Annotated in this window: 54 protein-coding genes (2 of these 54 cut by a window edge); 12 read left to right on the top strand and 42 right to left on the bottom strand. The window is 63.0% G+C overall.

The annotated features are described in order from the left end of the window. The 9 genes from GGR30_RS12910 to GGR30_RS12870 all read right to left on the bottom strand — a co-directional run. Positions 1–189, bottom strand: the 5' end (the start) of a protein-coding gene (locus GGR30_RS12910; protein WP_183486909.1) for an enoyl-CoA hydratase-related protein. It extends 591 nt beyond the left edge of the window; only the first 189 of its 780 coding nucleotides appear in the window; it begins with the start codon at positions 187–189; the stop codon falls past the left edge of the window. 9 nt (positions 190–198) lie between these two features. Next, positions 199–1059: a hydroxymethylglutaryl-CoA lyase gene (locus tag GGR30_RS12905; RefSeq protein ID WP_183486907.1), complete on the bottom strand. Its 861-nt coding sequence runs from the start codon at positions 1057–1059 to the stop codon at positions 199–201. Next, positions 1056–3044 (bottom strand): acetyl/propionyl/methylcrotonyl-CoA carboxylase subunit alpha, encoded by a 1989-nt coding sequence (locus GGR30_RS12900; RefSeq protein ID WP_183486905.1) that lies wholly within the window; start codon positions 3042–3044, stop codon positions 1056–1058. The genes GGR30_RS12905 and GGR30_RS12900 overlap by 4 nt, the downstream gene beginning before the upstream one ends. Positions 3045–3046: 2 nt before the next feature. Next, positions 3047–4654, bottom strand: a complete 1608-nt coding sequence (locus tag GGR30_RS12895) for a carboxyl transferase domain-containing protein (protein WP_183486903.1) — start codon at positions 4652–4654, stop codon at positions 3047–3049. Positions 4655–4711: 57 nt separating this feature from the next. Then, entirely contained in the window at positions 4712–6001 is a 1290-nt protein-coding gene (locus GGR30_RS12890) for a TRAP transporter large permease (protein WP_183486901.1), read from the bottom strand. Positions 6002–6083: 82 nt separating this feature from the next. After that, positions 6084–7085 (bottom strand): TRAP transporter substrate-binding protein, encoded by a 1002-nt coding sequence (locus GGR30_RS12885; RefSeq protein ID WP_183486899.1) that lies wholly within the window; start codon positions 7083–7085, stop codon positions 6084–6086. Between the two features lie 24 nt (positions 7086–7109). Further along, entirely contained in the window at positions 7110–7607 is a 498-nt protein-coding gene (locus GGR30_RS12880; protein WP_246413830.1) for a TRAP transporter small permease, read from the bottom strand. A 48-nt stretch (positions 7608–7655) separates the two neighbouring features. Beyond that, positions 7656–8792 (bottom strand): FAS1-like dehydratase domain-containing protein, encoded by a 1137-nt coding sequence (locus GGR30_RS12875; protein WP_183486897.1) that lies wholly within the window; start codon positions 8790–8792, stop codon positions 7656–7658. A 36-nt stretch (positions 8793–8828) separates the two neighbouring features. After that, positions 8829–10388, bottom strand: coding sequence for an acetate--CoA ligase (locus tag GGR30_RS12870; protein WP_183486895.1), 1560 nt, complete (start codon positions 10386–10388; stop codon positions 8829–8831). A gap of 141 nt (positions 10389–10529) precedes the next feature. On the opposite strand from GGR30_RS12870, the gene GGR30_RS12865 reads away from it, so the two are divergent. The 3 genes from GGR30_RS12865 to GGR30_RS12855 are packed head-to-tail and all read left to right on the top strand — an operon-like array spanning position 10530 to position 12975. Continuing rightward, the gene (locus GGR30_RS12865; protein WP_183486894.1) at positions 10530–11315 is read left to right on the top strand and encodes an IclR family transcriptional regulator; all 786 of its coding nucleotides are present in this window, start codon (positions 10530–10532) and stop codon (positions 11313–11315) included. A 3-nt stretch (positions 11316–11318) separates the two neighbouring features. Then, the gene (locus GGR30_RS12860) at positions 11319–11750 is read left to right on the top strand and encodes a hotdog domain-containing protein (RefSeq protein WP_210288039.1); all 432 of its coding nucleotides are present in this window, start codon (positions 11319–11321) and stop codon (positions 11748–11750) included. Then, positions 11737–12975 (top strand): CaiB/BaiF CoA transferase family protein, encoded by a 1239-nt coding sequence (locus tag GGR30_RS12855; protein WP_183486892.1) that lies wholly within the window; start codon positions 11737–11739, stop codon positions 12973–12975. Before GGR30_RS12860 ends, GGR30_RS12855 begins: the two co-directional genes overlap by 14 nt. A gap of 63 nt (positions 12976–13038) precedes the next feature. Here GGR30_RS12855 and GGR30_RS12850 read toward each other — a convergent pair whose 3' ends face one another. The 15 genes from GGR30_RS12850 to GGR30_RS12780 all read right to left on the bottom strand — a co-directional run bounded on the left by GGR30_RS12850 (position 13039) and on the right by GGR30_RS12780 (position 27096). After that, positions 13039–13836 carry an HpcH/HpaI aldolase/citrate lyase family protein gene (locus tag GGR30_RS12850; protein WP_246413827.1) on the bottom strand — a complete coding sequence of 266 codons (798 nt, stop codon included), beginning with the start codon at positions 13834–13836 and terminating at the stop codon, positions 13039–13041. Between the two features lie 5 nt (positions 13837–13841). After that, positions 13842–14708: an HTD2 family dehydratase gene (locus GGR30_RS12845; protein ID WP_246413824.1), complete on the bottom strand. Its 867-nt coding sequence runs from the start codon at positions 14706–14708 to the stop codon at positions 13842–13844. A gap of 29 nt (positions 14709–14737) precedes the next feature. Beyond that, the gene (locus tag GGR30_RS12840) at positions 14738–15931 is read right to left on the bottom strand and encodes a CaiB/BaiF CoA transferase family protein (RefSeq protein WP_183486888.1); all 1194 of its coding nucleotides are present in this window, start codon (positions 15929–15931) and stop codon (positions 14738–14740) included. Next, positions 15928–17088 carry a CaiB/BaiF CoA transferase family protein gene (locus GGR30_RS12835; protein ID WP_183486886.1) on the bottom strand — a complete coding sequence of 387 codons (1161 nt, stop codon included), beginning with the start codon at positions 17086–17088 and terminating at the stop codon, positions 15928–15930. The genes GGR30_RS12840 and GGR30_RS12835 overlap by 4 nt, the downstream gene beginning before the upstream one ends. A 110-nt stretch (positions 17089–17198) precedes the next feature. Further along, the gene (locus GGR30_RS12830; protein ID WP_183486884.1) at positions 17199–18413 is read right to left on the bottom strand and encodes an FAS1-like dehydratase domain-containing protein; all 1215 of its coding nucleotides are present in this window, start codon (positions 18411–18413) and stop codon (positions 17199–17201) included. A 213-nt stretch (positions 18414–18626) separates the two neighbouring features. Further along, complete coding sequence (locus GGR30_RS12825; RefSeq protein WP_183486882.1) at positions 18627–19208, bottom strand: cysteine hydrolase family protein; 582 nt, start codon at positions 19206–19208, stop codon at positions 18627–18629. A gap of 57 nt (positions 19209–19265) precedes the next feature. Then, a complete protein-coding gene (locus GGR30_RS12820) occupies positions 19266–19901 on the bottom strand; it encodes a GntR family transcriptional regulator (protein WP_210288038.1) in 636 nt (211 codons plus the stop codon). A gap of 66 nt (positions 19902–19967) precedes the next feature. Continuing rightward, complete coding sequence (locus GGR30_RS12815; protein WP_183486876.1) at positions 19968–20774, bottom strand: N-acyl homoserine lactonase family protein; 807 nt, start codon at positions 20772–20774, stop codon at positions 19968–19970. An 11-nt stretch (positions 20775–20785) separates the two neighbouring features. After that, positions 20786–21520, bottom strand: a complete 735-nt coding sequence (locus tag GGR30_RS12810) for an ABC transporter ATP-binding protein (protein ID WP_183486874.1) — start codon at positions 21518–21520, stop codon at positions 20786–20788. Beyond that, positions 21513–22289: an ABC transporter ATP-binding protein gene (locus GGR30_RS12805; protein ID WP_183486872.1), complete on the bottom strand. Its 777-nt coding sequence runs from the start codon at positions 22287–22289 to the stop codon at positions 21513–21515. Before GGR30_RS12805 ends, GGR30_RS12810 begins: the two co-directional genes overlap by 8 nt. Further along, positions 22289–23269 carry an ABC transporter permease subunit gene (locus GGR30_RS12800; RefSeq protein ID WP_183486870.1) on the bottom strand — a complete coding sequence of 327 codons (981 nt, stop codon included), beginning with the start codon at positions 23267–23269 and terminating at the stop codon, positions 22289–22291. Before GGR30_RS12800 ends, GGR30_RS12805 begins: the two co-directional genes overlap by 1 nt. Next, complete coding sequence (locus tag GGR30_RS12795) at positions 23262–24152, bottom strand: branched-chain amino acid ABC transporter permease (protein WP_183486868.1); 891 nt, start codon at positions 24150–24152, stop codon at positions 23262–23264. The genes GGR30_RS12800 and GGR30_RS12795 overlap by 8 nt, the downstream gene beginning before the upstream one ends. After that, entirely contained in the window at positions 24149–25054 is a 906-nt protein-coding gene (locus tag GGR30_RS12790; protein ID WP_183486866.1) for an NAD(P)-dependent oxidoreductase, read from the bottom strand. The genes GGR30_RS12795 and GGR30_RS12790 overlap by 4 nt, the downstream gene beginning before the upstream one ends. A 4-nt stretch (positions 25055–25058) precedes the next feature. Beyond that, positions 25059–25808 (bottom strand): SDR family NAD(P)-dependent oxidoreductase, encoded by a 750-nt coding sequence (locus tag GGR30_RS12785; RefSeq protein ID WP_183486864.1) that lies wholly within the window; start codon positions 25806–25808, stop codon positions 25059–25061. 79 nt (positions 25809–25887) lie between these two features. Further along, positions 25888–27096: an ABC transporter substrate-binding protein gene (locus GGR30_RS12780; protein ID WP_210288037.1), complete on the bottom strand. Its 1209-nt coding sequence runs from the start codon at positions 27094–27096 to the stop codon at positions 25888–25890. Between the two features lie 290 nt (positions 27097–27386). Between GGR30_RS12780 and GGR30_RS12775 the strand changes: the two genes are divergently transcribed. Then, positions 27387–28613: a CaiB/BaiF CoA transferase family protein gene (locus tag GGR30_RS12775; RefSeq protein ID WP_183486862.1), complete on the top strand. Its 1227-nt coding sequence runs from the start codon at positions 27387–27389 to the stop codon at positions 28611–28613. A 168-nt stretch (positions 28614–28781) separates the two neighbouring features. Here the strand turns inward: GGR30_RS12775 and GGR30_RS12770 are convergent, their stop codons facing one another. From GGR30_RS12770 to GGR30_RS12760, 3 genes are all read right to left on the bottom strand, one after another. Next, entirely contained in the window at positions 28782–29273 is a 492-nt protein-coding gene (locus GGR30_RS12770; RefSeq protein ID WP_183486860.1) for a bacterioferritin, read from the bottom strand. A 38-nt stretch (positions 29274–29311) separates the two neighbouring features. Beyond that, the gene (locus tag GGR30_RS12765) at positions 29312–29521 is read right to left on the bottom strand and encodes a DUF5368 family protein (RefSeq protein ID WP_183486858.1); all 210 of its coding nucleotides are present in this window, start codon (positions 29519–29521) and stop codon (positions 29312–29314) included. Positions 29522–29644: 123 nt separating this feature from the next. Continuing rightward, a complete protein-coding gene (locus tag GGR30_RS12760) occupies positions 29645–30790 on the bottom strand; it encodes an NAD(P)/FAD-dependent oxidoreductase (RefSeq protein ID WP_183486856.1) in 1146 nt (381 codons plus the stop codon). Positions 30791–31080: 290 nt separating this feature from the next. Between GGR30_RS12760 and GGR30_RS12755 the strand changes: the two genes are divergently transcribed. The 7 genes from GGR30_RS12755 (at position 31081) to GGR30_RS12725 (ending at position 37718) form a co-directional block, all read left to right on the top strand. Continuing rightward, positions 31081–32004: a metal ABC transporter substrate-binding protein gene (locus GGR30_RS12755; protein ID WP_183486854.1), complete on the top strand. Its 924-nt coding sequence runs from the start codon at positions 31081–31083 to the stop codon at positions 32002–32004. Between the two features lie 127 nt (positions 32005–32131). After that, a complete protein-coding gene (locus GGR30_RS12750) occupies positions 32132–33040 on the top strand; it encodes a manganese/iron ABC transporter ATP-binding protein (protein ID WP_183486852.1) in 909 nt (302 codons plus the stop codon). After that, positions 33040–33897, top strand: coding sequence for a metal ABC transporter permease (locus GGR30_RS12745; RefSeq protein WP_183486850.1), 858 nt, complete (start codon positions 33040–33042; stop codon positions 33895–33897). The genes GGR30_RS12750 and GGR30_RS12745 overlap by 1 nt, the downstream gene beginning before the upstream one ends. Continuing rightward, positions 33894–34742: a metal ABC transporter permease gene (locus GGR30_RS12740; RefSeq protein ID WP_183486848.1), complete on the top strand. Its 849-nt coding sequence runs from the start codon at positions 33894–33896 to the stop codon at positions 34740–34742. The genes GGR30_RS12745 and GGR30_RS12740 overlap by 4 nt, the downstream gene beginning before the upstream one ends. Positions 34743–34852: 110 nt before the next feature. Continuing rightward, positions 34853–35254 carry a Fur family transcriptional regulator gene (locus tag GGR30_RS12735; protein ID WP_246413822.1) on the top strand — a complete coding sequence of 134 codons (402 nt, stop codon included), beginning with the start codon at positions 34853–34855 and terminating at the stop codon, positions 35252–35254. 173 nt (positions 35255–35427) lie between these two features. After that, on the top strand, positions 35428–36522 hold the full coding sequence (locus tag GGR30_RS12730) for a 5-methyltetrahydropteroyltriglutamate--homocysteine S-methyltransferase (protein WP_183486844.1): 1095 nt from the start codon (positions 35428–35430) through the stop codon (positions 36520–36522). A gap of 188 nt (positions 36523–36710) precedes the next feature. After that, positions 36711–37718, top strand: coding sequence for a LacI family DNA-binding transcriptional regulator (locus tag GGR30_RS12725; protein ID WP_183486842.1), 1008 nt, complete (start codon positions 36711–36713; stop codon positions 37716–37718). A gap of 241 nt (positions 37719–37959) precedes the next feature. Here GGR30_RS12725 and GGR30_RS12720 read toward each other — a convergent pair whose 3' ends face one another. From GGR30_RS12720 to GGR30_RS12650, 15 genes are all read right to left on the bottom strand, one after another. Next, complete coding sequence (locus GGR30_RS12720; protein WP_183486840.1) at positions 37960–39474, bottom strand: aldehyde dehydrogenase (NADP(+)); 1515 nt, start codon at positions 39472–39474, stop codon at positions 37960–37962. 10 nt (positions 39475–39484) lie between these two features. Then, entirely contained in the window at positions 39485–40630 is a 1146-nt protein-coding gene (locus GGR30_RS12715) for a fumarylacetoacetate hydrolase family protein (protein ID WP_183486838.1), read from the bottom strand. Continuing rightward, the gene (locus GGR30_RS12710) at positions 40627–42174 is read right to left on the bottom strand and encodes a sugar ABC transporter ATP-binding protein (RefSeq protein ID WP_183486836.1); all 1548 of its coding nucleotides are present in this window, start codon (positions 42172–42174) and stop codon (positions 40627–40629) included. Before GGR30_RS12710 ends, GGR30_RS12715 begins: the two co-directional genes overlap by 4 nt. Beyond that, positions 42171–43136 (bottom strand): sugar ABC transporter substrate-binding protein, encoded by a 966-nt coding sequence (locus GGR30_RS12705; protein ID WP_183486834.1) that lies wholly within the window; start codon positions 43134–43136, stop codon positions 42171–42173. Before GGR30_RS12705 ends, GGR30_RS12710 begins: the two co-directional genes overlap by 4 nt. A gap of 41 nt (positions 43137–43177) precedes the next feature. Next, positions 43178–44125 (bottom strand): ABC transporter permease, encoded by a 948-nt coding sequence (locus GGR30_RS12700; protein ID WP_183486832.1) that lies wholly within the window; start codon positions 44123–44125, stop codon positions 43178–43180. A gap of 7 nt (positions 44126–44132) precedes the next feature. Next, positions 44133–44912 carry an enoyl-CoA hydratase/isomerase family protein gene (locus GGR30_RS12695; RefSeq protein ID WP_183486830.1) on the bottom strand — a complete coding sequence of 260 codons (780 nt, stop codon included), beginning with the start codon at positions 44910–44912 and terminating at the stop codon, positions 44133–44135. Further along, complete coding sequence (locus GGR30_RS12690; protein WP_183486828.1) at positions 44909–46042, bottom strand: extracellular solute-binding protein; 1134 nt, start codon at positions 46040–46042, stop codon at positions 44909–44911. Before GGR30_RS12690 ends, GGR30_RS12695 begins: the two co-directional genes overlap by 4 nt. Then, on the bottom strand, positions 46039–47232 hold the full coding sequence (locus GGR30_RS12685; protein ID WP_183486826.1) for a CaiB/BaiF CoA transferase family protein: 1194 nt from the start codon (positions 47230–47232) through the stop codon (positions 46039–46041). Before GGR30_RS12685 ends, GGR30_RS12690 begins: the two co-directional genes overlap by 4 nt. A gap of 5 nt (positions 47233–47237) precedes the next feature. After that, positions 47238–47999 carry an SDR family NAD(P)-dependent oxidoreductase gene (locus GGR30_RS12680; RefSeq protein ID WP_183486824.1) on the bottom strand — a complete coding sequence of 254 codons (762 nt, stop codon included), beginning with the start codon at positions 47997–47999 and terminating at the stop codon, positions 47238–47240. Then, a complete protein-coding gene (locus tag GGR30_RS12675) occupies positions 47996–49177 on the bottom strand; it encodes an aldose 1-epimerase family protein (protein ID WP_183486822.1) in 1182 nt (393 codons plus the stop codon). The genes GGR30_RS12680 and GGR30_RS12675 overlap by 4 nt, the downstream gene beginning before the upstream one ends. Before the next feature lie 573 nt (positions 49178–49750). Beyond that, positions 49751–50824, bottom strand: coding sequence for an ABC transporter ATP-binding protein (locus tag GGR30_RS12670; protein ID WP_183486820.1), 1074 nt, complete (start codon positions 50822–50824; stop codon positions 49751–49753). Positions 50825–50828: 4 nt separating this feature from the next. Beyond that, positions 50829–51662, bottom strand: a complete 834-nt coding sequence (locus tag GGR30_RS12665) for a carbohydrate ABC transporter permease (RefSeq protein WP_183486818.1) — start codon at positions 51660–51662, stop codon at positions 50829–50831. A 16-nt stretch (positions 51663–51678) separates the two neighbouring features. Further along, positions 51679–52605, bottom strand: coding sequence for a carbohydrate ABC transporter permease (locus GGR30_RS12660; protein WP_246413821.1), 927 nt, complete (start codon positions 52603–52605; stop codon positions 51679–51681). A gap of 54 nt (positions 52606–52659) precedes the next feature. Further along, positions 52660–53904, bottom strand: coding sequence for an ABC transporter substrate-binding protein (locus GGR30_RS12655; RefSeq protein ID WP_183486816.1), 1245 nt, complete (start codon positions 53902–53904; stop codon positions 52660–52662). A 65-nt stretch (positions 53905–53969) separates the two neighbouring features. Then, positions 53970–55130: a mandelate racemase/muconate lactonizing enzyme family protein gene (locus GGR30_RS12650; RefSeq protein WP_210288036.1), complete on the bottom strand. Its 1161-nt coding sequence runs from the start codon at positions 55128–55130 to the stop codon at positions 53970–53972. 71 nt (positions 55131–55201) lie between these two features. On the opposite strand from GGR30_RS12650, the gene GGR30_RS12645 reads away from it, so the two are divergent. After that, positions 55202–55628 carry the 5' portion of an FCD domain-containing protein gene (locus GGR30_RS12645; protein ID WP_183486813.1) on the top strand. Its footprint extends 266 nt past the window's final position, so 427 of the gene's 693 nt are visible here — the first part of the coding sequence; the start codon lies at positions 55202–55204; the stop codon falls past the right edge of the window.

Here is a 55628-nt window from a genome sequence, read left to right as displayed (position 1 = left end):
GGTCCGTCCCTCGGCGCGCAGGACGACGACCCTGACGCCGTCATTCTCCGCAAGAGCGGCTGCGACGGCGGCGAGTTCGGCGATCATCGTCGCGTTCATGGCATTGTGTTTTTCTGGTCGCGCCAGGCTGACGGTCGCCACCTGCCGGTCATCGATGTTCAGTGAGATCGTTTCGTAGGTCGCGGACATGGCTTTTCCTCAGGCAGATGCACGGGTGATGGTTTGCAGATAGGCCTCGGCCTTCTTGAGCGCGTCGCAATCGATGCCCGTGGAAAAACCGGACCGTTCGAGCAGTTCGACCAGCGGCCCCGTCGCCAGATTGCCCTTCGCGCCCGGTGCATAGGGACAGCCGCCGAGGCCGCCGACGGCGCTGTCGAAGACCCGCAGACCCAGATCGAGCGCGGCCGTGACATTCTCAAGCGCATTGTCGCGCGTATCGTGGAAATGGCCGGCCAGCCGCTTGGCCGGCAGGCTCGGGAGAACCGCTTCAAGCATCGCCGAGACGGTCTCGGGCGTACCTGCGCCAATCGTATCGCCGAGCGAAATCTCGTAGCAGCCCATATCGAGAAGCGCCATGGCAACATCGCGCACGGCTTCGGGCGCAACCGGTCCGTCATAAGGACAGGCGATGACGCAGGAGACATAGCCGCGCACGCGCATGCCATCCTTTTTTGCCGCCTCCAGCAAAAGCTCGAAGCGCTGGAGGCTTTCGGCAATCGAGCAGTTGATGTTGTTCCTGCTGAAGCCTTCCGAGGCCGAGGCGAACACAGCAACCTCGTCCGCGCCCGCGGCCAGCGCCCGTTCGTAACCCTTCATGTTGGGGGTCAGGGCGGCATAGTCGGTGCCCGGCCTGCGCCTGATGCCGGAAAGCACCGCTTCGGCGTCCGCCAGTTGCGGCACCCATTTGGGCGAAACGAAGCTGGTGGCCTCGATCTTCGTAAACCCCGCGTCAGACAAAAGGTCGATCAGGGCGATCTTGGCGACGGCCGGGATCAGCATGGCCTCGTTCTGCAATCCGTCGCGCGGTCCGACTTCGTAGATGCGAACGTGGTCGCTCATGGCGTCTCCTCCTCGAAGGTCACCAGCACCGCCCCGTCCGACACCGTCGCGCCCTCCTTGCATTCGACGGCGGCCACGCGGCCCGCACGCGGCGCGACAAGCGTCGTCTCCATCTTCATCGCCTCCATGACGCCGAGTTTCTGGCCCGCCTCGACCACGTCGCCGGCCGAAACGGAAAGCTGCACGATCGTTCCCGTCATCGGCGCGATCACGGCATCGGTCGCGTCAACCAGCGCCGCCGCGCCGGCGCGTTCGTCAACCAGCAGAAAATCTTCCGTGCGGCCATTCAGATGCACCGAAACCAGCAAGCCGCCCGGCTGGCGAACCCTGGCGAACCCCGCCGTGAGGCGCCTTCGCGCCGCGCCGCACCGGGCGGAGATCAATGCGTCGTCAATGGCGATTTCTGCCAGCGTGACAGGCTCGGCGCCGCCGGAAAGGGTCATGACGCCATCTTTTCCAAGCGAAAGGCACCGCTCATAGGCGCGATCACGGGCCGTGAGGCGGACGTCGTGAAAAGCCTCGCCGAAAGCCCGCCAGCCGAGATGCGGCATGTCGGGATCAATCCCGAGCGCCAGAATGGCAGCCAGAGCCACATGCTCTTCCGCCGGAGCCACCGCTACCGTCAGTGACGCCAGCTCACGCTCGATCAGCCCCGTATCGAAGGTGCCGGCGACGAAATCCGCCTGCCGGGAGAGCGCGGCCAGGAAGGCCGCATTGGTTGCCGTCCCGGCGACATGGGTGTCATCGAGCGCCGCGCTCAGCCTTGAGAGCGCGGTCTCGCGATCTTCTCCCTGGGTGATCACCTTGGCGATCATCGGATCGTAGAAGGGGGTGATGACATCGCCCGTGCGCACGCCCGTATCGAAGCGGCCCTCGGGCGGAAATTCCAGATGCTCCAGACGGCCGGTCACAGGGAGGAAGTCCCTTGCCGGATCCTCCGCATAGAGCCGCGCCTCGAAGGCGTGGCCGTTCATGGCTATCTCTGATTGCGTAAGCGGCAGAGGCGCGCCGGCGGCAACCCGCAACTGCCATTCGACGAGATCGATGCTGGTGATCATTTCCGTCACCGGATGCTCGACCTGCAGGCGGGTGTTCATTTCCATGAACCAGAACCCGTCGGGCCTAAGCGACCCCGAGCCATCGGCGATGAACTCGATCGTGCCTGCCCCGCGATAGCCGATCGCCTCAGCGGCCTTGACGGCGGCTTGCGTCATCGCCGCGCGCACCGCAGCGCTCATGCCCGGCGCGGGCGCCTCCTCGATCACCTTCTGGTGGCGGCGCTGCAGCGAGCAGTCGCGCTCGAACAGATGAACGACATTGCCGTGGCTGTCGCCGAAGACCTGCACCTCGATATGGCGCGGCGCGGTGATGAACTTTTCGATCAGGACATGCGGATCGCCGAAGGCGGCTGCCGCCTCGCGGGAGGCCGATTTCAGCGCATCGGCAAAATCCTCTGCCCGCTCGACCTTGCGCATACCCTTGCCGCCGCCGCCGGCGCGCGCCTTGATCAGCACCGGATAGCCGATCCCTTCGGCCTCCTCGGCCAGAAACGCCAGCTCCTGGCGGCTTCCCTGATAGCCCGGCACCACCGGAACGCCGGCCTTTTCCATCAGGTCCTTGGCGGCATCCTTCAGTCCCATGGCCCGGATCGCATCGGGGGACGGGCCGATGAAGGTGAGACCGGCAGCTTCGACTGCCTCGACGAAGCCGGGATTTTCAGAGAGAAAGCCATAGCCGGGATGGATCGCCTGCGCGCCCGTCTCAAGCGCTGCGGCGATGATCCGTTCGCCGACAAGATAGCTTTCCCCGACGGGCGAAGGTCCGATATGAACGGCCTCGCCCGCCATCTCGACGTGAAGGCTTTCGCGATCGGCGTCGGAATAGACGGCGACCGTATTCATGCCCATGCGGTGGGCCGTGCGGATGACTCGGCAGGCGATCTCGCCGCGATTGGCAATCAGTATCTTCTTGAAACAAGCGTGCATCGTCACATCCTGAACAGGCCGAATTTGGTATTCTCAACGGGCGTGTTGAGCGTCGCGCGCAGCGACAGCGCTACAACATCGCGGGTCGAACGCGGGTCGATGATGCCGTCGTCCCAGAGACGGGAAGAGGCATAGAGCGGCCTGGACTGGCGCTCGAACATCTCAAGCGTCGGTCGCTTGAAGTCCGCCTCTTCGGCCTCGGACCATTCGCCGCCGCGCGCCTCGATCCCGGCGCGCTTCACATTGGCAAGCACGCCTGCGGCCTGCGCGCCGCCCATCACGGCGATGCGCGCATTCGGCCACATCCACACGAAGCGCGGCCCGAAGGCGCGCCCGCACATGCCGTAGTTACCCGCGCCATAGGAGCCGCCGATGATGACGGTGACCTTGGGCACGGCGGCAGTGGAAACGGCCGTGACCAGCTTGGCGCCGTCTCTGGCGATGCCGCCCGCCTCGTATTTCGAGCCGACCATGAAGCCGGTGATGTTCTGCAGGAACAAAAGCGGAATGCGGCGCTGGCAGCAGAGCTCGATGAAATGCGCGCCCTTCAGCGAGCTTTCGGAAAACAGGACGCCGTTATTGGCGATGATGCCGACCGGCACGCCGTCGACATGGGCAAAGCCGGTGACAAGCGTCGTGCCGTAGCGCGGCTTGAACTCGGCGAACTCGGACCCGTCGACGATGCGGGCGATGATCTCGCGGACGTCGAAGGGCGTCTTCTCATTGGCCGGCACCACGCCCATGATCTCGTCTTGCGGATAAAGCGGCGCGACGGGCGTGCGCACGGCAACGCCCGATGAGGGCACGGGCGCCAGATGCGAGACGATCTCGCGGGCAAGCGCCAGCGCGTGGCGGTCGTCATCGGCGAGATAATCGGCGACGCCGGAAAGGCGGGTATGCGTGTCGCCGCCGCCGAGCGTCTCGGCATCGATCTCCTCGCCGGTCGCCACTTTCACCAGCGGCGGGCCGGCGAGAAAGATCGTGCCCTGATTGCGCACGATGATGGTCTGGTCGCTCATCGCCGGCACATAGGCCCCGCCGGCCGTGCACGAGCCCATCACCACGGCGATCTGGGCAATCCCCTTCGCGCTCATCCGCGCCTGGTTGTAGAAGATGCGGCCGAAGTGATCGCGGTCGGGAAACACCTCGTCCTGGTTGTTGAGATTGGCGCCGCCGCTGTCGACCAGATAGAGGCAGGGCAGCGCGTTTTCTTCGGCGATTTCCTGCGCCCGAAGGTGTTTCTTCACCGTCAGCGGAAAATAGGTGCCGCCCTTCACCGTCGCGTCATTGCAAAGCACCATGCAGTCGCGCCCGGAAACCTTGCCGATCCCGGCGATCGCGCCGGCGGCGGGCACTTCGTCATTATAGTGACCGCTGGCGGCAAACAGGCCGATCTCGAGGAAGGGTGAGCCGGGGTCCAGCAGCGCGGCAATGCGTTCGCGCGGCAGGAGCTTGCCGCGGGCATGATGGCGCGCGCGCGAGGCCTCGCTGCCGCCCTGCATGATCCGCCCGGCTTCAACGCGGATCGCCTCTGCCTGCGCCTCCATGGCGGCGCGGTTTTCGGCAAATTCGGGACTTGCCGCGTCAACGGCGCTTTTCAGTATCGTCATTCACTCAACTCCTGTCGGCAAGACAGACATTTTCGGTGGGTGCGGCAGACCGCCTTTTCATCGCGCCATCAGCCCCGGCAGCCAAAGGGTGATCTGCGGGAAAAACAGCAAGAGCAGCAGGACCAGCATTTCCATGACCAGAAACGGCATGACCCCGAGGAAGACCTTGCGCAGCGGCACGCCCGTTTGCGCGGCGGCGACATAGGCATTGAGCCCGAGCGGCGGCGTCAGGAGGCCGATCTCGACCGTCTTGGTCACGACGATGCCGAACCAGACCGGGTCGAAATCCAGCGCCAGCGCGATCGGGAAGGCAAGCGGCATGGCGAGCGACAGGATCGCGAGCTGGTCCATGAACATGCCCATGACCAGAAGCGTGACGATGATGATCGCCATGATCAGCCAGCGCGGCATGTCGGTGGTGGCAACGAAATCGAGGAGCGTATGGGTGATGCGGGTAAAGGCCAGATAATTCGAGAAGATCGCCGAACAGGCGACGATGGCGACGATCATCACCGTCGCCCGGACGGAACGCGAGACGGAGCTGGTAAAGCCCGCGACGCTGATCGTGCGCTGGGCGATGACGATGATCAGCGAGCCCATGACGCCGAGCGCGGCGGCCTCCGACGGCGAGGCAAGCCCGCCATAGATCGCGCCGATCACCAGAATGAGAAGCGCGCCCATGGGCAGCACGTAGCGGCTGTCCTTCGCCGCCTTCTTGAGATTGAACTTGTCGCCGCGCGGGGCCTGATCCGTCAGATGGGCGATCAGCTTGATGACGATGACAAAGCCCGTCGCCGTCAGAAGGCCGGGAATGATGCCGGCAATGAACAGTTTGCCGATCGAGGTTTCGGTCAGCACGCCATAGACGACGAGCACGATCGAGGGCGGGACGACGACGGCGAGCGTTCCGCCGACGGAGACGACGGCCGCGGCGAGGCGCTGCGAGTAATTGTGATTGCGCATCTCCGGAAAGGCGGAAGCGGCCATGGCCGCCGTCGAGGCGGTGGAACTGCCGACGAGTGCGGCCAGGATGACCGAGGCGGCAATCGTCGCCATGGCAAGCCCGCCCTTCACATGGCCGATCCAGCTCTGGCAGGCAATGATCGCGCGCCGCGTCACCTGCCCCGCCGTCAGAAGCTCCGCCATCAGGATGAACAGCGGGATCGCAACCAGAATGAACGAGGAGGTGCTGTCGAAAAAGGTTCGCTCCAGAACCGAGAGCGCGGGCTTCGGGCCGAGTTGCACGGCAAGCCCCAGGAAACCTGCAAGCCCCATGGCAAAGGCGACGGGCATGCGGAAGACCATGAACAGGGCCAGAAGAACGGAGATGACGAGGAATGTCAGCATCGTGCGGGCGGAAGCTCCCTGTGGCCTGCAGCCGCGACAGGAGGCGGTTGCAGGCCGGGTTTGATGGATGTTTGGCGGATGCTTACTGGCTTGTCAGTTCGCTATAGGTCTCAAGCACTTCCTGCGTCTTGTCGCCGCCGATCCGCTCGACCCAGTCCTGGGTGACAAGCGCCATGTCGTCGCGCAGCGCCGCAAGTTCTTCGTCCGTAAAGCTGTAGGTATCGATGCCGTCGGCCTTCCACTGTTCGATCAGCACATCCACGCTGTCGTCCTGGGCCTTTGCTACATGCAGGGCGATTTCGTTGCCGGTCGAGATCATCGCCTCCTGGACGTCCGGGTCCAGACTGTCGAAGAGATCGCTGCGCACCACCATGATGAAGCTGTAGCCGCCGAAGGAGCCGTTGGTGGAAATGTGGCTCACCACCTCGTTCAGCTTGTAGCCGGGCACCGAGGCGAGCGGGAACAGGACGGCGTCGAGACGGCCGCGCTCGACGGCGGTGTAGACTTCCGGACCCGGAATCGAGATGCCGACGCCGCCGAGGCTGCGCGCCGTCATGGCCTGCGTCGCGCCGGAGGTTCTGACATCGAGCGCCTCCCAGTCGGCCGGACCGCCGAGGCGCTCCTTGGCGAGAACCTGATAGGGCGGCAGGACGAAGCCGAAAATCGGCGTGACGCCTGCGGCGAGGACCTCATCCCGCAGCGGGCCTTCGGCGAGCATAGCCTGCAGCGCCTTGGTGCCCTGAACGGCCGAACCGTAATAGCCGGGCAGCCCGACGACGGAGTTCAGCGGCAGGGTTTCGGCATGATAGGACGCGCCGATGAGGGCAGCATCGAGGATGCCGTTATTCACCGCATCGAGCTGCGCCTTGGCCTTGGCGGCCTGTTCCGAGGGAAAATGGTCGAAATCGATCTTGCCGCCGGTCGCCTCCTCGACCGCCTGCATCCACTTGGTCGTACCCTCGACGGAAACGATATGGTTGGTGGACTGGAAGTCCCCGAGGCTCAGGGTCTCCGCCTGGGCGGTCGCCGCGCCCAGAACCAGCATGCTCGCCATCCCGGCGAAAATCTTGGCTGCTATGGTCATTTCATTCTCCTCCCTTGAATGAATTTACGTTTGCATCGGCTCCGGCGCCTGCCTTGAGCAAGCGTCAAAAAGCAGCCGCAGGACCAGCACGCCGCATCCCAGAGGGACAACGGCATAGGCCCAGCCGAGCGGCCAGTCGTACACGCCATATTCGACGTCTTTCCCCGCGAAGGCATGAAAGGCGAAGATCCCGGACATGACGGTGACGGCGGCGAAGAATGCCGCCGGAAGCAGCAATCGCAACTTCGCGATCACCGCACCGGTAAGGCCGGGAAGGCGCTCGGGCATGAAATCGAGCGCCAGATGCCCGCCCTCGCGAAAGACGCGCGAGAGCGACAAGGTGGCCAGAGCGGGCATCAGGTAGAGTTCGGTGAACTCGAACTGGAACTGCACCGGCGTCTTGAAAATGAGCCGGAGCAGAATGTCCGCGTTGATCAGAACGACCACGGTGACAAGGCCGAGACACCCCAGAAAATGCAGGATATCCTCGAGCTTCTTCAGGATGTGTCCCAGAACGTTCAACCTTACCTCCCAGATGGTTGATGGCGGCCTTGCACAAGCGATGAGGCGTCAGCGCTTCGGCAGTTCGACGATGGCCGAGCCGATGGCGGAGAGTTCCCCGTCCTGCTGCTCCGCCCGCTGCTTGATCTCGACCAGGTGGCGGCCGTTCTCCTCATATTTGCGCTCCACCTTGGCGTGAATGAGGATGATGTCGCCTTCCGGGTTGTGACGCCGCACCTGGCTCTTCGCCTGGCGCAGGAAGCCGTCATCGCCCATCCAGTTGGTCACCTGATGGGTCAGCCAGGACGCGCGCTCGGGCCCGTAGTCATAGGCGCCGGGGGCGCCGACCTCGAGCGCGAACTCCTCTTCCCAGTGGACGCGTTCGGGGCAATCGGGAATGCCGAAACGGTTCTTGATGCCGGCGGAGGGATGCTTCTGCTGAAGCTTCCATGCAAGCTTGTTGGCGCGGATATAAAGCCCGCCCCAGCCTTGCGCATAGGCGATGAAGCCGGTTGCCGTCATCGGCCCCTTGACCATCACCGGCAGTTCGTCGCCCTCGTTGACATCGTCGAAGTAACGCGTATTGCTGCCGCGGATTTCTTCCGCCTCGTAATATTTGTAATAGGAGTCGAGCTCTTCCTGCGTGTAGACCCGCCTGCCCCGTTCGCGGGCCTCGGTGTATTTGGTGCCGTTCTCGCGCGCCTGGTCGCGGTCGGTGCGGAAGCACCAGCTATCGGCATCGGCGAGCAGGTCGCCGGTCTTCGCGTCGTAGAAATCGACGTGATAGATCTGCTGGATGGCCTTTCCGGCAAAGCGGGTATCGTGCTCGATCAGGTCCTTCAGATAGGCCTCGGTTCTGAGTTCGGTGTTGCGCGGAATGACCTTGTGCCAGTTCCAGTCGGCGCCCGACCACATGGCGTGAACGCCGGGCAGGCCGCCGACATAGCCGGAAATGATCCGGCTGGTGGAAAATAGGAAGCTCGGCAGGGCGATGACATCGCCGTAACGCGTGGTCTTCGCATAGTCCGGATCACACCACAGCGGATTGTCGTCACCGATGCCATGGGCATAGTGACGGATATTGTCGCGCGTCGCCTCGTAGCACCAGGGCTCGACGGTCTTGCCGATCTTGACGCCGATGCGGCTGCGCAGATCGTCCAGCCCCTCCTCGGTGATCTTCGGAAACTTCCTTACCATTTCGTTCATCTTGTTCCTCCTTGGAAGATGATTGCGCGCTGCCGCCTAGCGGGCGGCGGCCAAATTCTCCTGGTCCTGCGCCCGCAGGATCTTGCGGTTCACCTTGCCGGCCTGCGTCTTTGGCAGTTCGGAAACGAAGGCGATCTGGCGCGGATATTCGTGGCGGGCGAGGCGGGCGCGGACATGATCCTGAATGCTCTGCTTCAGCCCGTCCTCCTCCTCGCCCTTCAAAATGATATAGGCCTTGACGACCTGGCCGCGCACGCTGTCGGGCGTGCCGATCACGCCGCATTCGGCAACGGCGGGATGGCTGAGGATCGCGTCCTCGACCTCGACCGCGCCAATGGTCCAGCCTGCGGAAATGATGACATCGTCGGCGCGGCCGCCGTGATAGAAATAGCCGTCCTCATCGACCCTGCCGAGATCCTTTGTCGGGAACCACTCGCCGCCCTTCAGCACCATCAGCTCGCCGGTCTCGCCGGGGTCGCAGTCCGTGCCGTCGGGCCGGTGCACGGCGACCTCGACACCGGGGACCGGCTTGCCCATGGCGCCGTCGCGAACTTCGAGATCGTCGGCGCCCGGATAATTGGCGATGATCACGCCGATCTCGGTGGTGCCGTACATGGAGCGCACCTTGGTGCCGAACACCCGCTCGACATAGGCCGCGGTCTCGCTGTCGATCGGCTCGCCGGTAAAGGACAGCTTGTCGAAACAGTAGTCGTAGTTCTCCGCCTCGCCGCAATTGCGCATCATCCGGTAATGGGTGGCGGCGGCCGTCAGATTGGTGATCTCGAAATCATGCAGCGCCTTCAGGAGGCGGACCGGATCGAACTTGCCGGAGAACGTGCCGGTCGACACACCGAGCGCCAGCGGTGCCAGCGTGCCATGCCACAGGCCATGCCCCCAGGCGGGCGATGACGGGCAGAAGAAACGGTCGCCGGGACGGATGCCCGTGGCATAGAGCGCTGCCACCATCAGCGTCACGATGGAACGGTGAGAGTGCTCCACGGCCGCCGGCAGAAGCCTTGTCGTGCCGGATGTGTATTGCAGGACCGCAAGATCATTGCCCGCCGTTTCGCATTCGAACCGGACGGGAAGATCATCGAGGCTTGCAAGAAGGTCGCTGTCGGCAACCGTCACGTTCCCGGCCCCCGCCTCGCGCGCATCATCGGCCTTTTCGGCATTGGTGAAGAACAGCTTCGGCTTGCAGTCATTGACCCTGAGGCGGATGCCTTCGGGCCCGAAGAGCGTGAACAGCGGCACGGCCACGGCGCCAAGCTTCATTGCCCCGAAGATCGCCGCATAAAATGGCAGGGACGGCTCGATCATCACCGCGATGCGGTCGCCCTTGCCGATGCCCTTCCCTTTGAGAAAATGCGCGATCTGCGAAGACCGGCGGGCGATTTCCTCGAAGGTGATGATCTCGTCGTGACCATCGGCATGGGCGATCCTGAGGGCAACCCGGTCGCCGTCGGCATGCCGGTCGATACATTCATGCGCGATGTTGAAATGTGCCCGGTCGCCGTCGAACAGCTCCCAGAGCGCTTCCTTGCTGTAGTGCTTCTGCGCATCCGCATAGGACGTGAAATCCGTCAACCGGACCATGCAGCTCTCCTCCCAATTCCTCCACAGCGGCTTGTTCCGCCGCCGTGCTCATTGACAAAGGTAGAGAAACATCTAGCTTATTGTCAATATGTTATTCTTATTGTATATATACAATGAAAATGGACATTCGGGAGGGATGAAATGGCTGAGGACGAGAGCGGTCAGACGAACAAGCGGCAGGTGCCCGCCGTCACCCGAGCGGTGGCGATATTGCGGTTTCTGGCGCGCAGCAGCGAGCCGGCCGGCGTGAACCCGATCGCCCGCGAACTGGGCCTTATTCCCAGCACCTGCCTGCACATCCTGCGCGTCCTGCAGGATGAGGGGCTGGTCGAGTTCGACACGCAGACCAAGCGTTATTCGATCGGCATCGGCATCCTGCCGCTTGCCCGCGCGGCGCTGCAGAAGAACACCTTCTCCACGCTTGTGCAGCCGCATCTTTCTGCCCTGTCGACGCGCTTCGGCGTCACCGCGATTGCGACCCAGCTCGCCGAGCCGGGGCAGATGGTGGTGGTCGCGCTCTCGCAGTCGACCCTGCCCTTTCGCCTGCAGGTCGACCTCGGTTCGCGCTTTCCGGTCCTGATCTCGGCCACAGGCCGGCTGTTCGCGGCCTTCAGCGCGCTCGACGAGGATGCGCTGCGGAAAAGGTTCGAGAAGCTGATCTGGGATCACCCGCCGACATTCGAGGACTGGCTTGCCGAGATCGGCGAGGCCCGGACGCGCGGCTATGCCGTCGATCGCGGCATCTACATTTCCGGGGTCACCGTGGTCGCCGTGCCGATCTTCAATGCCAAGGGCCAGATGATCCGCTCGCTGGTCGCGATCGGCATCACCGAACGCCTCGAGAAGGAGGATGTGCCGAAACTCGCCGAGGCGCTGAAGGCCGTGCGCGGCGAGATAGAGCAGATGGAAATTTCGACAGGGAGTTGAGACGTGACGGAAATTCGGGAGGAGGAAGGCTGGAAGCCCCTGAAGGCAGGCGGGTTCATGGCCGGCATCGGGCCGCTTCATGCAAGGCGGCGGCAGGACGGCGGCTTCACCTATGCGCTTGAAACCGGCGAGGCGCACGCCAACGCGCTCGGCCTGGTGCATGGCGGCGTGATCACGGGGCTCGTCGATCAGGCCATCGCGCTCGTCGCCTGGCACGCCGCAGGCAGGGCGCCGGTGGTGACGGTTCAGATCGACACGCGTTTTGCCGCCAGCGCGAAACCCGGTGCGCGCCTTGAGGCAAAAGCGAATGTGCGGCATGTCGCCGGTTCGCTGGTCTTCCTCGACGCGGAAGTGTGCGAGGGGGAACGCACCGTCGCGCTGGCAACCGCCGTGATGAAGATTGCACGAAAGGGAGGGCCGGATGACAGACAATAGCGAAAGCAAGGGCCCTCTTTCGGGCATCAGGGTTCTCGATTTCTCGCGCATCCTCTCCGGCCCCTACGCATCCATGGTGCTGGCCGATCTCGGCGCCGAGGTCATCAAGGTCGAGCCGATCGAAAAGGGCGATGAAACGCGCGGCTTTCCGCCCTTCAGGGACGGCATGAGCCACTATTACATCGCGCTCAACCGCTCCAAGAAGAGCGTCGCTCTCGACCTGAAAAAGCCCGAGGGCGTCAAGGTCGCCCGCGAACTTGCCGCCAGAAGCGATATCGTTCTGGAAAACTTCCGGCCGGGCGTCATGGATCGCCTCGGGCTCGGCCATGAGGCGTTGAAGGCGGAAAATCCGGGCCTGATCTACTGCTCGATCTCGGGCTTCGGCGCCAACAGTCCGCACCGCGACCGCCCGGCCTTCGACATCGTTGCCCAGGCGCTTTCGGGCGTGATGAGCGTCAACCGCGAGCCCGGCCAGCCGCCCAACAAGCTCGGCCTGCCGCTTGGCGACATGGCGGGCAGCATCTTCTCCGTGTTCGGCATTCTCGCCGCCTTGCATGAGCGCGACGTGACGGGACACGGGCGGCATGTGGAAGTGGCCATGCTCGACAGCCTGATCGCCATGCAGGGCTATCTTTCGCAGATCTATTTCCTGACCGGCGAGAGCCCGAAACCGGTCGGCACGAAACACCAGAGCATCGTGCCCTACGGCTCGTTCCCGACATCGGACGGCTATGTCATCGTCGCCTGCCTGACCGAGCGCTTCTGGCACAATTTCGCCAGGTGTCTCGGACGCGAGGATCTGATCGACGACCCCCGGTTTTCCCTCTATCAGGCACGGCTTGAAAACCGTGATCTGCTGGAGCCGATCATCAATGAACGCATGATCCGGGACGACACGGCCTACTGGCTGGAGAGACTGTCGACCTTCGACGTGCCCAATGCGCCGATCCTCTCGATCGGCGAAGCGCTGGAACAGGACCATGTGAAGGCGCATGGTCTGGTCGAGACGGTCCGACATCCCGAGATCGGCGAGTTGAAAATGGTGCGCGGGCCGATCCTGTTTGACGGCAAGCCGGCCAGCAATGCCTTCGCGCCCTCACGGCTTGGCGAAGACACGCAAGCCGTGCTGATGGAAGAACTCGGCTATTCCAGAGAGGAGTGCGAGGAGTTGCTTGCGCGCTCCGCCATAGGCGCACGCATGGGAAGCTGTACACAGGATGGTTGAGGAAAACCGCACTGAGTTGCGGGTCCTGCCGCAACCGATGAATTCGCAAGCGGCCGTCCGCTCCTATGCCGGATCGATGCCCTGAAGGATGTGCCGTGCGTGATCGATCAGCGGGCGGTCGATCATCTTGCCGTCGAGTTGCACGGCCGCGCCCTTCGCGCCCTCAAGCGCCGCGATCACCCGGCGCGCCCAGACGACTTCCTCGTTGCTCGGCGCGAAGCCCTCATTGACAGGCGCGACCTGAGCCGGATGGATGCACAGTTTGGCGCCGAAGCCCATCGACCGGGCATGGCGCACGTCGCGCGCGATCGCCTCCGGATCGGCAAGCGCCGTGGTGACGCCGTCGATCGGCGGCAGGAGGCCACCGAGCCGCGAGGCAAGCACAAGCTCGAAACGGGCGTGATCCAGCCCGTGGCCGCCCTCGGGAATGCGCGCATCGGCACTGAAATCGAGATTGCCGAAGGCAAGTCGCATCAGGCCTGGCGTATTGACCGTGTCGCGCAGCGCGGCAAAACCAGCAACGGTTTCCACCAGCGCCAGCAGCTGGCGCCCGGGAAGCCGTGCCGCAACATCCGCCATCGCCGCCGGCGCGGCCTTGGGAACCATGATCTCTGCCGCAATATCGCGCAGCGCCGCGATATCGTCGTCATGCCAGGGCGTATCGATCCCGTTGATGCGCACAAGGCCATCGCCGCCCTCGGCGAACCATTGCGCGACATGGGCACGGGCGGCATCCTTGTCCTCGTGACCGACGGCATCCTCGAGATCGAAGATCACCGCACCTGCCCCGGCGGCCGCGGCCTTTGCGAAACGGTCGGGGCGGCTTCCCGGCACGAACAGATAGCTTCGTGGGATGGTCATCGACATCACCCCCCGAACACCGCTTCGGCCTTCATCGCCAGTTCGCCGTTAGGGCCCCTGGCCCAGAGCGAAAGGCGGTCCGGCGTCTCGCCTTCCGCTGCTTCCAGCGCAAAGCTGTCATCGACGAAGAGCGGCGCCATGCCGCGAAATTCGAACCGCGTCAGCCTTTCCTCCGGCCGGCAGCGATGGGCGAAATCCTGCAGCAGCGTGGCGACCAGCGGCCCGTGGACGACGAGGCCCAGATAGCCCTCCTCTTGCGTGGCATAGGGTCGGTCGTAATGGATGCGATGGCCGTTATAGGTCAGCGCCGAATAACGGAACAGCAGGACGGGATCAGGCTTGACCTCCCTGGTCCAGGCCGCCCCGTCGGGGGCTGCGGCCGGAACCGGCTTCGGCGCATCGGCCGCCGGCGGCTCGCGATAGACGATGTCCTGTTCCTCCTCGATGCAAAGCGTCCCGCCACTTGAAATCCGGTGGCGGACGGTGACGAAGACAAGGCGTCCGGCGCGACCGTTCTTTTCGACGACATCGAGGATTTCGCTCTCCTTCTCGGCGACCGCGCCGACGGCAAGCGGCGCGTGATAGGAGATGCGGCCGCCGGCCCACATGCGACGCGGCAGGCCGGTATCGGGCAGGAAGCCGCCGGTCTTCGGATGACCATCGACGCCGAGACTGGAACGACGGACGAAGGGGTTGAAGAACAGCCAGTGAAACCCCGCCGGCAAGGCCTGGCCTGCAACCGGCATGTCCGGCAGTTCCAGCGTCTCAACGAGCGCTGCAACCCGTTCTGCCAGGATCGTCTCGGTTTTGCTCTCACGGCGCCCGATGGCGCTTTCGGGACCTGCCTCGCGCATTGCGGCTTCAACTGTCAAACTCTCTCTCCCTCAAATCAGCGTCGCGATCAGTAGATGACCTGCTCTTCCACGAGCCGGGCGCGTTCCTTGCGGCCAAGCCCCAGAAGCGCGCCGTAAACATATTCCTCATGTTCGCCGAGACCCGGCGTGCCGCGCGTCATGCCCGGCGCATCGCTTGCCGAGAACCGTGCGGGAAAGCCGGCCGCCATGCGCTTGCTCCCGTCGGTCTCGGTCACCTCCACCACGCTGCCGCGGCCGCGCATATGAGGATCGGCGGCGATATCGGCGGCGCGCCAGGAAACATGCGCGGCAATGCCCTTTGTCTGAAGGTCGCGTGCCGCCGCTTCGGCCTCCACGCCCGCCGCCCATGCGGCGATGATCGCGTCCAGCGCCGCGCGCGCTTCGATGCGCGCCGCAGCGGTTGCGAAACGGGAATCCCCCGCAAGCTCCGGATGACCGATGATGCCGGCAAGCGCTGCCCATTCGGCATCCGAGGTGACGGCGATGGAGAGCCAGCGGTCTTCCTCGCGCGTGGCATAAAGCCCGTGCGGAGCGAATTGCGGGTCGGCATTGCCCCTGCGATGCTGGGGCACGCCGGCCGACGCCGCCGTGATCGCGTCGCCGGCGAGCGACGAAGCAACCTCGCGCGCGGCGATATCCACATGGCAGCCTTCGCCCGTTCGCCTGCGCCGCGTCAGGGCGGCAACGGCGGCAAGCGCTGCGTTCATGCCAACCGAATGATCCATGACATGGCGCATTTCCACCGGGGGACCGTCCTCGTAGCCGGTCAAATGCCCAAGCCCGCCCCAGGCGCCGAACAGCGGCGCATAGCCGGCAAAATGGCTGTCGGGACCGGACTGGCCTGATGACGAGACGGAGACCATGACGATATCGGGTCTGACCGCCTTCAGCGCCTCATAGCCGAGCCCCAGCCGCTCCATCACCCCGGCGCGGAAGCTTTCGGCGGCCAGGTCGGAGCTTGCAACCAGCCGCTTGGCCAGCGCCACGCCCTCGGGATGCTTGAGGTTCAGCCGCACCGACAATTTGTTGGAGGCCACCTGGTCGAAGGTCGCCGGTCCCGCGCGGCCGTAGACCGCATGGGATTTGCGAAAGATATCGGGCCGAAGCGCGGTCTCGATCTTGATGCATTCGGCGCCGAGCTGCGACAGCATATGCGTGCAGAAGGGACCTGCTGCATGAACGGTGAAATCGGCGATCCTGATGCCGGCAAGCGGTTTCATGCCGAAGCCCTCCGTTTTTCCGTTGCCGAGGAGACAAGCGCCTGATCGGCGCCCGGCTGAGGCGCTGGCGCTACGAGCCGCGGCGCCTCTGCGCCGAAACGGAACGGCGCTGTCTGCACCGAGAATGCACCGACGCCCGGCCATTCCTGGTTCTGGAAGATGCCGCGCGCGGTCTCATGCGCGCCGGCAAGCACCTGTTCGGGCGCATTGTAGCGCGCCATCGGCACGCCGAGCTTCTGCGCCCGCGCCACGATGTCCCCGACATCATGGGCGCGCGCGAAGGCGTGGATTTCGCGGTTGATCATCTCGCCCCGCGCACTGCGTTCGACGGCGTCGTTGAAGGCGTCATCGGCGGCCCATTCAGGGTGGCCCATGAGTTCGACAAGCCCGCGCCACTGCCGCTCTTCCAGCGTCAGCAGCTCGACATAGCCGTCGCGACATTCGATCACGCCGCCATAGCGGAAGGAACGCGTCAGCCGATGCTCGATCGAACCGTCGCCGTAACGCTGAAGCGCAAAGGCGCCGACGGCGAGATTGGCGTCCTGAACCGAGACGTCGACGAATTGCCCCTCGCCCGACCAGAGCGCGGCAAGGCCGGCAAGCGCTGCGGCGACGCCGCCCTGCATCTCGGCGAAGTGGCCGGCGATCTTGAGCGGCGGTCGGTCCGGGAACAGCGTTGCCGAAAGCCCATTGGGCAGAAGATAGCCCTCGCCGCCGGCATGAATGAGATTGATTTCCTCGCCCTTCCAGTCCGCCTTCGGGCCCGTCGCGCCGAAAGGCAGCACGGAAAGATGCACAAGATCCGGGTGACGGGCGGCGATGGCGGCCTCATCGAGGCCGAGCGCCTCGCGCTCGCCAAGCGGCGTGTCGTCGATCAGGATGGCAGCGCCCGCAAGCAGGGCATCCAGCTCGCCCCGGCCTTCCGTTGTTGCAAGATCCAGAACCACGCTGCGCTTGTCGGCCGCGACATAGGCGAAAAGCGCGCTGCTGCCGTTTTCGAAAAGCGACGCGCGCTTGCGCAAGGGGCAGAGCCCGGGGGGCTCGACCATGATCACCTCCGCCCCCATGGCGGCAAGCAGGCGTCCGGCCCAGGCTCCGGCGACGCCGCTGGCGTGCTCGACAATCCTGATGCCGCTGAGCGGCGTGTCCTGTTGCATGGCGGGACCTCCTCCTCAAGTCCCGGAGCGCTCCCGTTGCGGGACGCGCCGGCATTGCGATCGTGCTCCGCCGGGCCTCATTCTTCGGGCCCGGCGGGAGCGCTTCATCGTCAGCGTACGACGGGGAGCTCGAGATCGAGCGCCGAACCGTCGAAGAACACCCTGAGCTCGGGATCGCGGCTCGGCAGGATCACGGTCGCCACGCCCGGCGTGGTGACTTCGCCGCGCTGGTTCTCGCCCCAGATCTCCAGGTCGACGAGCGCGTGACCGTCCTTGACGTATTTGCGCGAGACCTTGCCCTTGCACCAGGTGCTGTCGCCCATGGTGTTGAAACGGCGCATTTCGGTGCGGACCCGCTTGAGGAAGGCGGCGTCGCCCATCCAGTTGGTCACCAGCGAGGCCATCCACGAAGACCGCTGCGGACCGTAATCATAGACGCCGGGCACGCCGACCTCCTTGGCCGTGCTTTCGCGGTGGTGGCCGATGCCGGTATATTCAATGCCGCCACCGGCTTCCGGATTGCGGAAGAAGTGGCCCGGATGCTTCATCGCCGCCTGGAACACGACGCCATGGGTGTGGCCGCGGCCGCAGCCGACGAGGAAGCCCATCGTATCCATCAGCGACAGCGGGCCGCGCACGATCGGGTCGAGGCTCTCGCCTTCCGTCACATCCTCGAAGTAGCGTACATTGGCGCCGCGAATGCGTTCCGGCTCGCGCATGATCGCGTCGTCGAGCGCCTCATATTCGTCAGCCGTATATTCGTGGGTCTTGATGTCCTTGTACTTGCCGGCATCGCGGGCGGCCTTGCGCTCGTGGCGGGTGCAGGTGCCAAGCGCGCGGGCGACAAGCTCGCCGCGCTGATTGGAATAGCTCGCCTCGACATATTGCAGCACCAGGCGGCCGGAGAACTTGCTCTGCTTCTCCTCGACGCCGACAACGCGCTCGATCGCGCTGATGCGATCGCCGGGACGGATATGGCGGAACAGTTCCCAGTCATTACCGGCGTAGAAGCCGTGCACGCCCGGCAGGCCCCAGCGGGTGCGTCCGACCCAGCCAAAGGCCATGGGGAACATCGGATGGCCCACCTGGCCGCCGTAACGCGAATTGCGGCCATATTCCTGTTCGCGATAGAGCGCGTTCAGATCGCCGATGCCGTTGCACCAGTTGCGCAGCGTATCCGTGGTGGCGTCCTGCAGATAGGGCCCTTCCGGGCGAAGCTGCAGGCCGATCATGTTGCGGGCGGCCGCAACTGCCTCGTCCGTGATCAGTCCTTCGGCCGGCGCGCCGCCGACGGCTTTCTTGGTCTGCTCTTTGGTGTCGCCCATGGTCACGTGTCAGTCTCCTCTCAAGACGCTCAGCCGACGCTCCCCGCGCCAACTTCAAACTTCGTTTCTGATGGCCAGTTAATGCATTTTATTTTCTCTGGTCAATCATTTTTCAGAAAATAATGCATTTTTATCGGCAAATTCATTTGAAAAACGAAGCATTGGAGTGAAATCCGGCACGATTTTCCGGATTCTCTCTCCATAAAATGCATTCTATGAGAACGAGACGTCCGAGGCCGTCGTGATCTCGGCATAGCGGCGCAGGCCGGCGAGCGCGAAATCATGCTCCTCCGCGTTCGCGCCGGCGCAGCAGTCCTCCAGCACCACGCAGGCATAATCGCGGTCGTGCCCCTCGCGCACGGCGGCGGAGACCACGCCATTGGTGGAAACGCCGCAGAGGATCAGCCGTTTGATGCTCTGGGCACGCAGCAGCGGCTCCAGCTTGGTCGCGTAGAACGGACTGACCCTGTGCTTGATGATATCCGGATCGCCCTCCTGCGGCGCGAAGTCCGAATAGACTTCCGTGCCCCAGCTTCCAAGTTGGAAGACCCCGGCATCGCGCGCCTTGGCGAAAACCGGAGATGTGGGCGGGCATTCCGCATAGCTGGGCGAAAAGCCGACGCGGACATAGCCAACCATAACCCCGGCTGCGCGCGCCCGGCGGATGGCAAGCTCCGTATTGGTATAGACGCCCCGTTCCTGGCACTGCGGAACATAGGTCTTTGCGCCCATCCCGTGGGGATGAACGAGGTCGTTGAGCATGTCCATGACAAGCAGGATGCTATCTGCAGGCATTCGGGTCTCCTCTCTGCAATGTTTCGGCGAACCGGCCGGAACAGGCAGAAGGATGCCCTAGCCGGTGTAGCTGGCCTTGAACTCGTCCCAGCCGGCGCGAATGTGGCTGCGCAATGCCGACAGCATCGCCCCCTCGTCGCGCGACAGGATTGCGCCCAGCATCTCGCGATGCTCCTTGGAAGCGCGGTCGATCCGGTTTTCCAGCCTGTTGATCAGGTCGAAGGGGTAGCGCGCCCACAGCGCCCGGACGAAACGCAGCGTCTGCGGCAGACCGGCCGCGAGATAAAGCACTTCGTGAAAGCGGTAATTGATGGAGCGCACCGCGTCCTTGTCGTCGCGCGCGGCAGCCGCCTCCAGCTGCGCCTGCAGATCGCGCAGCTCGTCGACCTGCTGCGAGGTCAGCCGCTCCATGCCGCGCAGCGCCAGTTTCGATTCCAGCGTCACGCGCAGATCGACGATCTCTTCCGTCGCATTGATATCGAAAGGCGCGACCGTCGCGCCGCGATGCGATGTTCCCAGAATGAAACCTTCCGCCGCGAGCAGCTTCAGCGCCTCGCGCACCGGCGTGATGCTCATGCCGATGCTCTCGGCGATTTCGGCCTGTTTCAGCTTCGACCCGCGCGGAAACTTGCCCGAAATAATGCCTTCTCTGAGGTAATCCGCGACTTGCTCTTCCTTGGTCTGATGCTTCAACGTATTGACCTTCCATGAAATTTCGCGAACCACTATACCAGTGCTCCACCGGGATAATGCAATATTTCACGGATTGCTCCAAGCTTTTGGTGCGGCATCGAGGCGAAGAATATGCTCTTCACCGTCATGCCGGGGGTAAATCTCGGCCAAGCGCGGATCATGCGCCGGCAGAACATGATCATCGCTGTCGGCAAGGGCGCGGATGGTGTCGTGCGCGGCAATCATGTCGGAGGAGTTGAACACCACGGCAAAGGGCACGCCGCGCTCATATTCCTCGTAGTAATGGAGCGCATCGGAGGCGAGAACCACATGGCCGCGTGCGGTCCGTACCCGCACGATTTCCTGGCCTGCGCAATGGCCGCCGACCCAGTGCACCGTCACGCCGTCGGCAATCTCGCTTTCACGCCCGTGCAGGGTCAGCCGGCCGCCATGCAGCAGGTTGACCAGCCGGTTGATCTCGTCCGGCTCATAGGCCCGGCGAAACCACCATTTCTCCATCCACGGGCCGGTGACGTAGGCCATTTCCTCGGCCTGCATGAAGAAATGCGCCTTCTCGAACGCATCGAGAAAACCGAGATGATCATAATGCGCATGGGTCAGAATGACCGTGTCAGCATCACGCGCCGAAACGCCCAGCCTTGAAAGCGCGTCGACCGGGCTCAGCACATGGGTATGGCCGTGCTTTTCCGCCTTGGCCGGATCCATGCCGGTATCCACGACGATGACCCGGTCATCGCTCACCAGCAGCCAGGAATAGAAATCGAGCGGCAGGCTGTCCTCCGGATCGCTTTCGAGGATGAAGTTCTGCCCGCGCGTCCGCGTCGGGTTGATCGCGTGGCGGATGCCGTAGATCTTCCAGATGGTCTCGCTCATCGCCGCCCCCCTCACGCTGCCGATGCGGCGCCAAGATAGGCATCGATCGCCTCCTGGCGGGCGGCGCTGTCGCTCAATTCCTCGGCCGTGCGGTGGCCGACAAGCTGTCCGCCGCGCAGGAAATGCAGCTCGTCACAGATCCGCATCGTCATCGCCAGGTTCTGCTCGACCAGCACGATCGCCAGGTCGCTTTCGCTGCGAAACGCGCCCAGCCGGTCGAACACCCGCCTGACCAGCATCGGCGCAAGCCCGAGCGAAGGCTCGTCGAGCAGCAACAACTTTGGCTTAGCCATCAGCCCGCGACCGATCGCCAGCATCTGCTGTTCGCCGCCGGAAAGCCGCCATGCGTGCCGGTCGGCCTTGTTGGCGATTTCGGGAAACAGGTCCAGCACCATCTCCGCACGCGTTTTCCGTTCCCTGCCGCCGAGGTGATAGCCGCCCAGGGTCAGGTTTTCGCGCACCGTCATGTCGCCGACGATTTCGCGTCCTTCCGGCACATAGACAATGCCACGCTTCACCCTTTCGCGTGCGGCAAGCCCCGAGACATCCTCGCCCTTGAAGACCTGGCGCCCTTCCGAAGGGATCAGTCCGGCGATCGCCTTCATGATCGAGGTCTTGCCCGCGCCGTTGGCGCCCAAAAGCGCGACGACCGAACCGGTCGGCACGGAAAACGAGACGCTGTCCACCGCCTGCGCACTTGCGCCGTAGAAGACGGAGAGATCCGATATGGTCAGAAGATCAGTCATCGTCGCTCCCCAGATAGATACGGATCACATCCTCGTTCCTGCGCACATCGGCCGGCGCGCCGCAGGTGACGAGCGCGCCGAAATTCATCACGTAGATGCGGTCGCAGATCGACATGACGAGGTCCATGTCGTGCTCCACCACGACCATGACGAGATCGGGCGAGACCAGCCGCCTGAGGCTGCGCATCAGGTCGCGGGTCTCCGAATTGTTCAGGCCCGCCGCCGGCTCGTCCAGCAAAAGCACATCCGGCTTGCCGACGATCGCGCGGGCAATCTCGACGAGGCGCAGCATGCCGGGCGGCAGTTGCGACGGCATCTTGTCCACCGCCTGGGCCAGACCGAGCTCGGCGAGTGCCGCCATCGCGGCCTCGCGCATCGCTGCCATTTCGTTGCGCCCGCGCGCTGTCGGTAGGAAGGCATGGGCCCAGCCGGCGTGATAATTGCGGGCAACGCCGATCATCACGTTTTCCAGCACGGTGAGATCGGGGCTCAGCGCCACATGCTGAAAGCTGCGCACGATGCCCTTGCCGGCGCGCGCTGCCGGCGGCAGGCCATCGAGGCTCTCGCCGGCATAGGTGATCGCGCCGCCCTGGGGCCGGTAGGCGCCGGTCATGCAGTTGAACAGGCTGGTCTTTCCCGCGCCATTGGGACCAATCAGTCCGGTGATTTCGCCGGCGCGGAATTCGACATCAAGGTCCTTCAGAACGGTGATGCCGCCGAAGGACAAGGAAATGCCGTCGCCGCGAAGCGCCTTTGCCATCGCGTCCATCAGTCGTCTCCCTTTGTCTTGGCCGCAAGCGCGCGAAGGCGCGGCAGGTAATGGCCGGCAAGGATCATCGCGAGCAGGGCGACGCCGTAGAACACCGGTATCCACGCGCCCGAGGAGGACAGCAATTGCGGCACCAGCGTCAGAAACGCGCCGCCGAGCAGGGCCCGCCACAGGCTGAGGCCGTAGAAACTGACGACGGAGCCGACCAGCAGGAAGATCGCCGACCAGAAGGTGAAGCCGCTGGGGCTGACGGTCGATCCGGCAAAGCCGAGCATGGCGCCGCACAGCGCCGCAATCCCGCCGCTGATGCCCATGACGGCGACCCGCGCCCAGACCTGGCGCGTGCCAAAGGCATCGGCGGCAGCCGGGTGCGATTTCGACAGCAACAGGACCAGCCCCTGCCGCGAATGGCGCAACCGCGACACGCCATAGACGGCGACCGCAAGCACCAGAAGGGCCACATAATAACGCTGCAATCCCATCGGCATGCCGGGGATGACCGGGGTCGCCACATAGAGCCCCTCATAGCCGCCGGTCAGCCCGTCCATATTGTTGATCAGTTCCGGCACGGCAAGCGCCAGCGCCATGGTCGAGACCGCGAGGTAGATGCCCGAGAGCTTGCGCGAGGGCCAGGCAAAGGCGATGCCGCTGACGACGCCGAGCGCCAGCGCCAGCGGCAGGCTGAAGATCACAGAAAGACCGTAGCGCGTGTCGAGCACCGCAACCGAATAGGCGCCCACCGCCGCGAAAAAGGTATGGCCGATCGAAACCTCGCCGCCATAGCGCACCAGCACGGACACCGACAGCACGCCGATGGCATTGGCAAAGCAGAGGCCCAGCGCGAAAGTCCAGGACCCACCGAGCAGGAAGGGCAGAACCAGCAGCACCGCGAGAAGCGCGAGGTTCAGCATGTCGCTTCGCAATGCGAGCCGGGCCGGCAGGATACGGTCGTTCTGCAGACTTGCGGGATGATCAGACACGGCTGCCTCCCACCCGGGCGAGAATGCCGTTCGGGAAGATGTTCAGCGCCAGAAGGATAACGCCCAGCAGGAAGGTGCTGGAAAATTCCGGCGAGACATAGAAGGTAAAAAGGTTCATCAGGACACCGATCAGAATGCCGCCGACGAGCGCGCCCGGCAGGCTGGCGAAGCCGCCGATGACCGCGGCGGCAAAGGCCTGCAGCATGAAGGCGGCGACCGTGGTGACGCTCAGGAACGTGGTCGGCACGATCAGAAGCGCGCCGACGACGCCGAGCACGGCCGCGACGATCCAGGAAAACAGGTGGACCGAGCGCAGGTTGAGGCCGCAGACCTCCGCCGCGAAGGGGTTGATCGAGATCGCCCGGAAGGCGACGCCGAGCTTGGTGAAGTCGACGACGAAAAACAATAGCGCGATGGTGACGACCGCGACCGCGAGCACGGTCAGGTCATAGCCAGTGATGAACAGCCCGAGCACCGACATGCCGAAGCGCGGCACCGGCAGATCGAGGCTGACGATATCCGCCCCGAAGATCAGCAGCGTCGCGCCCTGCGCGATCAAGCCGATGCCGAGCGTCGCGATGGTGGCGGTGAGATCGCTTTCAAACACCAGCGGCGCAATCACCGCATAGGTGAGGCAGGCAATCGCGATGACCGCCAGGATGGCGAGCAGCACCGCCGCGCCCCAGCTCAGCTGCATCAGCGCGCCGCTGGAGAAACCGTAGATCAGGAAGGCGGCGAAGCCGGCGACATTGCCATGGCTGAAATTGACCACGCGCGAGGATTTGAAGATCATCACCAACCCCAGCGCGCCGAGCGCATAGAGGCAGCCGGTGATCATGCCCGACCAGAGCAGCGGGAAGAGGTCGCGGAAAATGTCGCTCATGCTTCCTCTCCCGTGTCGCCCGACATGACGCCGCGCTCCACCAGTTCGATCACCCCGGGGAAATAGCGCCCCGACAGATCCGTCGTGGTCGCGACCTCATAGTAACGACGCGCCGCATCGGCGGACGGCAGCGCCACGCCGGCTTGCTCCGCCAGTTCGAACACGTAGGAAATGTCCTTCAGTACATATTCCGGTGAAAATGCCTTGTCCGGAAATTCACGCGGCAGCATTGCCTTCAGCCCGTGATTGCGCAGCACGAAGCTGTCGCCCGAGCCCTTGGAAACCGCGTCCAGCAGCACATCGGGGGCAACGCCGGCCTTTTCACCGAGCACCATCATTTCCGCCAGCGCCACCGTATTGGCGAAGACCAGCATGTTGTTGACCAGCTTCAGCACCTGCCCCGCGCCGACATCGCCGCCATGGGTAACGTCGGTGGCGATATAGTCGAGCATCGACCGGATACGCGCGTAAACCGCATCGGACGCGCCAACCATGATCGCGAGCGCGCCCTTGCGGGCTGCCTCGCGGGTGCGGGCGACAGGGGCATCGGCAAAATCGATGCCGTGTCCGGCAAGATTGGCGGCAACCTTCCGGGCCGTCGCCACCGGCGTGGTCGAAAGGTCGACGACCAGCGAGCACCGGCCGGAAACCTTCGCGATCTCACCTGCCACCGCTTCCACCTGCGGCCCGCCGGGCAGCGACAGAAAAATCACGTCGGCCTCACCGGCCAGCGCCGCGACCGAGCCGACCCGCTCGGCGCCAGCCTCTTCCACCGCCGCAAGCGCCGCCTCGGAAAGGTCGAAGGCCAGAACCTTGCCGCCATGCTTTTGCGCCATATTGGCGCACATCGGCCCGCCCATGACGCCAAGCCCGATAAATCCGATCGTCTCGTTGTTGCTCATCATATCAATCCATCAACATGCCGCCGTTCACATCCAGAACGGTGCCGGTGATCCAGTTTGAGGCGGGCGAGCACAGGAACAGGATCGCCTGCGCGATATCCTCCGGCTGGCCGAAACGGCCGAGCGGCACATTGCCGTTGGCAGAGGGCGCGGCGCGCTGGGTCACGGTTTCCCACATCGGCGTTTCCACCGGGCCGGGCGCGATGATGCTGGCATAGACGCCCTGGGGCGCGCCGGCCTTGGCCACCCATTTCATCAGCCCGTGAACGGCCGATTTCGCCGCAACATAGGACGGACCGGAGGCGACGCCGCCGATCTTGGCGGCGATGGAACCGAGCGCCACCATCTTGCCCATGCCCTGCTCGGCCATGACCGGGAACACTGCCCGCACCGGATTGACGACGCCCATCAGGTTGACGTCGAGAATGGCGCGCCATTCCTCATCGGTGCTTTCGCCGAGCGGACGGTGCGAGATCGTGCCGGCGCACAGAATAAGCGCATCGATGCGGCCATGTTCGGAGCGGATATCGGCCACCAGCGCGTCGGTCTCTTCCCGCGAGGTCACGTCATAGCGGCGATAGCTGACCGCCGGATGGTCGAACGCCGCCGTTTCCGCGATATCGGTGGCAATCACCGTCGCGCCCGCTTCTGCGAGCGCCAGCGTCGTGGCGCGGCCGATGCCGCCGGCAGCGCCTGTTACAAATGCGATCTTTCCGTCCATCCGCGCCGGTGCGCTGACTGGTATCAGGGACATCCCTGTGTTCTCCCGTCATTCAAATCTGCAAATTCAAAAGAAAGGCGCGCCGCGCTTTTGACGCGGCGCGCGAGGGTTGTTACTCAGCCTTGGCGTCGAAGACCACGGCGGGATAGGGTCGGAACGGCTGCACCAGCTCGAAACTGTCGCCCTTGGCCTGGATGATGCCTTCCTGACGGGTGCCGCGATGATCGCCGGGCTCGAAGGTCACGCCCTTCGCGCCGCCGACATCGGCATCCTTCAGCGTCTCCAGCGCGGCAATCAGGTTTTCACGGGTCAGTTCGTTGCCGGAGGCCAGAAGCGCCTCGAATCCCTTGTGGAAGATCGCCGCATTGCTCCAGCCATTGAGGCCGAAGACGCCGACCGGATCGTCGGGATAGTATTTCTTGATCGAATCCCGGTAGGCGGCAATATCCGTCACATCGGAACTGACGGGCAAAAGCCAGGACGAGAAATAGACGCCATCCAGCAGATCGCCGGCCAATTTGAAAGTGGATGGATCCGCGGTGAAGAACGGCGCGAACCAGTCGACATCAAGCCCCTGCAGATCGGCCGCCTTCAGCGCGGCCGCCAGGTTGGCGTTGGAGCCGAACAGGATCACGGCATCCGCGCCGGAATTGGCAACGCGACGGATATGCGGACTGAAACTCGTGGTCTTCACGTCGAAGGGAATCGACTCCGCCGGCTCCAGGCCGAGGTCGGCCATATAGGCGTCAAAACCGCGCTTTGCCGATTTGCCGAGTTCGTCATTTTCCCACAGCAGGGCAATCTTCTTGTGGCCGAGCGTGTTGATCGCGTAGTCCGCATTGGATGCCGCCGACCAGCCATAATCCGGCAGCAGCGGAAACACGGTCGGCTCGACGAAGAAGGCGCTTGCGCCCCCGATCGGCCCGACCACGGGCAGATCAACTTCGCGCGCATAGGGCAGAACGGCGACGTTGGTTGCCGTGCCAATCGGCGCCGACAGCGCGAAAATGCCGTCATCCTCGACCATCTGCCGGGTAACGGCGACCGAGCGCGCGGGCTCGTAGCCATCGTCCTTGGTCACGTAATTGATGGTCCAGCCATCAATGCCGCCATTGTCGTTGAGGTTCTTGTAATAAGCCTCTGCGGCATGGGTCAGGATGGCATAGAATGGCACAGGTCCCGTAACCGGCGTGAAAGCGCCGATGGTGACGACCTTGTTCTCGGCATCAATGCCGGGATCGGCAGCGGCCAGCGGCCCCGCGGAAAGCAGCACTGCGCCAATGGCGGCCGCAGGGGCCACCCTTCTCAGTCTCGAAAACATGTGATCTCCTCCCGAACATGTTTCGTTCCTCCAGCCTGACGATAGCAGGCCCCGCCAAGAGGTCAATAGAAAATGCATCTTATTTTATTTTTGAGTGACGAATCCGGCTTGGCCTCAATTAAAAAGCGCTATATTTCGGTCTTTTCGCTCCATCCCTGGTTCGATGACTGCGTCAACATCGTCCTCGTTCGCCCAAAATAATGCATTTTAATCTTGTCAAATCGCCACGAACCTGACAGTCATAGCGCCAATCGGTGCCATTGCGGCGCGGCGCGATGAGGGAGGCGTGAATGAAAAACGGGATATTGGCGGGCAAGACGGTGCTGGAACTCGGCAGCATGATCGCCGCGCCCTTCGCCACGCACATTCTCCAGCAACTGGGCGCAACGGTGATCAAGATCGAACCGCCGGCCGGCGAAACGACCCGCAAACTGGTGCGTGGCGGCCCGAGCGGCAGCTATCTCGCCTTCAACCGCGGCAAGAAAAGCCTCTGCCTCGACCTTCAGTCGGATCAGGGACGAGCGGTCTTCCGTCGTCTCATCGAAGATTGCGACATCGTCGTGCACAATCTCTCCCCATCGGCGGCGCGAAAGCTCGGGGCGACATATCAGGACTGCATCAGGCTCAATCCCGAGATCATTTTCTGCCATATTAAAGGCTATGGCGCGGGACCGCTTGAAGAAGAGGTAGCGTCGAACCCGATCGCCGAAGCGGCAACGGGCGTGATGTTTTCCAACCGCGTCAACGGCCGCCCCTCCAGGCTTGGCCCGTCCTATCATGATCAGTTCGCCGGCTGCTATGCGGTAATCGCCGTCCTCTCGGCGCTTCTTTCGGACGATCCGGCCAAGCGCAATATCGAGCTTGGACTTTACGAAACCGGACTGCACATCGCCGCTCGCGATCTGCTTGGCGTTCAGCTCAAATCACAGCTTCTCGGACGTCCGGAGACAGAACCCTCGGCGGAGTTCAGCATACCCGGCTATGGCGCCTACGAGACGCGGGACAAACGCTGGATCTATCTCGTGATGCTGACGGACGATCATTGGCGTAAATTCTGCGCGGCGGCTGGCATCGCTCCCGACCCGACGCTTGCGGGCCTTCGCGACCGCAGACGCGAGCGCCCGCGCGTGGAAGAGATGGTGGCCACTGCCGTCGGCGCAGAGGATTACGACGTCCTGACCGAGAAGCTCTCCCGGCAGGGCGTCGGCTTCACCGAAATCCTCTCCGCAGACAGGGTGCTCGCGGCCCCGCAGGCCATGGCCGGCGACAAGGTCTCCGAATTCGTGTTTGGCGATTACGACTTCGCCTCGCCAGACTTCCCGATACCGGCGCTTCTGCGCACGCAGGGTCGAGCCGACGCTCCGCCGCTTCTCGGCGAGGACACGGCAGAGATCCTGAGGACGCTCGGATACGACGAGGGCATCATCGAAACCATGATCGAGGCCGGCGCCGCCCTGACGGCCAGACGCGACAGGGAACTCTGGTCGAAACCGAAGACGACGGCCAGGGCCGAGTAGAGCCCTCCCAGACCGCAAAGGCATGCCTGGCCCCCTATGAGGGGCGCAAGAAACAAAAGAACCGCGTCTCGATGAAACGCGGTTCCGCTATCGGGCGGCGGCGCATCTCCGGGAAGACGGCTGCACCGCATCATGCCTGCTCGGGGCGCAAGGCGCCCGAGGTTGATTTCAGTCCTCGGCTTCCTCGTCTTCGTCGAAGGAGACGAGCTTGGCGCTGTAGGTCTTCTCGCCGAGACGTTCGATCAGGTCGAGCTGAAGCTCCAACCACGCCTTGTGGCCTTCCTCGTCCAGCACGATCTTCTCAAACAGCGTGCGCGTGCCGATGTCGCCAAGCTCGGCAGCATGCTTCGCCGCCTCAGTGTAGACCGAAATCGCCTCCTCCTCGTCGGCCTTGTCGGATTTGAACATGTCCGGCAGGGATTCGGCCTTGTGCGGCTCCTTGTCGAAGGCGATCCTGGGCGAGGCCTTGAGGAAGAACAGCCGTTCGATAAACAGATCGGAATGACCGAGTTCCTCCGACATCTCCTCGCGCATCTTCGCGGCCATTTTCGTCAGGCCCCAATCCTCAAGCGTATGCGCGTGAAGCTGATACTGATGGGCAGCGCTCATCTCCATATTGACCGCGCGCTGAAGATATTCGATCAGCTTGGTGTTTTTCATCGCCAACATCCTTTTCTGGTTCGGTGGTTCAGGGTCGTTCACGCCCGCCGCCGGGCGCGCGGGCCAGTGATCAATGAACCGATCGTATAGACAAATATGGCCATCCCGATCGCCCCGGCAAGGGCCACGGCCAGAAGGACCATTACATCGACAGGGCCGCCCATGTCCGAAAGCCGGGAATGCGTCGTCGCGAGCAGGAGCCATATGGCCGCGACCGCGCCAAGCGATAGAAACTCGCGTCGCTTCATCGGGATTGCTCGTTGTTTTGGCGGCGAGGCCGTCTCGCGCCGACGGTTCTGGACAAGGGCCGCGCGAAATCCTCCGCGCAGCCGACGATATAGGGCCTGTCTCGCCAAGAAACGGGGACGGCCTCAGCGCCTGGTTGCGGCGCCGCGAAAAGCCTTCAGATAATGCCTTTCGAAATAACGCTTCAGCCAGTGGAAGACGCGGCTCTTCGGCAAGAGGATGTTGTGCTTCAGATTGCGGAACACGAGCATGCCGGCATCGAGCGTATCGACGATGCAGATAAGCTCCGGCTTGAAGGCGCGGCGGGGCGGCGCACCCTTGAGAGCGAGTGCGATATTCTCCGCCGCAGCCATACCCTGCAGATCCGCCTGATGGGCCTGTTTCGGCATCCATTCCGGTCCGGGGAACGACCCGGCATCGCCGACGACCCAGAGATTTTTGCGGTCCTTGACCCGGCACATCTCATCGGCCGCGATCATGCCGCCGGGCGAAAGCGGCAGATCGGTTTCTTCCAGCCATGCCGGCCCCGTCAGCCCAGGCATGAACAGGATCAGGTCGGCGGGAAAGGCGCCGCCCTCCGTGACCACCTGGTCCTTCTCGAACCGGACCATCTTGTGTCCGAGACGGGTCTCGATATCGCGCCGCTCCATCTCCCTCAGCAGGCCATCGACGGCCTTGTCGCCAAGCCTCTGGCCCGGCCGCTCGGACGGGTTGAAGAAGACCAGGCGGAACTTGTCGCGCCGCTTCTGTTTGCGAAGCAGGGTATCGATGATGAACAGGAATTCGAACATCGGCCCGCCGCGCACCGCCCCCTGTTCCTTCGGATTGGAGGCAAAGCCGACCGCGATCGTGCCGCCGTCCATGGCCTGAAGCCGCCGCGCAATCTCCTCGCCGACGGCAATGCCCTCACAGGGCACCAATGCGTGCTCGATACCGGGAAGTTTTTTGATGAAGCGGGCGCCGGAGGCAATCACGAGCTGGTCGGCCCGATAGTCGCCATCGTCGGTCAGCACCGTGCAGCCATCTTCGCCAAGGCCGGTGACGCTGGCGCGGACATATTCGATATCGTGTTCCGCAAAGAAACCCGCAAGCGGTATTTTCAGGTCCTCGCCCGAGCGCAGGTCCGCAGGAAGCCAGATCGAACTTGGAAGATAGTGAAGCTGGTCGCGCGGCGAAATCATCCGGATCGTCACGTCGCCATTTCGCCTGCGCAAACTTCGCGCGGTGGTGAGCGCCGCAAAGCCGGTACCGATGATGGTCACGTTGGTCATATCGTCACGCCTGTAATATATGTTTCTTCATATATACGTATATAAATTGGAATGGCAAATGTTTTTTGGATGAATTTGGTTCGCGGACACATGAAACAGGGAAAAGGGTCAACTGGGTACACTGGACGAAGCTGCTGGCAAAGAAGGCTCATCTCACGCTGCATCAGGTGACTCTCCACACCGGAAAACCAAAATCCGGATTCTTCATCATCCTTATTGCAAATAATTCTCAATTACATTAAAAAAATAGAAACCTTGCTTCCTAGACGCATTTGCAACAGGAGAGAGAAATGTTTGATGCGACCCGGCGGTCCATACTGACGGCCATGACGGCCCTGGCAGTCACCGCGGCGACGACGGCCGCGATGCCGGCGGCGGCGGCCGAAGACGGCAAGTTCAAGGCCGTGACGACGTTTACGGTGATCGCGGACATCGCCCAGAATGTCGCCGGCGACGCGGCCATCGTGGAGTCAATCACCAAGCCGGGCGCCGAGATTCACAATTATGCACCGACGCCGCGGGATATCCTGCGGGCTCAGGACGCCGACCTGATCCTGTGGAACGGGCTTAATCTGGAACTCTGGTTCGAAAAATTCTTCCAGAACCTCGACGACGTGCCGAGCGTGGTCGTCTCCGACGGCGTGGAACCGATGAGCATTTCGTCCGGGCCTTACGAGGGCAAGCCCAACCCGCACGCGTGGATGTCGCCGACCTCCGCGCTGATCTATGTTGACAACATCCGCGATGCCTTCACGGAATATGATCCGGACAATGCCGACGCCTATGCCGCCAATGCGGAGGCCTACAAGGAAGAGATCCGCGCTGTCATCGATCCGATCAAGGCGGAAATCGATGCCGTGCCGGAAGACAAGCGCTGGCTGGTCTCCAGCGAAGGCGCATTCTCCTACCTTGCCCGCGATTTCGGCCTGAAGGAGCTTTACCTCTGGCCGATCAACGCCGACCAGCAGGGCACGCCGCAGCAGGTGCGCCATGTCATCGATGTCGTGCGCGAGAACGATATTCCGGTGGTCTTCTCCGAAAGCACGATTTCGCCTGCGCCTGCCCAGCAGGTCGCCCGCGAGACCGATGCCGAATATGGTGGCGTGCTCTATGTCGACTCGCTGAGCGACCCGGATGGCGCGGTCCCGACCTATATCGATCTTCTGAAGGTGACATCGGACCGGATCGCCAAGGGACTTTCGTCCAACCTGTAACCCATAGGGCAGTTCGGCCGCGCGGTGTCTTTCATTGTCAGGCCCTTGCCCTATCATCGACAGCACCTGCAGCCCCGCAGTCTTGTGCAGGGATGCGATGCATCTGAAAACCAAAGGTATTGGCGGAATGAACAAGCGCGCGGACTGGCGCCCGGACCAGACAGGGCAGGACCAGGAAACCGGTATTGCTGTCAACGACGCGACCGTGACCTATCGCAACGGCCATACGGCGCTGACCGAAGCGTCATTTACGATCCCGCGCGGCACGATCGCCGCCCTGGTCGGGGTCAACGGCGCCGGCAAGTCCACCCTTTTCAAGGCGATCATGGGCTTCGTGCGGCTGGCCAAGGGCGAGATATCCGTTCTCGGCATGCCGGTCAGCGCAGCGCTGAAAAGGAACCTCGTCGCCTATGTGCCGCAGGCCGAAGAGGTCGACTGGAATTTTCCGGTTCTGGTCGAAGACGTGGTGATGATGGGCCGCTATGGCCATATGGGACCGCTGCGCCGCGCCAAGAAGGCCGATCACGAGGCCGTCGACAAGGCCCTTGCACGCGTCAACATGAACGAATTCCGACATCGCCAGATCGGCGAGCTCTCCGGCGGGCAGAAGAAGCGCGTCTTCCTGGCGCGCGCGCTGGCGCAGGATGGCTGGGTCATCCTGCTCGACGAACCGTTTACCGGCGTCGACGTCAAGACCGAGGACCAGATCATCAGGCTCTTGCGGGATTTGCGCGACGAAGGCAGGGTGATGCTTGTGTCTACCCATAATCTCGGCTCCGTGCCGGAATTCTGCGACCAGACCGTGTTGGTCAAGGGTACGGTGCTTGCCTACGGCCCGACGGAGGAAACCTTTACCGAGGCCAACCTGGAACAGGCCTTTGGCGGAGTGCTCAGGCACTTTATGCTGAACAACGGCGCAAAACACGAGCGGCCGAACCCTGTCGGCATTTTCTCCGATGACGAGCGCCCCCTGATCTTTCGCGACGGCATTGCGCAAAAGCGAGACGAAGACGGCAAGGCGGAGGACGAGCGCTGATGTCTCTCATCTTCGAGCCCTTCAGCTACGCCTACATGACCAATGCCATGTGGGTCTCGGCCTTGGTGGGCGGGGTCTGCGCCTTCCTCTCCTGTTTCCTGATGCTGAAAGGCTGGTCGCTGATCGGCGACGCGCTTTCGCATTCGATCGTTCCGGGCGTTGCTGGCGCCTTCATGCTCGGCCTGCCCTTTTCCATCGGCGCCTTCTTTTCCGGCGGGCTGGCGGCTGCGGCCATGCTGTTTCTCAATCAGCGCACCAAGCTGAAGGAAGACGCGATCATCGGGCTGATCTTCTCCTCGTTCTTCGGCCTCGGCCTGTTCATGGCGTCGATCTCGCCGACATCGGTCAATATCCAGACGATCGTGCTCGGCAACATCCTGGCGATCACGCCGGAGGACACGCTGCAACTCGCGATCATCGGCTTCGTCTCGCTGGCAATCCTTCTTTTCAAGTGGAAAGACATGATGGTCACCTTCTTCGACGAGAACCATGCGCGTTCAATCGGACTTCGGCCGGGGCTTTTGAAGGCCGTCTTCTTCACGCTGCTTGCCGCCTCCACCGTTGCCGCACTTCAGACCGTCGGCGCGTTTCTGGTGATCTGCATGGTCGTCACGCCGGGGGCGACGGCCTATCTCCTGACCGACCGCTTCCCCCGCCTGCTGATCCTCGCTGTCGTCATCGGCACGCTGACGAGCTTTGTCGGCGCCTATGCGAGCTATTTCCTCGACGGCGCGACCGGCGGCATCATCGTCGTCCTGCAGACTGCAATATTCCTGACAGCCTTCGTCTTCGCGCCGAAACATGGCGTCCGGGCGGCCAGGCAACGCGCCAGACAGGCGCTGGAGGCCGAGCGATGAACCCCATCGACGCGCTCATCATGCCGTTCCAGTTCGAATTCATGGTCCGCGCCCTGATCATCTCGACCATGGTCGCCGTGCCCATGGCGCTGCTCTCCTGCTTTCTCGTGCTCAAGGGCTGGTCGCTGATGGGCGACGCCATCTCGCACGCGGTCTTTCCCGGCGTCGTCATCGCCTACATCATCGGCTTTCCCTATGCCATTGGGGCGTTTGCGGCAGGCATGGTCTGCGCTCTGGCTACCGGTTACTTGAGCGAAAACAGCCGGATCAAGCAGGACACGGTGATGGGCATCGTGTTTGCCGGCATGTTCGGCCTCGGCCTGGTCATGTATGTGAAGATCCAGTCTTCGGTCCATCTCGACCATATCCTCTTCGGCGACATGCTCGGCGTTTCCTGGGGCGATATCGCGGAAACGACCGCGATCTCCGTTCTCGTCGTCGGCGCGCTCGGTTTCAAATGGAAGGACTTCCTGCTTCACGCCTTCGACCCGGCACAGGCGCGCGCCGTCGGCCTCAGGGTCAATGTCCTGCATTACGGACTGCTCGCCATGATCTCGCTAACGGTGGTCGCGGCGCTCAAGGCGGTCGGCATCATTCTCGCCATCTCGATGATGATCGCGCCGGGTGCCATCGCCTTTCTGCTGACCCGAAATTTCTCGGCCATGCTGATCCTGTCGGTGATCATCGCCGTGTTGTCGTCCTTCCTCGGCATATACCTGTCGTTCTTCATCGACAGTTCGCCGGCGCCGACAATCGTGCTTCTGCTGTCTGCCGCCTTCATCGCCGTTTTCATCTATTCCACACGACGAGTGGCCCGGGCAGAAAGCCGGCGGGAGCCCGAATAGGTCCGGAAATGTTGCAATTGCGACGCAACTGGCTTAGTTGCGAAAGCGAGGCGTTCCTCGGTTGAAAGGCAGGTCGCCACCCGCTTGAGCCAATGAAAGGGCCTGATCGCATGGACATTGAAAGCCTTTGCGCCGAGAACGGGCTCCGCCTGACCAAGCCGCGCCGCGTCATATTGCAGGTTCTGTCCAGCATGGAAGACCATCCCGACGCCCTGGAATTGCATCGGCGCGTGGCGGAAATCGATCCCGGCATCGCGCTTGCCACCGTCTATCGCACGCTCAAGCTGCTCGAGGAAAAAGGCATCCTCGAAAAGCACAAATTCGGCGACGGCCCTGCCCGCTTCGAAAGCGCCGATCATCCCCACCATGATCACCTGATCAATGTCGAGACCGGCGACGTCATCGAATTCCGCTCCGACGAGATCGAGCGGCTTCAGGAAGAGATCGCCCGCAGACACGGCTTTTCGATCGTCAGCCACAAACTCGAGATCTATGTGAAGCCGCGCAGATGATGCACCCGGGAAAAATGCATGCCATGAGAGACCGCCGGTCCGGACCGCCGCCGCCCGAAAAGGAACCGCGCTCCCTCTGTCCGTTTCGGCGCCTTGTCGCCAAAGCCGCATGATTTCACTCGACCGCAAAATGCCCTATGCAACAACACCGCTTCCAAAGTGAGGAGTAAGCCATGCCCACACCCCCGTTCCGCGCCGACCATGTCGGCAGTCTTCTTCGCCCCCGTCCGATCGCAGACGCCCGCAACGCGCATGTTCCCGCCGATGAGCTCCGCGCCATCGAGGATGCGGCGATTCCGGCGCTGATCAGGATGCAGGAGGATGTGGGGCTGAAGGTCGTCACCGACGGCGAAGCCCGCCGCGCCTTCTGGCATTTCGACTTCATGGGAATGCTGGACGGCATGGAGATGCAGACGCGCGACGAAGGCGTGCAGTTCCACGGCACCAAGATCCCGCCGGTCCGCCCGGTCATAAACGGCAAGCTCGGCTTTCCCGCCGATCACCCGATGCTGGAGCACTTCACCTTCGTGAAGGAGCATACGAAAGTCTGCCCGAAGATCTCGATCCCCGGCCCCTCCTGCGTCCATTTCCGCACCGATCCGGCCGATGTCCTGCCGGCTGAATACAAGGACCCGGATGTCCTCTTTGCGGAAATCGCAGCCACCTACAAGCAGGCGGTCGACGCCTTTTACGCTGCCGGCTGCCGCTACCTGCAGCTCGACGATATCTTCTTCGCCTATCTCGGCGATGCTCAGCAGCGCGAACAGCGCAAGGCCATGGGTCAGGATCCCGACTGGCTGATTGACCGTTATGCATGGATGCTGAACGAGGCGATCAAGGACCGTCCTGCCGACATGCTGATCGGCATGCATATGTGCCGCGGCAATTTCCGCTCCACCTATGCGGCGTCGGGCGGCTATGACGCGGCTGCGGATGCCATCTTCAACAAGACCGGCGTCGACATCTACTTCATGGAATACGACACCGACCGCGCCGGCGGCCTGGAACCGCTGAAGCTTCTGCCCAAGGGCAAGAAGCGCGTGATGGCCGGCTTCATCACCACCAAAACGCCGGAACTGGAAAGCATGGACTGGATTCGCGGCCAGTTCGACAAGGCCGCGAAATATGTCGACATGGACCAGCTCGGCATCGCCCCGCAATGTGGTTTTGCCTCTACCGAACACGGCAATGCGCTGACCGAGGACGACCAGCGCCGCAAGCTCGAACTCGTCGTCAAGGTCGCACACGACCTTTGGGGCGAAGCCTGACGAGTCTGATGTTCTCCCGATCTCACCCGCGGCTCGTTGCCGCGGGTGAGATCGGCACGGAACAGCGATTTTCGCTCCACCTCAGAAAGCGTGTAAAACATTGCAATCATTGCCGATAGTCCGTTGATTCACACCTTCTGATGATTGAAAATGATGTTCTTCCTGACGCAATCATCCGGAGGGCCATCATGCGCGTCACCATGTCCGAGATCGCAAGGCTTGCGGGCGTTTCTCCGGCGACCGTGGACCGCGTTCTGAACGACCGCGCCGGCGTGCGCGGGCGCACGCGCACGATCGTCATGGAGGCCGCTCGACAGCTCGGCTATTTCGGATTGTCAGAAAGCCAGAGCAGCAAGGCGGTCCGCATCATCTTCTTTCTGCCCGAGGGGCCCAACTCCTTCATGCGCGGGCTGCGCACCCAGCTTCTGGAGGAAGCCCAGGCCCGCTCGGACGTCTCGGTGCAGGTGGAAGAGGTCGTCAACCCCAGCCCCGACGCCTATGTCGCGGCATTGCGCGCCGTCGAGGGCAAGTGCGACGCGATCGGCATCGTTGCGCCGGATCACCCGATGCTGCGCGAGGAACTGACGCAGCTTTCCAGGAAGGGTGTCCGCATTGCCACGCTCGTCTCCGATATTTCGGCGATCTCGAAGGTCGGCTATGTCGGTATCGACAATCGCGCCGCCGGCCGGCTTGCCGGACTTCTGCTCGGGCGGTTTCTCAACCATGGAAAGCGCTACAAGATCGCCGTCTTCATCGGCTCGCTCGCCTATCGCGGCCATGAGGAGCGCGAGATGGGGTTTCGCTCGATGCTGGCGGAGGATTTCCCCGATCTGGAGATCGTGCATTTCGCCGAAGTCGGCGATGACCGCGCCAAGGCCTATCAGGAAACCAGACAATTGCTGGAGCGCGCGGATATCGATGGCATCTACAGCATCGGCGCAGGCAATCAGGGCATTGTCCAGGCGCTCAAGGAAACACGAAGGGGTCGCGAGGTCGTGTTCATCGGCCACGACCTCACCGACACCACTCGAACGGCCCTTCTCGACCGCACCATGGATGCGGTGATCGACCAGAACCCGCGCATCGAGGCGCGAGAGGTGCTACGCATGCTCTCGGCGGCCGTTCGCGGTCAGATGGAGCCGGAATATCCGCCCCGGCTCCAGGTCATCTTTCGCGAGAATATACCGATGCGGTGAGCCCGGGTGGTGGCGAACCTCCCTTGCAGCTACGCGACAGCGCCTTCCTCTCCTCCGTCACCCCGGCCTTGAGCCGGGGTCCAGGGCTACAAAAACAATCTTCGTGACAGTATCTTAAGCTGAAAGGCACCTCGGTGTTCGGCCCTGGATGCCGGCTCAAGGCCGGCATGACGGAGGAGAGGAGTGGAGGTTTCGATCGCGACCGTGGCTCACCCGAAGCCAGGCCGCATAATCATTTGTCCTATCTCACATCCACCGGCAGAAGGTTCTCGGGCAGGTTCTGATAGCAGACCGGCCGCAGGAAACGCCGGATCGACAGGGTGCCGACCGAGGTTGCGCCGAAATTGGTCGAGGCCGGGTATGGGCCGCCATGCACCATGCTATCGCAGACCTCGACGCCGGTCGGGAAGCCGTTGGCCAGCACGCGACCGGCCTTGCGCTGCAGCACAGGCAGAAGCCGCCGGGCCAGGTCGGCATCGGCATCATCCATGTGCAGCGTCGCGGTAAGCTGGCCCCGGAAACTCAGGGCAACCCGGACAAGCTCCTCGACATCCTTCGCCACCACGACAAGGCCAAGCGGTCCAAACACCTCTTCGCAGAGCGCGTGATTGGCGAGCCAGTCAGACGCTGCGACCTTGTAGAGGAAGGGCTTTGCCGAGCGCTGGTCGCACATGGACGTGAGGAGCGCCTGCACGCCGGTGGCAGCGCCAATGGTTTCAGCGCCCTCGCGATAGGCTTTGGCAATCCCCTCCGTCAGCATGGTCTGCGCGCCGCCTTCGCCCAGTGCGGTCTGCGCCGTTTCGATGAAGGCATCGGCCTCGGCGCCCTCGATCACCACGGCGATGCCGGGATTGGTGCAGAACTGACCGGCGCCCATGGTCAGCGATCCGGCCCAGCCCTTGCCGAGTTCCGCACCGCGACTGGAAATCGCTTCAGGCAGCATGAACATCGGATTGACCGAGCCGAGCTCGCCGAAGAAGGGGATCGGCTCGGGCCGCGCGGCGCAGAGATCAAACAGAGCGCGACCGCCGCCAAGCGATCCGGTAAAGCCCACCGCCTTGATCAACGGATGCTGCACCAGAGCGGAGCCGACGGCCCTGTTGCCACCCTGAATCAGCGAAAATACGCCATCAGGCATGCCGCAGGATTTCACCGCCGCCAGCACCGCCTCGGCGACGATCTCGCCGGTTCCGGGATGGGCGCTGTGCCCCTTGACGACAACCGGGCAACCGGCGGCAAGTGCTGCCGCCGTATCGCCGCCCGCCGTCGAGAACGCCAGCGGGAAATTGGACGCGCCGAAGACGGCGACCGGCCCGATCGGCTGCTCCATCATTCTAAGGTCCGGGCGCGGCGCCGGCTTGCGATCCGGCAGGGCCTTGTCATGGCGGCGGTCGAGATAGTCGCCCTTCAGGATATGGCTTGCGAAAAGCCGAAGCTGGCCGGTGGTTCGCCCGCGTTCGCCATCAAGACGCGCTTCCGGAAGACCGGTTTCCTGCGTGCCGATCTCGGTGATCCTTTCGCCGCGCGCCTCGATTTCATCGGCAATCGCGTTGAGAAAGGCGGCGCGTTCCTCGCGGCTCGCCTCGCTATAGCGCCAGAAGGCCTCTTCCGCCGCCTCGCAGGCCTTTGCCACGAGTTCCGGCGTGCCGACGGAGAAGTCGTGCGCCGGACCGCGCGCTGGCTCGGACTGGAACCTGTTTTCGGTCGCGATCCATTCACCGGCAATCAGGTGTTTGCCGTGGGGAGTGTAGGTCATGACGGTCCTTTCAGAGAAGATTTCGTGCGGCGAGGTTCTTCATCAGCGCGCCGGTTCCGAAGATCCAGGGCGCGCAGTCGGAGGCGTAGCGCACCGTGTTGGAAAGCGCGCCAAGCGCGGGGTTGGAAATGGTCACCCGGTCGCCGGTCTTGTGGGTAAAGCCCTCGCCCGGCACATCGCGGTCCTCGGTCGGCGCGAAAAGCGTGCCGAGGAACAGGATGAAACCGTCGGGATACTGGTGATGCGCGCCAACAGTCTGGCGCACGAGATCCGCCGGATCGCGGCTGATCTCCGCCATCGATGACTGGCCGTGAAGCACATAGCCCTCCGGCCCATCGACGCGAAGGCCAAGCTGCATCGCCCGCACATCATCCATCCCGAAACCCTTGCCGAACAGGCGGAACATCGGGCCGAGGGCGCAGGAGGCATTGTTGTCCTTGGCCTTGCCGAGCAGAAGCGCCGAGCGCCCCTCGACATCGCGCAGGTTCACGTCGTTGCCGAGCGTTGCGCCGAGTATCTCGCCGCGGCTGTTGACCAGGAGCACGACTTCCGGCTCCGGATTGTTCCACTGCGAGATCTGCAGAATGCCGACCTCCGCCCCGTAGCCGACGGCGGACATCGGCTGCGACTTGGAGAAGACCTCGGCATCCGGACCGATGCCGACTTCCAGATACTGGCTCCACAGCCCTTCGGCCTGAAGCGCCGCCTTGACCTTCTGGGCCTCCTCGGAGCCGGCCTTGATATTGCGCAGACTGTCGCCGATCAGCGTGCCGATGCGCGCGCGGATCGTCTCGGCGCGTTTCGGGTCGCCGGCCGCCTGTTCCTCGATCACGCGTTCGACCATGGAACGGGCAAAGGTCACGCCGCAGGCCTTGATCGCCTGCAGATCGTTCGGCGCCAGGAAATGCACAGCCGTCCTGCTGCCCGGATCGGCGGCAAGAAGATCGGCAAGCGCACCGAGATCACGGCCCGGCGCTTCTTCAACATAGGCGGCGGGGTCTTCCATCTCGCAGATGTCGCTGACGGTGGCGCCGCCCCTGGCGGAAATGTCGATCACCCGCCCGTTGCGGCAGGTGACCACGGCAGGCCCTTCCACTTCGGGTAGCCATACCCGTCCCAGCCAGATGCCGTTTTCGTCCAGATCAAAATGCGTCATGTCTCTCTTTCATGTTCGCTGAAGGCGAGGCGCAGAATATGGGCCTCGTCCATCTCCTCACGCGCCAGAACGCCAGCCAGCCGGCCTTTCGACAGGACACCGACGCGGTCGCAAAGGCCGGTGATCTCGGGCAGCTCGGACGAAGCGACGATCACCGTCAGCCCCTCATCGGCGGCGGCGCGCACGATGTCGTAAATCTCGGCCTTGGCGCCGACATCCACCCCGTGGGTCGGCTCATCCAGCAAAAGCAGCGTCGGTCCCGAAAGGAGCGCGCGGGCAAAGATCACCTTCTGCTGGTTGCCGCCGGAAAGCGTCGTGATCGGCCGGCCATCATGTTCCATGCGAACCGAAAGCGCGGAGAGTTCATTGGCAACCGCCCCGGCCTCGCGCCTGCCGGAAACCACGCCGAAGCGGGCGAAGCTCCTGAGCGAGGAGGCCGAGGCATTCCGCCGAACCGAATGCTGCGGCAGGATCCCCGCGGTCTTGCGGCCTTCCGGCACCAGAGCGATGCCGCGTTGCAGCGCCTCTGCCGGATTGCGCGGCGCAAGCGGCGCGCCATCAAGCGTGATTGCGCCGGCGGCCTTGCGTCGTGCGCCGCAAATGGTTTCCAGAAGCTCGGTCCGCCCGGCCCCGACAAGACCGAACAGGCCGAAAATCTCGCCCTTGCGCACCGAAAAACTCACATCCTCCAGCACATGCGGCACGCTGACGCCCGCGAGTTCCAGCGCGGTCTCATCCGACGTGATCGTCCGGTCCGGATGGGCAAAGAGCGCCGATTTTCCGGTCATGTCGGCAATGATCTGGTCCTTCGTCGTGTCTTCCGGTTTGCGGTCGGAGACGACGCAGCCATTGCGCAGCACGAGCAGGCGGTCGCAGATCGACATCGCCTCTTCCAGGCGATGGGTGATGAAAATGATGGCCGTGCCGGCATCGCGCGCGCGGCGAACGAAATCGAGAAACCCCTCGACCTCATGCGGCGTCAGCGACGATGTCGGCTCATCGAGGATCAGAAGCCGCGGATTGCGCGCGCCCGCGCGGGCGATCTCGACAAGCTGCTGCTCGCCGGCACGAAGCGTGCCCGCCAAGCGGGTCGCATTGATGCTTCCCGCCCCGACCGCGTCCAGCATGCCCTGCGCCTCTTCGCGCATCCGCTTGCGGTCAACAAGGCCTGCGGCATTGCGGGGCATACGGCCCAGAAAAAGGTTTTCGGCAACGCTGAGCGCGCCGACCACAGAGAGTTCCTGGTGGACGAAGGCGATGCCCGCCTCGATCCCCTCGGCGATGGAGGCAAACTGCGTTTCCCTGCCGTCATAGAGAATTTCGCCGGTATCCGGCTTCAGGCCGCCGGAAACGATGTTCATCATCGTCGATTTGCCCGCGCCGTTTTCGCCGAGAAGGCCGATAACCTCGCCGGGCCCGAGCGTCAGCGAGACATCTTCCAGCACATTGACCGGACCGAAGCTCTTGGAAATCCCGGTCAACCTGATCCTGGGGGCAGCATTGCCGCTGCCCCCGATCGGTTTATGGCCCGCTAGCGGGTTCATTTCGCGACATCCGTCGGCGTGATGAGATTGCCGTCGGCCTCGATCAGTTCGGGCACTTCGGTGCCGGCAACCAGGTGATTGAACAGCATGACCGAGCTGTCGAACGCCTGCTGGAAGGGCGCCTGGTCGAGCAGGCCGACCATTTCGCCGCTCTCAAGATAGGCCATGTTTTCCGGCGTGTGGTCGAAGCCGACAACGCCGATCTCGCCGGTGAGGCCCAGGTCCTGAACCGCCTTGGCTGCGCCATAGGGGCCGCCGGCCGTGACATAGACCATTTCGAGATCGGGATTGGCCGTATACATGTCCTGCACCAGCGAATAGGCGCTTTCGGCCTTGTCGCGGTTCTCGAACGGGCCGATGATCTCGATACCGGGCGCATTTTCCTTCAGATAGTCGAGCGCGCCGTTCATGCGCATCTGGTGCTGGGTCGCGCCAAAATAGCCGGTGATCACGCCGAGCTTGCCGTCGCCGTCCATCTTCTCGTTGATGAACGCGCCGATCTGCTGGCCGGCGGCTGTCGCGTCTTGGCCCATGAAGGAGAGCCGCTTGGACGGCACCGCACCTTCGGCGATAATGGAGAAGACCGGTACGCCCTCTTCCGTCGCCTCGTTGATGATGCGCGCCGTACCATCAAAGATCGGCACAACGACAATGCCGTCATATTGCTGGGCAAGGGCGGCTTCGATGCCGGAGACCACGGCTTCTGCCGAAAGGTCGTCGCCAAGATCGACATAATCGAGCGTGCCGTTGAAGTCGGCCAGATAGTCCTTGGCCGCCATCGCGCCTTCGGTGACCGGGATCCAGAACGGGTTGTTCTGGAAGGACAGGAAGGCGATGCGGACATTGTCTCCGGCCTTCTCCACCGCCTCGACGGTGCCGCCTTCCGGCAGGCCATCAGCCATGGCCACCCCACTCCACACGGTTGCGGCCACGAGCGCCGCAGCAAATTTACGCAGTTTCATGTTGCTTCCTCCTAGTTTCAACATGTGCGATCCTGATCGGATCAATCCTCGGCCTCGTCTCCTCTGTGAAGCCCGTCCACCCCCACGGCGAGGATGATGATGAGCCCCTTGGTCACGACCTGCCAGTAGGCCGAAATGCCCAGCAGAACGAATGCATTGTTCAAAAGCGCCATCAGCATGGCCCCGATGAAGACGCCGATAATCGAGCCGCGACCGCCGCTGAGCGCGGTGCCGCCGAGAATGACGGCAGCAATCACGTCAAGCTCGTAGCCCATGCCCAGATTGGGGTCGGCGCTGGCCAGATTGCCGGCGAGAATGATGCCGCCAAGCCCCGCAAGCAGGCCGCAAAAGGCAAAGACCACCATGCGGATGCGACTGGTATTGATGCCGGCCAGACGCGCGGCTTTCGGATTGTCGCCGACGGCGTAGATTTCGCGGCCCGTGACGGTGCGGGTTGCGATCAGATGCACGATGATGGCAAGTCCGATCATCAGGATCACCGAGACCGGGATATCGAAGACGCGTCCCGCGCCAAGCACTTCGGCCCAGCCCATGAAGGTGACGGGAATGCCGCCGGTCATCAAAAGCGCCACGCCGCGCGCAATCGACAGCATGCCAAGCGTGGCGATGAAGGGGTTGATGCGAAAGCGCGTCACCATCAGACCGTTGAGCCCGCCGGCAAAAAGGCCCGCGCCAAGACCGGCGGCCAGAGCGAGAATGTTCGAATCCGTCGTCTGCAGCGTGATCGCGGCGCAAACGGCAGAAAGCCCGATCACCGACCCGACGGACAAGTCGATCCCGCGCGCGATGATCACCAGCGCCTGGCCGAGAGCGACGATTGCCACGACCGAACCCTGCCGGCCGACATTCATGAGATTGCGCTGCGACAGGAAATAGTCGTTCGAAAAGCTCAGGTAGAGCGCGACGAGGATCAGCATCGCAAAGACGGAAAATTCGCGGTGTTTCACCAGCGTTTTGAGACGGGTCATTCTTCCATTACCTCTTTGCGAAGGCCGCGGGACGTTTCTCGGAAAAGGCGGCGCGGCCCTCCTGCGCGTCCTCGGTGGCAAAGCAGATCGTCTGCAGGTCGCGTTCATAGGCGACCGCCTGTTCCAGCGGCATGTTGAAGGCCGCCTTGAGATTGGCCTTGGCGGTTTCCGCGGCAATCGGCGCGCGGGCGGCGATCTGCCCGGCGATTTCGCGGGCGCGCTCCATCAATGCCTCGGGTCCGGTGACTTCGCTGACCAGCCCCCAGGACAAGGCCTGAGCGGCGCTCACCGGCTCGCCGGTCATCACCATCAACGCCGCATTCGACGGGCCGATGGATTGGGCGAGATGCGCCGTCATGCCGCCGCCGCCGATCCAGCCGAGCTTAATCTCCGGTGCGCCCAGTTTCGCATTTTCCGAGGCCAGGCGGATATCGCAGGACATGGCCATTTCCAGTCCCCCTCCAAAGGCATAGCCATTGATGGCCGCAATCGAGGGTTTGCGTAAATGACGCAGAATGTCGCAATATTCCGTGCGGTTGCGAAAGGCCCACGGTGTCTCGTAGGTCTCAAGCAGCGCGATGTCGGAGCCGGCGCAAAAGGCCTTGCCGGTGCCCGTCAGGATCACGACGCGCACATCGTCGGCGCTGTTGCAGGCGGCGACGGCTTCCTCAAGCAGCAGCGCCATTTCCGGCGTCATGGCATTCAGCTTTGCCGGCCTGTTATAGGTGATCGTGGCAACATGTCCCGACACGTCCAGTGTCAGTTCCCGTGCATCGGGCTCGTTCATGTCCTGGCCTCCTCCAGTGATTTTTCCTTTGACCGGGCAAAGAGTTCCGCAAGCCCACGCGCCATAAGGGTCTCAGGCGTCCTGTCGTCAAAGCCCTGCCTCAGATAGGCCGAGGCCTCCGACTGGAAGGCGATATAGCCGTCATGGCGCGGCCGGATCGCCGCCGCCTCAAGGCTTGCCGCCGTGTTCCGGTAGAACCCGCCGACAGGCGCGTTCACATCCTCGCTCAGCCATGCCGCCCTTGCGGATGGCTGCCCGGCGTTTTCGGGAATGAAACCGGCCTGCACATCCGCACTCATCAGCCACAGAAGATGGGCGCGCAGTTCGTCGTTTACCGCGCAGCGCGTGGAGACAGCGATACCAGTGCCGCCGAGAATGGTTCCGGGCGGGCCGCCGCCAACACGCGGCGCATCATGAAAGGCCAGCGGACGGCTGCGGCTCAATGCGGCATAATTCACATAGCCGTAGACCAGCGGGCAGAGCAGAACATCATCCGCGCTCGCCATATGTTCCAGCATGCCGATCGGGTTGAGGCCGCGCGTCGTTGCCGGCGTCATCGCCGCAAGTTCAGCAAGAAGCGCGATTGCCGCCTCAGCCACCTCATCCGGCACCCATGTGTCGCCGTTGCGCAGATCCAGTTCCGGCTGCATGGCCTGGGCGACGGAGAGGAAAGACAGGAAGGCATGCGGACCGGCAAGGCAAAGGCCGACGCGTTTGCTGGCAGAACTGGTCTCCCGGGCAAGCGTCAGCACATCCTCCCAGTTCTGCGGATGCTCGGTAACGAGGTCGGGACGGCAGGCCATGACCTGTGTCGCCGCATCGAGCGGCAGGGCATAGACACGACCGCCGCTTTCGTAGCTCTCAAGACAGCGGCCGATGGTCCGCGCGTCGATCGCGGTCAATTCTTCGGCGGTGAAAATCTCATCGAGCGGCTGCAGGCAGCCGGCGACAAGCGCCTCGCCCAGATGCGGATGATCGAGCACGACGAGGTCGTATTTCGCACAGTTCTCGGCAATGGGCGCGCTTTCGAAACCTTCGAGCGGCTGCACGTCCCAATCCACCGGCCCGCCGGCGCGTTCCAGCGCCAGCCTGCCGCGCGGATGATCCCATGTCAGGCCGCGAAATCTCATTCGCCCATCCCCTTGATCGCACCGGACTTCGCCATTTCCGCGATCTCGGCGTCGGAGAAGCCGGCAGCAGAGAGAACCTCTCTCGTATGTTCGCCCACGCGGGGCGCGCCGTAGCGGACCTCGGACGGCGTGCGCGAAAAACGAATCGGGAAGCCCGGCGTCTTCACCCGGCCTTCGGTCGGATGATCATACTCGACGAATGTTCCGTTGTGAGCGATCTGCGGATCGGCCACCAGGTCGGCATAGGTATAGACCGGCCCGGCCCAAATGCCGTGGCTATTCAAACGTTCCAGCGCGTCTTCGGTCGTAAACTTGCCGATGGCCTCGCGCGTCAGCGCGAAAACGCCGTCGCGGTCCTCCCAGCCGGCCTTCATCTCGTCGAGTTCGGCAAAGCGGGGCTCGTCAAGCGCCTTGGCCATGGCCTCGAATTGCGGCATGGCGAGCGCGATATAGCCGTCCGTGGTGGCAAAGGTGCCGTAGGGCGAGCGGATATAGACATGGGCATGCGGTTCGGCGCTGCGCTCCTGCGGCTTGTGCCCAACGGTAAACACCGACAGTTCCTGCATCTGGATCGTGGTGATCGCGTCGAGCATGTTGACCTCGACCTTCTGGCCTTCGCCGGTGCGCTCGCGGTGCAGCAGCGCGGCAAGCGCGCCTTCGAACGCCGTGTAGGCGGTCACCGCGTCGACGATATACTGGCCTGAGGCCTGCGGCGGCTCGCCGGCGCGCCCGGTCGACATCATCGCCCCGGACATGGCCTGCAGCAACAGGTCCTGCCCCGGCCGTTTGGCATAGGGGCCATCCTCGCCAAAGCCGGTCATCGACACATAGATGAGGCCCGGATTGATGGCCGACAGCATTTCATAATCCACGCCCAGACGCCCGGCGACGCCGGCGCGATAGTTCTGGATGAACACGTCGGCCGTTTTCACCAGCCGCTGAATGATCGCACGGCCCTCGTCGGATTTCAGATCAACCGCCAGAGACCGCTTGTTGCGGTTGAGCGACAGGAAGGAGACATTGACCTCGTTTCCGGTCGCCCCGCCGGCCGGCGCGTGGCGCTGCCATTCGCCGGTCACAGGCTCGATCTTGATCACATCAGCGCCGAGATCGCCGAGACGCTGGGCCGCAAACGGCCCGGCCATGGCTATGGAACAGTCCAGCACCGTATATCCGCTCAAAATTCCCATCTTGCTCACTCCATGACCCAGCCGCCATTGACGGCGAGCGATTGTCCGGTGATGAAACCGGCTTCTTCGGAAGCCAGGAACATGACGGCGGCGGCGATATCCATCGGATTGCCGCGCCGCTTGACCGCCTGCCGGTCGAGCACCATGGCGTTGTAGCCCTCGGGATCGGGGTGGATCTTCTCCGCGTCGGTCGGAAAGGCGCCCGGCGAGATCGCATTGACGGTAACGCCCCATTTGCCGAACTCGCGCGCCCAGGCCCGCGTCAGGCCCAGCAACGCGCCCTTCGACTGAACATAGGGAACAAGGTTCTCCCATTGGCCGGAAAGGGTGATCGAAGTGACGTTCAGGATGCGACCCCAGTTCTGCGCCCGCATGCCTGGCAGGGCCGCCCTGGTGCAAAGCTGCGCGGCCTCCACATTGACCCCGTGAACCGCCGCCAGTTCCGCGTCGCTGTAATCCTCGAAGGGCTTTGAGGGATAGGACGCGGCATTGTTGATCACGACATCGATCGGGCGGTCGGCGGCAAGCCTTTCCAGCAAGCCGGCAAGGGACGGCTTGTCGAGAAGGTCGATCCGGTGGAGATGAAGCCGGTGGATCGAGCCCTCGGGCGCGCGGCTCTCAAGCGTCGCGATCTTCTCGGCGTCGAAATCGAGCACATGCACCTCGGCGCCGGCGGCAAGAAGCGCCAGGGTGGTCTCGGTGCCAAGCCCGCCGGCTCCGCCGGTGTAAAGCACCTTGCGGTTGGCAACATCAAAGCGCGCGCTCATGCTCCACGCCCCTCGATCGGGCGGAAATTGCCGCTGGGCGCCGGGTAGTCCGTCTCCGGCTGGACAGCGATGGCGCGGATTTCGGCCTCCGCCGCCGTAATCGCATCGGCGTCAGGCAGGATGGAGAACACCGTGTCGTAGCGGCGCTCATCGCCATGTTCGAGCCAGATCATCTCGCCGCGCTCACGCGCCGCGTTATTGCCAAGCACGTGATGGGTCGAAGGCTCGATCCCCAGCGCATATTGGCCTGCCTGCAGGTTCTGCCATTCATACTGGCAGGGGAACTGGTCCTTCTTCGTCGTCACCATGAAGCCGAGGCCGAGACGGTCGTTAACGAGCGCGACCGGAACGGAGCCGTTGTCGTCTGCCGCCATTTCGTGCTGCCATACCTGTTCGTGGAAATTCATCTGCGGCGCGGAGAGCGTGCGATAGCCAACGCCCTGTTTCTCGTAGGTTTCGGCATGCGCCACATTGACCACATCGCGGATCGGCGCGAGATAACGCGCGCCCTCTTCCAGCACGGGATGGCCGACATTGATGTGGTAGCAGAACATGTGCGGCGTGCGATAAAAGCCGGCATTGACGACCCGGTCCGTAAGGCGGATGTCATTGGTGCCCGCCTCGATCTCGATGCGACGATGCAGTTCGAGATGCTCGCCGAAGACGGCGGCCTGGGTCACGACGCCCTCGGCCCACAGGATCAGCCGGTCTCCGTCCCATCGCTCACCATAGCCGGTCAGCCGCGCCGGTATCGTGCCGACACGACCGTGCAGCGAATGGGAGGCCTTTTCGCGCGGACCATAGAAATAGGAGCTGGTCTCCGTATCATTCATGAACAGGATGTGGTCGAGACCGCAGGTAATCATCATGCCGGAGAAGCTGCGCATGAAGCCAAGGCCGCCCTCGCCCTCATATTCATGCAGGGCCGGATGACGAAAGCCAGCAGGGCTCTGCCAGCCGATGCCCTGGCCGCGATACTCGCAATCGGCGATATCCATGGCGCGGTCGATGAGAACCGTGAAGCGGAGCCCCGTGCCGGAACGGAACTCCAGCATGCGGATGCCGCGCTCAAGCCCGTCTTCGAGCTGCATCAGCCGCACGCCCGCCGCATGGCTCACATTTCCGCTGAGCGCGGCCAGTTCGGCGCGCGACAAGGACTTTCCATAAAGATGGACCATCCTCCTCCCCTTCTTTTCAATCTCCTCACGGCAAATGGAACCGTGATACCTCGCGAGGGAAATTAGGCCGAAAGGCGCGATCTATAAATCAACATTAGTCATCAAAATACATCATTTTGCATCAAAGCTGCCGACAGCCATCCTGGGAAAGCAGCGCTGGAATGACGTTTTTTAGGTATGTGGATGAATTGGCCGGGTGACGGGAAGGAGGCAAAAAGACTAGCCAAGCAGACTGCTAACAAAGCCCGCTCCACGTTCCTCCGTCATGCTCGGGCTTGTCCCGAGCATCTATGCACATATCGATGCGACAAGCGTCTCGGTGAAATCCATTGCGAAACGCCAACGCTACTCGTGCGGATAGGTGGTTAGATCCTCGGGACAAGCCCGAGGATGACGTCGGTAAAAACGGTAGGTCTGTCAGCAAACTAGCCAACGAACCGATAGCGGCAAGCAGTCTTGCAAGAAACGCCACCTGCGCCGCGACTCAGGTTCGCGGTGCACCGGGACCTCGGGACTTTAGGAGGAAGCGCCGTGGTTGCCCGAGGTCACCGGCGCGCCGCGTTCTTTGCCGCATCAAACTGCAGCCTCCCGGATCCGGACGCCGTCTCCGTCGAACAGCCGCGCATTGGCGGGATCGAAGCTCAGCGTGATCGTGTCGCCATGGCACGGGGTCTCATGGTTCCGGCGTTCGGCGATGACAGCCTCGCCGTCGCCAACCGTGCCATAAACATAGGTCGTTGCGCCGAGCTCCTCCGACACGTCGACCGTCAGCGACAAGGCGCTGCCGGTTTCCGCGTCGAGATGCTCGGGCCGGATGCCGAAGGTTACTTCCTCGCCGGCGATCAGCGGGCGCTCCAGGGTCGGCAGCCTGACATCGATGCCGGCAACGGTGACGGAGCCATCGCCATTCGCAACGGCCTTCAGAAAATTCATGCGCGGAGAGCCGATGAAGCCCGCAACGAAAAGGTTGTCCGGGTCGTGATAGAGTGAAACCGGAGCGCCGATCTGCTCGACCCGCCCGCCGCGCAACACCACGATCCTGTCGGCAAGCGTCATGGCCTCGGTCTGGTCGTGGGTGACGTAGATCATCGTGTTGCCCAGTGCCGCATGCAGCTTGGCGATTTCGACCCGGGTCTGCACCCGAAGCTCCGCATCCAGATTGGAGAGCGGCTCGTCGAACAGAAACACGTCCGGATTGCGCACGATCGCCCGCCCGATCGCCACGCGCTGGCGCTGGCCGCCGGAGAGTTGCGAGGGCTTGCGGTCGAGAAGCGGGGTCAATTGCAGGATATCGGCGGCGCGACCGACCTTTTCCTGGATCTCCGCCTTGGGATGATGCGTCATCCTGAGGCCGAAGCTCATATTGTCGAACACGCTCATATGCGGGTAGAGAGCGTAGGACTGGAACACCATCGCCACGCCGCGATCCGCCGGTTCGATATCGTTCATGCGCTTGCCGCCGATCGTCAGGTCTCCGCCGGAGATTTCCTCAAGCCCTGCTATCATGCGCAACAGCGTGGACTTGCCGCAGCCCGACGGGCCGACGAAGACGACAAGTTCGCCCTTTTCCACTTCCAGTGAAACGCCATGAATCACATCGACCGAGCCGTAGGACTTGCGGATATCGGAAAGTGCAAGCTGAGCCATGGAATTAGCCTTTCACCGCGCCGACGGCGATGCCGCTGACAATCTGGCGCTGGAATACGATGTAGAGAATGACGATTGGCGCTGCCGCCAGGACGATGCCGGCGGAAAGCAGCGGCACATTGGTGGTGTATTCGCCGCGCAACGCCGCGATGCCGACCATCAGCGTGCGCTTGTCCTGCAGGACGAGCAGCGAGATCAGCACGTCGTTCCAGCAGTAAAGCGTGTTGAGAATGCCGAGCGTGATCAGGGCCGGTTTGCCCATCGGCACCATGACATGCCACCAGATCTGGATCAGCTTCGCCCCGTCGATGCGGGCGGCCTCCACCAGTTCGCGCGGCAGGCCGGAATAAAACGAGGTCATCAGATAGACCGAGAACGGCAGGAAGAATGCCGTATAGGAGATGATCAGCCCGATACGCGTATTGAGCAGATTGAGACCGATAATCGTCTGGTAGAACGGCACCAGCACCACCTGCACGGGGATCATCAGCGAAGCGAGGATGACCACGAAGATCAGCTTCCTGAGTGGAAAGCGCAGCACGGCAAAGGCGAAGCCCGCAAGTGAGGAGATCACCAGAAGCGCCAGCACCGCGCCGAGCGTGACAATGACGGAATTGAAGAAATAGGCCGACAGGCCCGAGCGGTTCCAGACATTGATGAAGTTCATCAATGTCGGCTCCGATACGATCCCGAAACGATCGAGAATATAGCCCTTGTTGGTCTTCAGCGCATTGTTGATCGCGAAAAACACCGGGTAGACGCAGCTGAGCGCCAGAAGCGCCATGGGCACGGAAACCACCCAGAGCAGCCGTTTCTGCTTGTTGCCGGCCTGAGCCATGCTGATTGCCCTTTCCTCAGACGTTGGCGTTGCGGTTCATGATGCGGATCTGCAGATAGGCGATGCCGCCCATCAGCGCGAACAGCACCATGGACAGCGAGGCGGCATAGCCCGGTCTGTTCATCTGCCCCTGTTCGAGCCAGATCAGGAATTCCGGCAGCGTCGTCGCCGTGCCCGGCCCGCCGGCCGTCAGCACATAGATCAGGCCGAACATGTTGGTGAGAACGCCGATCGTGGTGACGACCGCGACGAATTCGATGATCGGCATCATCGCCGGGATGATGACATAGACCCAGGTCTGCCAGAGCTTGGCGCCGTCGAGCCTGGCCGCCTCCAGCATCTCCGATGACAGCGTCGAAAGCCCGGCCAGAAAGATCAGCAGGCTCATGCCGAAGGTCGCCCAGAGCTGGACGGAAAACAGCGACAGGAGCGCGGTCGAGCCGCTGCCGAGCCAGTCAACGCCTTCGATGCCGAATATGCCAAGAAGGGCATTGAGGCCGCCATCATAGCGCAGCACGATATTGAAGATCGAACCGACGATGACGCTCGAAAGCACGGCGGGGAAGAAATAGACGGAGCGGTAGAGCTTGCCGCCCGGCACGCCCACATGAATGAGCGTTGCAAAAAGCATGGGCAGCATGATCCAGACCGGCAGCGACAGGATCAGGATGCCGGTATTGCGGGCCGCGGCATGAACATTCGGATCGACCGCCATCTCGCGATAGTTTTCCAGACCGATGAAGGACGCGTCGTTGAAGCCGGTCGAATCCGTGAGCGACAGGAAGAAGCCCCAGATCAGCGGCACGATGCGGAAGACCAGCACCAGAATGATCGGCGGCAGGATGCAGAAATAGGCAAAGCGCCGCTCCGCCCCAAGGCGGTGACGGTGACGTGTTGCTGTCTGGTCCTTGGCCATAATCTGGATCCCGATTGCTTTGGTCATGACTGCGGGGCCTCAGAAAGCCCCGCAGGTCGGTCGTTGAAATGAGAGGGATGATCAGCCGCCGTGGGCCTTCGCCTGCACATCATCCATGCGGCTGGCGGCTTCTTCGACCGTGGTGTCGCCGTTCAGCAGAAGCTGGCTCTGGCGGTGCCATTCGGCCAGTTCCTCGGCCGTGACGTTGGAGTGAGCCATCGGCGCGCTCTGCTCGTTCAGGAAACCGAGGATCTTGATGACCGAAGGGCTCGAAAGGCTCGAGGTATCGACAACCGTGCTGGCTGGGACGACGCCGGCATCATTGACGAAGACGGCGACCGGCTCGGGATCGGCAAGCGTCGCCGCGAGCTTTTCCGCCAGTTCGAGATTTTCGCTGTCCTTGTTGACGCCATAGCCGATGCCGCCGGCGACCGGCATGCGCGGCTGATCGAACGCCATTTCCGGTGCGGGATGAATGAAGACGCCAAGATTGTCGGCGCCCAGGAAATCGTCGAACTGTTTCCAGTGAGCGATGTCGGAGACCAGACCGATGACATTGGCCGCGTCGGAGCGCATGAACTGCTCGTATTCGTCCATGAACTTGGCCTGCGAATTGGCGCCCTTGTTGTACCAGCCCATTTCGCCTTGATCGACCCAGGTCTGAAGGATCGCGCTGATCTCCGGGCTCGACCATGTGAGCGTGCCATCGGCGAAGGCCTGCTGCTGTTCTTCGGTCAGCATCGAGGCGGCCAGTGCCGAAAGCAGGAACTCGGCGCCGAAGCCTTCCTTGTTGCCCATGGCAAAGCAGGGAACATCGCCCTTTTCCTTGATCGCTTCACAGACAGCGACCAGTTCGTCGAAGGTCTGCGGCGGGCTTTCCGGGTCAAGCCCGGCATCGGCATAGAGTTCCTTGTTGTAATAGACGACGAAGCCCTGAATGGTGATCGGCAGCGCGTAAAGCTTGCCGTCCTCGCCCTGGAATTCTTCCGTGCCGACAAGATTTTCATTGTGGGCGGAAAGATCGAGAAGGGCCGGAATGCGGGCGCGGGTCTGCGCGCCGCCATGCAGCAGGAACACGTCCGGGCCCTTGCCGGAGGCGAGCGCCGTTCCGAGGATGGTGTAATACTGGTCATGCGGCTGCATGACGAATTTCACCGTGTCGCCGGGATTATCGGCTTCGAATTTTTCCTTCGCCGCCTGGATATAGCTGCCGGCAGCCGGATCGCCGGACTTCCAGTCCCAGACGGTCAGTTCGGCGGAAATTGCAGGTGCCGCGATGGCAGTCATGGCTGCCGCCGCCATGGACAGTTTCACGATATGCATCATTTTCTCCTCCCTCTTTCGTTTCCGGCAGCCCTGGCGCTCCTCGGCGCCGCCGGCCGGTCACTGGTTCAGGCCGATGCGGCCGAAATCTCAGGCGCGGAACCGGGCGGAACCGGCCCGATGGCGTCAGCCGCGACAATTTCCGGGCGCGCCCATTCCTCGCGCGTCGCTTCATCAAGAACCAACCCGTGGCCGGGTCTTTCCGGCGCGATGAAATAGCCGTCGCGGATTTCAAAGGTTTCCTCGACAAGATGATCGAAATTCTGGAACGAATATTCGACCCACTCGACCTCCGGCAGGGCCAGAGCCGGGTGCAGGCCGACCTCCAGAAAGGTGTTGCCGAGCGACACAGGTATGCCGAGTTCGGCGGCGAGCCAGCCGACATGCATGACGTCGGTGATCTGGCCATGAACGTTGACCATGTCGGTCGCCCCCGCCGTCATCAGCGCCCGCTTGCCGGAGGCATCGAGATATTCGCCGGAATTGATCAGCGTATTGCCGGTCGCCTGACACAGCATCCTCAGTCCGGCGAAATCCGAGCGCAAGATCGGATCCTCGACCCAGGTGAGGCGATAGCCAAGCGCTTCGATCGCGTTGATCTTGACGAGCGCTTCCTTCGCGCCCCAGGCCTCGTTTGCGTCGATCATGATCTCGGCACCTGCGCGCACGGCCTTTTTCAACAGGGCAAGCCGGTGCAGGTCCCACTCGAAATCAGGGTGCCCGACCTTGATCTTGAAGGCGGAAAAACCCTGTTCATCCGCCGCTCCGAAAAGCTCGCTGAATTCGTGATCGCTCAGGTGGAAGTCCAGCCCGGAGGCGTAACCGCGGACCCGATCCTTGTGACCGCCGCCAAGTAGTTTGTAGAGCGGCATGCCAAGCTGCTTGGCAAACATGTCCCAGAGCGCGACCTGCACCGCCTCGTGGGCCGGAATGGAGGCGGCGCGCTGCCTGCCGCCGCGCGGCCTCGCAATGCGGTGCACCAGCGCGCCCGCCTGCTCGCCCTCAAGTCCAGGAAACACTTCCGCCGCGAAAATCCGCGTCAGTTCCGCCTGCGACGGGAGGGGAAAGAACAGCGACTGGATGAACCCCAGTCCGACGGTGCCATCTTCGGCGATCAATTCCAGCGCGGCCACATGCACATCATCGGCACGCACCTGACTGTCGCCAATCGGACGATGACGACGAAACTGGTAGCGTGTGATACGAAAGCTCGCTATAGGCATGGGCATCTGGTAGACTATTCCCGATAGTTGATATATCAGATGATGGATGTAATATAGATACTGAGGGTGAGAGGCAAGTGGTTTCTTCGAAATTGTCAAATTCCGGCGCCGCCGAGCCCCATGGCGCAAAACGTCTCAGCGATGTTGCCTATGAGCGAATTCTCGAACATCTGTTCGCGAAGAAGCTGCCGGCCGGCGCCTTCGTCTCGCAGAACCAGCTTGTCGAGATGCTGGACATACCGGTCGCCCCGCTGCGCGATGCCCTACGGGTTCTGGAAGTGGAAGGCGTGTTGACCATTCACCCACGCTCCGGCATCGAATTCGTCAAACCAGGGCTGGAGCTGACGCGCTCGACCTATCAGTATCGCACGATCCTTGAGTGCGCGGCGGTGAAGGTCTTCGCCGAAACGGCCAGCGACGACGAAATCGCGGCTCTGCTCAACGAGCATGAAACGCTGTCCGAGAAGATCGGCCAGACCGGTCTTGACGCGGATGCTCTGGCGG

It is taken from the genome of Martelella radicis (genome assembly GCF_014196625.1).
Taxonomy (GTDB): domain Bacteria; phylum Pseudomonadota; class Alphaproteobacteria; order Rhizobiales; family Rhizobiaceae; genus Martelella; species Martelella radicis.
The sequence above is the reverse complement of the archived record's forward strand: the minus strand, read 5'-3'. Positions and strand labels throughout refer to the sequence as shown.

What these genes read in the sequence shown, in the direction of transcription:
- GGR30_RS12905 (WP_183486907.1), bottom strand. Translation starts at nt 1,059, where the DNA reads ATGAGCGACCACGTTCGCATCTACGAAGTCGGACCGCGCGACGGATTG.
- GGR30_RS12900 (WP_183486905.1), bottom strand. Translation starts at nt 3,044, where the DNA reads ATGCACGCTTGTTTCAAGAAGATACTGATTGCCAATCGCGGCGAGATC.
- GGR30_RS12895 (WP_183486903.1), bottom strand. Translation starts at nt 4,654, where the DNA reads ATGACGATACTGAAAAGCGCCGTTGACGCGGCAAGTCCCGAATTTGCC.
- GGR30_RS12890 (WP_183486901.1), bottom strand. Translation starts at nt 6,001, where the DNA reads ATGCTGACATTCCTCGTCATCTCCGTTCTTCTGGCCCTGTTCATGGTC.
- GGR30_RS12885 (WP_183486899.1), bottom strand. Translation starts at nt 7,085, where the DNA reads ATGACCATAGCAGCCAAGATTTTCGCCGGGATGGCGAGCATGCTGGTT.
- GGR30_RS12875 (WP_183486897.1), bottom strand. Translation starts at nt 8,792, where the DNA reads ATGAACGAAATGGTAAGGAAGTTTCCGAAGATCACCGAGGAGGGGCTG.
- GGR30_RS12870 (WP_183486895.1), bottom strand. Translation starts at nt 10,388, where the DNA reads ATGGTCCGGTTGACGGATTTCACGTCCTATGCGGATGCGCAGAAGCAC.
- GGR30_RS12865 (WP_183486894.1), top strand. Translation starts at nt 10,530, where the DNA reads ATGGCTGAGGACGAGAGCGGTCAGACGAACAAGCGGCAGGTGCCCGCC.
- GGR30_RS12855 (WP_183486892.1), top strand. Translation starts at nt 11,737, where the DNA reads ATGACAGACAATAGCGAAAGCAAGGGCCCTCTTTCGGGCATCAGGGTT.
- GGR30_RS12850 (WP_246413827.1), bottom strand. Translation starts at nt 13,836, where the DNA reads ATGACCATCCCACGAAGCTATCTGTTCGTGCCGGGAAGCCGCCCCGAC.
- GGR30_RS12840 (WP_183486888.1), bottom strand. Translation starts at nt 15,931, where the DNA reads ATGAAACCGCTTGCCGGCATCAGGATCGCCGATTTCACCGTTCATGCA.
- GGR30_RS12835 (WP_183486886.1), bottom strand. Translation starts at nt 17,088, where the DNA reads ATGCAACAGGACACGCCGCTCAGCGGCATCAGGATTGTCGAGCACGCC.
- GGR30_RS12830 (WP_183486884.1), bottom strand. Translation starts at nt 18,413, where the DNA reads ATGGGCGACACCAAAGAGCAGACCAAGAAAGCCGTCGGCGGCGCGCCG.
- GGR30_RS12825 (WP_183486882.1), bottom strand. Translation starts at nt 19,208, where the DNA reads ATGCCTGCAGATAGCATCCTGCTTGTCATGGACATGCTCAACGACCTC.
- GGR30_RS12815 (WP_183486876.1), bottom strand. Translation starts at nt 20,774, where the DNA reads ATGAGCGAGACCATCTGGAAGATCTACGGCATCCGCCACGCGATCAAC.
- GGR30_RS12810 (WP_183486874.1), bottom strand. Translation starts at nt 21,520, where the DNA reads ATGACTGATCTTCTGACCATATCGGATCTCTCCGTCTTCTACGGCGCA.
- GGR30_RS12805 (WP_183486872.1), bottom strand. Translation starts at nt 22,289, where the DNA reads ATGGACGCGATGGCAAAGGCGCTTCGCGGCGACGGCATTTCCTTGTCC.
- GGR30_RS12795 (WP_183486868.1), bottom strand. Translation starts at nt 24,152, where the DNA reads ATGAGCGACATTTTCCGCGACCTCTTCCCGCTGCTCTGGTCGGGCATG.
- GGR30_RS12790 (WP_183486866.1), bottom strand. Translation starts at nt 25,054, where the DNA reads ATGAGCAACAACGAGACGATCGGATTTATCGGGCTTGGCGTCATGGGC.
- GGR30_RS12785 (WP_183486864.1), bottom strand. Translation starts at nt 25,808, where the DNA reads ATGTCCCTGATACCAGTCAGCGCACCGGCGCGGATGGACGGAAAGATC.
- GGR30_RS12780 (WP_210288037.1), bottom strand. Translation starts at nt 27,096, where the DNA reads ATGTTTTCGAGACTGAGAAGGGTGGCCCCTGCGGCCGCCATTGGCGCA.
- GGR30_RS12775 (WP_183486862.1), top strand. Translation starts at nt 27,387, where the DNA reads ATGAAAAACGGGATATTGGCGGGCAAGACGGTGCTGGAACTCGGCAGC.
- GGR30_RS12770 (WP_183486860.1), bottom strand. Translation starts at nt 29,273, where the DNA reads ATGAAAAACACCAAGCTGATCGAATATCTTCAGCGCGCGGTCAATATG.
- GGR30_RS12765 (WP_183486858.1), bottom strand. Translation starts at nt 29,521, where the DNA reads ATGAAGCGACGCGAGTTTCTATCGCTTGGCGCGGTCGCGGCCATATGG.
- GGR30_RS12760 (WP_183486856.1), bottom strand. Translation starts at nt 30,790, where the DNA reads ATGACCAACGTGACCATCATCGGTACCGGCTTTGCGGCGCTCACCACC.
- GGR30_RS12755 (WP_183486854.1), top strand. Translation starts at nt 31,081, where the DNA reads ATGTTTGATGCGACCCGGCGGTCCATACTGACGGCCATGACGGCCCTG.
- GGR30_RS12750 (WP_183486852.1), top strand. Translation starts at nt 32,132, where the DNA reads ATGAACAAGCGCGCGGACTGGCGCCCGGACCAGACAGGGCAGGACCAG.
- GGR30_RS12745 (WP_183486850.1), top strand. Translation starts at nt 33,040, where the DNA reads ATGTCTCTCATCTTCGAGCCCTTCAGCTACGCCTACATGACCAATGCC.
- GGR30_RS12740 (WP_183486848.1), top strand. Translation starts at nt 33,894, where the DNA reads ATGAACCCCATCGACGCGCTCATCATGCCGTTCCAGTTCGAATTCATG.
- GGR30_RS12735 (WP_246413822.1), top strand. Translation starts at nt 34,853, where the DNA reads ATGGACATTGAAAGCCTTTGCGCCGAGAACGGGCTCCGCCTGACCAAG.
- GGR30_RS12730 (WP_183486844.1), top strand. Translation starts at nt 35,428, where the DNA reads ATGCCCACACCCCCGTTCCGCGCCGACCATGTCGGCAGTCTTCTTCGC.
- GGR30_RS12725 (WP_183486842.1), top strand. Translation starts at nt 36,711, where the DNA reads ATGCGCGTCACCATGTCCGAGATCGCAAGGCTTGCGGGCGTTTCTCCG.
- GGR30_RS12720 (WP_183486840.1), bottom strand. Translation starts at nt 39,474, where the DNA reads ATGACCTACACTCCCCACGGCAAACACCTGATTGCCGGTGAATGGATC.
- GGR30_RS12715 (WP_183486838.1), bottom strand. Translation starts at nt 40,630, where the DNA reads ATGACGCATTTTGATCTGGACGAAAACGGCATCTGGCTGGGACGGGTA.
- GGR30_RS12710 (WP_183486836.1), bottom strand. Translation starts at nt 42,174, where the DNA reads ATGAACCCGCTAGCGGGCCATAAACCGATCGGGGGCAGCGGCAATGCT.
- GGR30_RS12705 (WP_183486834.1), bottom strand. Translation starts at nt 43,136, where the DNA reads ATGAAACTGCGTAAATTTGCTGCGGCGCTCGTGGCCGCAACCGTGTGG.
- GGR30_RS12700 (WP_183486832.1), bottom strand. Translation starts at nt 44,125, where the DNA reads ATGACCCGTCTCAAAACGCTGGTGAAACACCGCGAATTTTCCGTCTTT.
- GGR30_RS12695 (WP_183486830.1), bottom strand. Translation starts at nt 44,912, where the DNA reads ATGAACGAGCCCGATGCACGGGAACTGACACTGGACGTGTCGGGACAT.
- GGR30_RS12690 (WP_183486828.1), bottom strand. Translation starts at nt 46,042, where the DNA reads ATGAGATTTCGCGGCCTGACATGGGATCATCCGCGCGGCAGGCTGGCG.
- GGR30_RS12685 (WP_183486826.1), bottom strand. Translation starts at nt 47,232, where the DNA reads ATGGGAATTTTGAGCGGATATACGGTGCTGGACTGTTCCATAGCCATG.
- GGR30_RS12680 (WP_183486824.1), bottom strand. Translation starts at nt 47,999, where the DNA reads ATGAGCGCGCGCTTTGATGTTGCCAACCGCAAGGTGCTTTACACCGGC.
- GGR30_RS12675 (WP_183486822.1), bottom strand. Translation starts at nt 49,177, where the DNA reads ATGGTCCATCTTTATGGAAAGTCCTTGTCGCGCGCCGAACTGGCCGCG.
- GGR30_RS12670 (WP_183486820.1), bottom strand. Translation starts at nt 50,824, where the DNA reads ATGGCTCAGCTTGCACTTTCCGATATCCGCAAGTCCTACGGCTCGGTC.
- GGR30_RS12665 (WP_183486818.1), bottom strand. Translation starts at nt 51,662, where the DNA reads ATGGCTCAGGCCGGCAACAAGCAGAAACGGCTGCTCTGGGTGGTTTCC.
- GGR30_RS12660 (WP_246413821.1), bottom strand. Translation starts at nt 52,605, where the DNA reads ATGACCAAAGCAATCGGGATCCAGATTATGGCCAAGGACCAGACAGCA.
- GGR30_RS12655 (WP_183486816.1), bottom strand. Translation starts at nt 53,904, where the DNA reads ATGATGCATATCGTGAAACTGTCCATGGCGGCGGCAGCCATGACTGCC.
- GGR30_RS12650 (WP_210288036.1), bottom strand. Translation starts at nt 55,130, where the DNA reads ATGCCCATGCCTATAGCGAGCTTTCGTATCACACGCTACCAGTTTCGT.